The following is a 56,536-nucleotide window of genomic DNA, read 5'->3' as shown; positions in this document are numbered from 1 at the left end:
AAGCCTCAACATTTGTTGAAGCTTATTTAATCTGTACAGGTGGGGAGACTCCCTTCGACCTAGCTCAGGGTAAACTTCTCGTCTCCCCAAAGCTATTATATAACGCTTTTGCATAAAAAAAGCCTCATATTTATTGAAGCTTATTTAATCTGTACAGGTGGGGAGACTCGAACTCCCACACCTCGCGGCATCACGCCCTAAAGCGTGACGTGGCTGCCAATTCCATCATAAAACAAAAAAAGCCCCTCTAAAAAGAGAAGCTTCAGTTTCTGTACAGGTGGGGAGACTCCCTTCGACCTAGCTCAGGGTAAACTTCTCGTCTCCCCAGTACGGATCATAACATATGTCCACAAAAAAAGCCTCAACATTTGTCGAAGCTTCTTTAATCTGTACAGGTGGGGAGACTCGAACTCCCACACCTCGCGGCATCACGCCCTTAAGCGTGACGTGGCTGCCAATTCCATCATAAAACAAAAAAAGCCCCTCTAAAAAGAGAAGCTTCAGTTTCTGTACAGGTGGGGAGGCTCCCTTCGACCTAGCTCAGGGTAAACTTCTCGTCTCCCCAAAGCTATTATATAACGTTTTTGCATAAAAAAAAGCCTCAATATTTATTGAAGCTTCTTTATCTGTACAGGTGGGGAGACTCGAACTCCCACACCTCGCGGCACTAGATCCTAAGTCTAGCGTGTCTACCAATTCCACCACACCTGCATAGGTTCCGATTATTATCGGGTTGCAAATATAAACATTCCATTGAATATACAAATAACTTTATCAAAGAAAAATTCATCTGATTTTTTGTATTTTTGGGTATTCTAAAAACAGATTTCCTCGACCTTTCAACAAGCTCAATAAAATTGGACAAACCCAAGGTAAATAGAGGAAACCACTTAAAACTTAATTATGAAAAACATAGACAGCTACGTAGAGAAAAACAAAGACCGATTTATAAATGAACTGATCGAACTTCTCAAAATCCCATCCGTTAGTGCCGACTCGGCATTTAAAAAGGACGTTTTAAAAACCGCTGACGAAGTCAAAAAAAGTCTAGAAAAAGCAGGCTGTGATCATGTGGAAATTTGTGAAACTGAAGGCTACCCAATTGTTTATGGTGAAAAAATAATCGATAAAAATTTACCAACAGTTTTGGTTTATGGCCATTACGACGTGCAACCAGCCGACCCAATCGAATTATGGACCTCACCGCCTTTTGAGCCGGTGATTAAAAAGACAGAACTCCATCCTGAAGGTGCCATTTATGCCAGAGGTGCCTGTGATGATAAAGGCCAAATGTACATGCACGTTAAAGCCTTAGAGTTTATGACTTCCACAAATCAGTTGCCGTGTAATGTCAAATTTATGATAGAAGGTGAAGAGGAAGTAGGCAGCGTCAACCTTGCGAAATTCGTAAAAGTCAATCAAGAAAAGCTCAAGAATGATGTCATCTTAATTTCGGATACGGGCATGATTTCAAAAGAAACCCCGTCAATCACCACGGGATTAAGAGGCTTGAGTTATGTGGAAGTTGAAGTTACAGGTCCTAACAGAGACTTGCACTCTGGTTTATATGGTGGCGCCGTGGCCAATCCGATCAACGTATTGACCAAGATGATTGCTGCGCTGCACGACGAAAACAACCATGTTACCATTCCAGGATTTTACGATAAAGTTGAAAACCTTTCAGACGAAGAGCGTGCACAAATGGCAAAAGCCCCATTTTCGTTGGAGGATTATAAAAAAGCATTGGATATTGAAGCTGTTTATGGCGAAAAAGGCTATACCACCAACGAACGTAATTCTATAAGACCCACATTGGACGTCAATGGCATTTGGGGAGGATATACCGGTGAAGGTGCCAAAACAGTCATCGCCAGCAAGGCATTTGCTAAAATCTCAATGCGATTGGTGCCACATCAAGATTGGGAAGAAATCACAGAGCTGTTCAAAAAACACTTTGAAAGTCTTGCGCCAAAAGGTGTGAAAGTATTGGTAAAACCTCATCATGGCGGTCAAGGCTACGTCACGCCTATCGATAGCCTTGGTTATCAAGCAGCTTCAAAAGCATATCAAGATACCTTTGGAAAAACACCAATCCCACAACGAAGTGGTGGCAGTATTCCTATTGTTGCCTTATTTGAACAGGAATTAAAGAGCAAAACTATTTTGATGGGCTTTGGATTGGACAGTGATGCCATCCACTCGCCTAACGAACATTTCGGAATCTGGAATTACCTGAAAGGAATTTCGACCATTCCTTTGTTTTATAAGTATTTTACAGAGTTGAGTAAATAAGTTTTTGTCTCTCGCAGAGATTTAAAGACGCAAAGTCTGAGTTAAAAATTGCCACGAATACACGAATGTTATCTAAACAAATTCGTGAATTTGTGGCTTTTTTTTTATTCTTCACCATAATAAAGTTGCATTTTTATTTGCTCATGTCAATTTTTGTTCTACATTTGTAGAACACATTCTAAACATGTAGAACAATGGAACTCACAAAAACAGAAGAAGACTTAATGAACCACCTTTGGAAAATGGAAAAAGCCTTTATGAAAGATATTCTTGAAGCTTATCCCGACCCTAAGCCAGCACCTAGTACGGTGGCCACTTTATTGAAGCGCATGCATGACAAACATTTTGTGGGCTATACACTTTATGGAAAATCAAGAGAATATTATCCATTGGTAAAGAAGAAAGACTATTTCAGTAAGCATGTTAACGGCCTCATCAAAAGTTTTTTTAACGATAGTGCTAGCCAGTTTGCATCCTTTTTCACCAAATCGACAAATCTCACCAAAGCAGAATTGGAAGATTTAAAAGCACTCATCGACAGCGAAATTAAAAAGAAACCTTAACCATTCAATTTTTGAATGGTACCGAATTTTAGTTAACGCGAAATGAGACCCAATAACAATTAACAAACTCAAAAACAACACATCATGCTTATCTATCTCCTAAAATCTGGCGCATGCTTGGCGATTTTCATGGCCTTTTACACCATCTTATTAGAAAAGGAAAACATGCATGTGTTTAAACGTTACTACTTATTGGGGGCGCTCATCATCGCATTTGCCATACCAATGATCACTTTTACTCAATATATTGAGGTACCCGCTTCACCGATGGTCAATGAAACTTTTAAACCAGTTGGTTTTTATACCGAGAGTTTGTCACAAGTGGAAGAAACCAATTACTTACCCATTATTTTATGGAGCATTTATGCCTTGGGCATCCTGGTCTTTGGGTCGAAATTCTTGATGAACCTCGTTCAGATTGTTTTTAAGATCAAACGGAATCCGAAGCAAAAATCAAAACATGTTATCCATGTTCTTCTTTCTGATTTGGTCACGCCACATACATTTTTTAAATACATTTTTTTGAATAAGCAGAAATTTGAAAAACATGAAATTCCGAAAGAAGTATTTTGGCATGAAGAAGCACATGCCAACCAAAATCACAGTCTTGATGTGTTATTTATCGAATTACTTCAAGTCATCTTTTGGTTCAATCCACTCATTTATTTTACCACATACGCCATAAAAATGAACCACGAATTCTTGGCAGACCAAGCGGTTCTAAACAAAGGCATTTCATTACCAACCTACCAACACATTTTATTGGCATTCTCATCAAATGCGTCAGAGTCTCCGTTGGCAAACGCCATCAATTATTCATCCACCCGTCGCGCTACAAGCGTGATCAAAAAACGATTTACAGTTATGAAAACACACACCACAAAACAAAAAATATGGTTGAGAAGCCTTGTGCTTCTGCCATTACTAGCACTGACCCTGTATGGGTTTAGCGAGAAAAAGGAGGTTAATAAATTCTCCACAACTCAACATTTAAGTTCAGATACTATTCAGGACATCTTGATTTATATTGATGAGAACAATGTCATGACATTAAATGGAAATCATGTTGAATTCGAAGAATTAGAAACTGAAATCATCAAGTTTAATACGCATTTGACAAAGGAGCAAAAACAAAACTTTGTTTGGACAAGTATTCAATATGAAAGTGATGTAAACTTAAAAATAATAGAGAGCATTCAGCCAATTTTATTTAAATCCGGAACTTCTGGAATTGGTACTTCTAATGTGAATACACTAAAAAAATCAGGTTTACCAATAAAAACTTATAAGAATAAATACGCTGGCAAAACCATTGCAGAAGCAAATATTATCTATGAAGATGAGACCATCGATCTTTCACCACCTAAGCTAACCAATTCAAACTCGACATGGCAAGTAGGTTTCGAGGTTAGTGAAGTAGCTTTCGCAGAAACTGACGCTGTCCAAATAGTGGTCACGCCGCAAATGATTAAAGAATATAACTCAATTGCGAAAAACATCAATTCTAAACCTTTAGAAAACAGAGTTGTCAAATTGAAAGATTTTAATCGCCTATCTGAAATTTACGGTTATATGTCAGAAGCACAAAAACAAGTTTCAGAACCGTTTCCGTCACTTCCAAATTATGGCACCGTTGCAAGCAGTCAACAAAAAGCAACTCCTGAAGAAGTAGCAGAATACAATAAATTAGCCAAATACTACAATAATCAATCGGGAGACAGCTATGTCTTAAAATTAAAGGATATGAAGCGCGTAGTTGAGATTTACAAAAAAATGGATGAATCCCAAAAAGTAAACGCAGAGCCTTTACCAAATTTTCCGCCACCACCACCTCCAACCATAAAAGGCGAGGCTGATTTGAACAAGAACATTTTACCTCCTCCACCACCGCTAACTCCAAATGCAACTTCGGAACAAAAGAAAGCCTACAAAAAAGCTATGGAAGATTACCAAAGTTATTCTTATACGCACAAAAACAAATCAGGAGAAAAGGTGGCTATTAAGGTGGTTGGTGATAATGATGCATTGACACCGCCACCGCCACCTCCACCAATACCTACATTAGATCATATTGAGAACATGAAAAAGAAAGGCGCATTATTCTTTTTCAATGACAAAGAAATCTCTGCCGAAGAAGCTATGATTTACGTCAATAAAAACAAAGAATATGCCATCTGTACCACTGAAATAGACACTCAGAAACCAACAGTCACTATCACAACCGATCCTAAGAATCCAAAAAACAGCAAGCAGAGCAAAGAACTTGTCATGGTTAACGGAATGCAGCCCGTAAATGACGTCTTGACCATGAGTAGAACTGAATTAATAAATGCCAAACTAAGCATCAATGGCGGAGAAATTGTAAGTTTTAAACTTAAAATACCCGGAAAGCCAACGCAATCCATCAAAGGCAATATCATTGATGCCGAAACGAAGAGCATGATCAAAAATGCTTATGATAAGGATGCGATACAACTCTTTATGATTAAAAATTCGGACAATATTGAACATTCACCAATAATGGTGTACATAAAGGATACAAAAACTGATCTTAACCAATCAAATAATTACAGACAATACCTTTTAGAACGGGACAAAACCTTCAAACTTTTGAAGAACCCAGCAGAATATCCTGGTAGTTTTTTAGAAATGTCAGATGGTGAACAAAAAATATTTCAAGAGCAATACATGAAGATGATCCGAACGTATTCTAAGTTGACCGAATTAGAAAAGAATTCTGCTCCTAAAATGTTGCCACCTGCCCCTGATCCAAAATCATACATTTTGAAAAATGGTAAAATTGTAAAGAAAAAGCAATAGCCGTTTTATCCAAAAAAAATAATAGATTATATTTTATTTTCAAACCTCTCAGGTTTTCCTCCTTCGGCGGACAAGTTAAAACCTGAGAGGTTTTTTTAATAGCATTAATTTTTGATGGAAAATTGTCTAAATAAAATAAGCGCCAGAAGGACAATAAATACTGAGCGTCTATAAAGTCAAAAGCTCCCAGTAAAGTCCTGCATCTTAGACATTGATTACTAAGAGATTTCAAATGAAAACCTGACAGGTTTCCCTCCTTCGGCGGACAGGTAAAACTCTGTCAGGTCCTTCCGCATTATCTCTGTTGCTTATGTTTTCATTCAATTTAAATCTATATAGCAACCATGATGAAATCATAAAACAAAAAAACTCAATTTTCGATCTAACTAAAATTCAATTATATTAGCTATTGAAACTCTAAACCATGAGCTAAATGTAGTTGATAAACAATCACAACATTTCCTAAAAGCGCTCAACTTATAATTAAACTATAAATACCTATTAAATGGAAAAACCCAGACGATTATTTTTAAGAAATCTTGGCTTAGCAGGTGCTGCTGCAGTTCTGACACCTTCGGCCTTTGCCAAAACACCAGAAGCCATTAATTTTCTTGACAGACAGACTTTACCTTCCAGCAACCTTAAAAATTTAAAAATCGCCTTAATCGGTGCAGGCGGCATGGGTGTTGCCGACACCAATACAGCCTTGGAACATAAAAACATAGAGTTGGTTGCCGTTTGTGATCTATACGATGGAAGATTAACAGATGCCAAAAACACTTGGGGCAGCAATTTGATGGTTACCAAAAACTACAAAGACATTTTAAAACGCTCGGATATTGATGCCGTAATTATTGGCACACCCGATTTTTGGCACAAAAAAATCAGCATAGATGCTTTAAATGCCGGCAAACACGTGTATTGCGAAAAACCTATGGTGCACTCGGTCGATGAAGGCCATGAAATCATTGATGCCTGGAAGAAATCAGGAAAAGTTTATATCGTAGGCAGTCAGGGCATGTCTTCCTTAGGCAACGAAAAGGCAAAAGAACTATTGGCATCCGGTGCTATAGGAGAACTCAATTATGCCGAAGGATTTTGGGCACGGAACTCCCCAGTTGGCGCTTGGCAATACCCCATTCCAAAGGATGCTTCTACAAAAACGATAGATTGGAAGAATTATCTTTCCATCAGCAAAGATCTTCCATTCGATCCTTTACGATTTTTTAGATGGCGAAATTACCTCGACTACGGCACTGGAATGGCGGGCGATCTTTTCGTTCATCTATTCTCTAGTTTGCATTTTATAACAAATTCCCTAGGACCCAATAAAATTGCCGCAATGGGTGGTTTGCGCTATTGGAAAGATGGCAGGGAAGTACCGGATGTGCTTTTAGGTATGTTCGATTATCCCGATACCAAAGAACATCCAGCATTTAACCTTTCTTTACGTTGTAATTTTGTGGATGGCACCAGTGGCACCACGTATTTGAAACTTGTTGGGAGTAAAGGTTCAATGGATGTTGAATGGGATCGCGTTACGTTAAAACGCAATGCAGGTGGTGACAGTGATGATCCCTTCTTAGCGGCAAAAGCTAAAGAAGAAGGAGCAATCCAATCCGACAGAAAAACAATGGAACCGCCATTAACCACGGTTTATAATGCCCAAAGTGGCTATAAAGGGGCCCATTATGATCATTTTGCGAATTTCTTTGATGCCATCCGAAATAATGGAACAGTGGCGGAAGATCCTCTTTTTGGTTTTCGTGCGGCGGCTCCGGCATTGCTCTGTAACGAAAGTTATGAGAAAAACGCCTTTATAGGCTGGGATCCTCAGAACATGAAACAAATTTAATTTTAAAAATACAACTATGACAAAAATAGTAATGACTGTGTTATTGGCACTATCGATAATCGCCTGTAAAGATTCGAACAAACAACCCGCTGAAGAAGGATCTGTGACGCAAGAAAACAGCAAAAGCGACATCCAAAAAACTGAAGACGGATGGCAGTATCTGTTTGACGGCACTACTCTTGATGGCTGGAGAGGTTATAACGAAGATAAAATGCCTCCAGGCTGGGTCATCAACAACGGCGAACTTACTTATGACACTGAGCTTGGATTGGAACAAGATTATACAGGAGGACGGGACATTATTTATGGTGCAGAAGAGTTTGACAACTTTGAATTATACCTAGAATGGAAACTTCCCAAAGGCGGCAACAGCGGGATCTTTTACCATATTAAAGAAGGCTATAAAGCGCCCTACGATTCAGCTCCAGAATACCAACTCATAGATGACGAAAATTATGCACAAATCCATGACCTGACTGGGTATAATAAAAGCGTGGGTCACACCGAAAACCTTTCGGAATTAAAGCCCCTGAATAAAACAGCCGCAGATTATGCCATGCACGCTCCGGATCTTGAAAAGAAAAAACTAAATCCTGTAGGAGAATGGAATACCAGTAAAATTGTTTTCACACCCGAAAAAGTGGAACATTGGTTAAATGGCGAAAAAGTACTGTCATTCGTTCCGTGGGATGCTGAATGGGATCAGAAAAAGAATTCAGGAAAATGGAAAGACAGCCCAGATTACGGGAAATTCAAAACAGGTTATATTGGTTTGCAGGACCATGCCAGTCCCATCTGGTTTCGTAATATAAAAATTAAAAAACTATAAAATTTGTCAGCCTAAGAATTATTTAGGCTGACATTTTATTTTATAAATCAAAACATCTAAAATCCGAAAGTTGTCGAACTCTTAAATTTAAAACATGAAAAACATTAGTTTACTCGCGATATCGCTTATACTTTCACTCAGCAGTTGTCAATCTGGAAAAGAACTTTTCAATGGAAAAAACCTTGATGGGTGGCAAACCTATGGTACCGAAAAATGGTATGTAGAAGATGGTTTGTTGATCTCTGAAAGTGGCCCGGACAAACAATATGGCTACCTCGCTACTGAAGAAAATTACAAAGACTTTGAAATCAATTTAGAGTTTAAGCAAGAAGCCGATGGTAACAGCGGTGTCTTTATAAGGTCTGAAATTAAAGGCACCACAATAGCGGGGTGGCAGATAGAAGTAGCACCACCAAATCTTCACACTGGTGGTATTTATGAATCTTACGGTCGCGGTTGGTTGGTCAAGCCCTCTCCTGAAAAAGAAGCAGCTCTTAAATATGGCGAATGGAATAATTTAAAGATAAGAGTAAAAGGCAACCAAGTTATTAGTTGGTTAAATGGTGTGGAGATGGTTGATTTTTCTGATGAGAAAATAGGCGCAGCAAACGGCAAAATAGCTTTACAAATACACGATGGTGGCGGAATTAAAGTGTATTGGAGAAATATCCGATTGAAGGCGCTTTAATAATTTTCAAGATCGCTTAACATTCAAACCTGACGGCTTTCCTCCTTCGGCGGACAGGTTAAACCTGTCAGATTTTTTCAGCAACTAATTTTAAGAGGAAAATCCTACAATAAGTTCAAACGTCAAACGTTTCTCTACCATGAAAACCATTTACGCACTGCTGTTATTACTCGTATGTTCTTGCCATTCAAACGACAAAAACATTACGATTCCATCAGAAAACGAGGTGAAAGCTGCCATAAAAAAAACTATGGCCAATCAAGAAACGGCGTGGAATAATCATGATTTGGAAGGATTTATGCAAGGCTATTGGAAAAACGATTCTCTAAGGTTTTTCGGGAGCAAAGGTGTTACTTTCGGCTGGGATAAAACTTTGTCAAACTACAAAAATGCGTACCCAACGCCTAATGAGACAGGAACACTCAAGTTTGTCATCACTGATATTTCAAAAATTGAAAATGGTGCTTATTTGGTGTTTGGGGAATACCATTTGGAAAGAAACGTAGGCAACGCCAATGGCATTTTTACTATTGTATTTAAATACATTAATGGGCATTGGAAAATCATTGCGGATATGTCCTGTTGAACAGGCTAGAGTTTCTGCAGGCTTGAAATGCTCAATGCTTTAATTCCAATTTATTTCCACCGCACATCAATTGAAAACTACAACTGTTTTAAATTGGATATGACCTTTAAAATCAGCTGTACCTAAGCATCAACTATAGGTAAATGCCATATTGAGCATCCGTTTTAAATAATTGAAAGCGAATGGAAAATTATTGAAAATTGGGGCTGCTCTTCAAGCGGCATTTTCTTCCGATTTGAAATGCTCATACAAATCGTCACACCCCATTCCTATAATAGAGAGTTTTTTACGTTTAAGAAGAGATTCATTGTGCAATTGCGCCAAAGCATTCACACCATAACGGTCAATACTGGTCAACTTTTCAATATTAATGATCAGCGAATCCTGCTTATCAAAAACATTAGAAAATTCTTTTTTGAAGAGATGAAGATTGAATTTGGTCAATGTTCCTTTGACTTGAAAATAAGTAGCGTGTTTGATGATTTCTAAATCCATGGTAGCGTAAATTAGGTTCATAAAAAAAATAAATTCTGCGCTATTAATCATTGGGGGTGAGGCAAATATGATAAAAAATTTCAAAGCAACCCAATGTTTTCGACCAACGGTATTTTCATGCGATTAGTGAAAGACAATCTCAAAAATCTTCGATAAACCGGAGGAAATGAGAGTTCTATGGATTTGGAATAACTCAGATTCAAGGCCTTTATTTAATCATTTACGGAGTGAACCAAAGAACGATGTCGATTTATAGAAACAAAACTAGTAATGCTCTAAAAAAGATCAATCGCCATATGCTATTCGCATATTAAGTAGGTTAGTTGTCTTTAGCTTTAAGCTTCTTAATATAACTATTGACCCGTGCTTCCATAATTGCCAAGGTAACGGTTCCCTGTTCCAAGATGATTTCATGAAATGCCCGGATATCAAATTTTGAACCTAATTCCGTCTCTGCTTTTTGGCGCAGCTCCCTTATTTTTAATTCTCCAATTTTATAAGACAAAGCCTGTCCTGGCCAAGAGATATACCGATCGGTTTCCGTATTGACTTCGTGCAAGGACAAAGCCGTATTTGAAGACATATAATCCACCACTTGCTCACGCGTCCATCCTTTTGCATGAATTCCGGTATCGACTACCAATCGACAGGCGCGCCACATTTCGTAAGTCAATTTTCCAAACTGCTCATAAGGCGTGGTGTACATTCCCATTTCATCAGCTAGGAATTCGCAATACAATCCCCACCCTTCACCATACGCAGAGAGATATAAATTTTTACGAAATCGCGGAATACTGTCCCCCAATTCATTGTTCAAACTGGTCTGTAGATGATGTCCCGGGACGGCCTCGTGGACAGTTAGCGCTGGCAAGGTGTACAAAGTTCTGCTTGGCAAATCGTAGGTGTTTACCCAATAATATCCTGGCTCCGTACTTTCTTTAGAAGTTCCAATATACCGACCGGTCGTATATTTTGGTGCAATGGCATCAGGCACTGGCGCCACTCCGTAAGGTTTACGGGGCAAGGTTTTAAAATATCGTGGTAATTGCGCATCAGCCCGTTTTGCCATGTCACGGGCAAACATCAGCAATTGCTCGGGAGTTTCGGCATAAAACTGTTTGTCGGTTCTTAAAAAATGAAAGAAATCTTCAAAGCTTCCTTCAAACTTCAAATCTGTGATAATTTGCCCCATTTCCGACTTGATACGCGCCACTTCGTTCAATCCAATTTGGTGAATGTCTTCCGCCGTATATTGCGTACTCGTGGTGTAAAAATCAATTCTATTTTGATAGAAAGCCTTTCCGTTAGGCGTTTCAGAAACGCCTAAAGTGGTTCTCGTTTTTGGGAAATATTCTGTTTCGAAGAAGTTTTTGATCCGTTTAAATTCGGGAGTGACTTTCGTTTCGATGGTTATTTTAGCCGCTGTCAACACCGAATCTTTCTGAGCTTTGGTCAAATCATTCGGCAAATTCTTAAACGGCGAATAATAGAAACTGTCTTCAAAATCTTTCACAATATGATCGTTATAAGTCGATTCATAGCCTTTGAAGATGACCAGCGGCTGTGACACCCCTTTTTTCAATCCTTCTCTTATATTTTCAAGATTCTGACTTACAAAATGCGGAATGGCATTCAATCTTTCCAAATACCCTTTTACTTGAGCGTAATTGGCCAATGGACGTACCTGATAGGTCAGGTTGGTATGAAATCCGGTATCGGATAATAGCGGATTCAAATAGTGTTCAAATTTGTAGAAATCGATTTTATCTTGCAATGAAAACGCCAACAGCTCGGCTGAGATCTGTTCGGTTTCACTCAATCCTGTTATATCTACCTTATTCAGGTCATCCAATACGTTCTGGGCAAATTCAGCTTCAGCCTTAAAATAAGCTTTGGTGTACAATCCCAAAGGATAGGCTTTTCTATCGTAGCCTTTATGTTGCTCGTATTTATTAATCACACTGTCCAAGATAATGGAAGTGTTTTGTGCATTTGCCGTATCCATCCAAAAAAGGAAAAGCACTAGAGTGATGGCAATAGGTTTTAAGACTTTCATAACGTGTTTCTGATTATTTTATACTTGTTTTGGCAACAAATCCACGAGCTAATTCAATAGATTCCGCCTAACAAAACAAATTTAATCAAATCGTCGGAAAGGTCACAACATATTTCACTACCCTTAGGTCATAGACTATAATCAGATAAAATAATAGATGTATTTTTGGAAAGTTCTAAAGTGTTAGTGCTAAAACAGCAGAAATTTTAATGTATCACCTTTAAAGTACAGCTCAAAATGGCTTTGGACATGACCGTCTTAGTCTATAGAAAATCAACTACAAAATGAAAACAAAATACGTTTGGATACTTTTGACCGTTGCGGCCCTAATAACAATTTATGGCGTCCTTTCGGGGAAGTTTTTCTTTCTGTTCTTCATGTTGCCGCTTGGATTTGGGCTTTTTAAAAGAAAGGATAAAGAGGATTGACGCGTGACTTATAAAGTAGGAAAAGTTGAAATTCCTATAGAAAAACTCCAACCTTTCCTAATTGAAAAATTTAGCTCTTTTTCACATATTTTGTAATGATGACAATCTGCTGACCGTCAACGCGACCTTCAATAAATTCAGCATTTTCATGGTCTAAACGAATGTTCCTGACCGCTGTACCTTGTTTGGCGACCATACTTGAACCTTTGACCTTTAAATCTTTGATCAAAACAACAGAATCGCCAGCTTCCAATACAACACCATTCACATCACGATGGATGATCTTGTTAGCTTCGTCCTCATGTTCACCTGTCGCTCTTGCCAAAGCCAATGCTTCATCATCAAGATACATCATGTCCAATAAATCTTTTGGCCAACCTTCACCACGCAATCTTTGAAGCATGCGCCAGGCCATAATTTGAACGGCCACATGCTCACTCCACATGCTATCATTCAAACAACGCCAATGGTTGGAATCCATTTCCACTTTACCCTCTATTTGATCCAAACAAGTTTTGCAGACCAACACATCATTGGCTACATTTTCATTCAGCGATGGCGGAATAGTATATTGTGAAAGATTTTCTTTGGAACCACATAGTTCGCAGGTACTGTTGCTTCTATCTTGAAGCATTTGAATAACGCTCATATTGATTAACGATTGTAGATTAACGATTTATGAATTTTGAATTGCCCGAACATCATTTTCTAGTGCAGACAAATTGCAGAATTAAAATTTCTGCGGTGCGAAGATAACATTTTTATTGGAGAGCATCCCGCATCTTTTTAGGCATGCCTTTGACCACCATATCGTAGGAATGATCAATGAGTTCAACAAGGAATTTTGGAGAGACTTCATCGGAGGTCAGATCGATTGTGTTCCAGTGTTTTTTGCTCATGTGGTAACCAGGAGAGATGGCGGCATATTCTGCACGCAACTCTTCAGCATAATCAGGATCACATTTCAGATTGATGGTTTTTTGACCTGCTTCCCATTTCTCCAAACCTATTAATGCGAACATTTTTCCCAATACTTTAAATGCAAGGGTATCCGCATCAAAAGGAAAATCTTCAGTAACTCCTTTTTTTGAAACACAATAGTGGCGAAGTTGTTCGATGTTCATAAAAAAAGATATCCAGGTTTATAAGTTGAACACGTTTAAAAATACGAATTTTTTTAAGGTGTTTTAAAAGTATTTTCCAACCCATTTACAGTTAGGGATGCCTTCTACGGATATAATCGAGACTTTATCAGGAAAAGAAGCCATCACATTGGGATCTGTTTTATGGATGCTTTCTATTTTATATTCTATGAAGTTAAAACCAGCTTTTAAGTTCAGGTTAAAACTGTAGCTAATCTCCATATCCGGATCATCACTCATGCTCGAGCGTGTTTGTTTACATTCACCTTCATATTTAAAAGCAGAGGGCACATAAATCAATTCAAAATAAGAACCAAAAAGAGGTTCTTCATAACCAGGATCTTCAATCCATGGTATTAATGCTACATCTGAAACAGCCATTATCAAACCTGCATACGGATTATCACTAGTGGAAAGCGAAAGCACTCCTGCCTCAAAAGACGGAAGATTATCTTTATCAGAAATCATTCTTAAACCGTCATCGCAAACGCTAAAGACCGTGTAAACCAAATCTTGCATAAAGTTTTCTTCAGTCTCCTTAGAAATCTTTGGAAGTTCTTTAGGAAACTCGAAATTAATATCTCCTGATCGAGACATCGTTCCAATTATTATTGGATTTTCCATTCCAAAGGGAAATATGATGACATTGACATCCGATTTTCCAAATGGATAATCATCAACTTTTGGTTGTGTTTGAGAAAATCCGAGAGCAACCAAACTGATGCTGAATAGAATAATAAAGTATGTTTTCATAGAATTAGTTTTTAATGAACTTGATGGTTTCTGAACGCGCGTTTTCTGAAGAAACATTTAAAAAATAAAGGCCTTTTGACAGACTTGAAACATTTAATGAGGTTGACGATGCGTTTTGTTTTTTATATTAACATTAATTAAATATTTGAAATAATAAATCTATAAATTGAGCATACAGTGTGGGGGCAAAAACAGCAAAAACACCATAAATCACGACCATTCCTAATAGCGCAACACCTAAAAATGCACCGTCAATTCTTCCAGGTTCCAAGACGGCCTGTTTTGGTTTTTTGGGATTGTAGAATACGTCAACAATTTGGTGTTTACTATATTTTTTATCAAATTCTATCGCTAGACTAATGGAATAGGCATCAATATTTGAGTAAAAGACACGTCGGTTTCTATAGGTAGTTCCTCCAACTTCATATTCATATTCCATACTATATTTTCGAACTGTCGGCATATTGGGAATATTGATGATGGTACCATTAACTTTTGGCCAATTTTTTGACGCTTTTGAAAGCATAACGTTTCGGACAAAAAAAATAAAAAACGGTGTTGCCACCACCAAAGCAATGAGGCCCAGGATATCAATTTTTTGGTCTATAAAAGTGAAATGCTCCATGAGTTTTCATTTAATTATAAGGGTTTGAAGTTGCTTCTATAGATTCAATAAGTTGATTCAATCCAGGCATTTCTCCAAAGGCACTTCCTCCAAAAGAATAGAAAATAATATTGGCAACACTGCGAGCAAAATCTTTCAATGCTTCCGCAATTTTAGCATTCATTCCTCTAGCATCCATAAGGACAATAGTCTCACATACAATGGCATATAATCTTACTAAGGTCACACCATATACTGCTACAATAGCAAGTGACGTCCCGCCAATGGAATTAACCCCACCCATTTTTTGAATAACAGCTATGTACACACGCATCAACATCATAATCTGTGCTAACTCTTCCAAAATCTCTTCATCAGAACCACCACCAGTCCCATCTCTCAAAATCCCATAAAGCTCGCCTTGCGGGTTAATTTCCCAATAAGCCGTATTGACTTTTGAAGGATCAAATACTTTGAAATTATTATTGCCACGATACAAACGTTCATACCAATAGTAATAATCTACATTTTTTGTATCTAAATCTTTAAACCAGTCCTTAGAAATGGCATCCATTCTTTCAATAAGGGGTGTATTGCTTAAAGCTGCATACGTGCTATTTTTGAAAAGAAAAGCTTCACGAATAGCCAATTGGGCTGTTTTTTGAAGATTGATTTGAAAAGCATCTCCAGTGTCCCTAACAAAACTCTCATAATTTGAGGTTGGTAAAAAATCGAACGATTCAGTTGCCTTTTTGCCTTCAACATCAAGCTTTTGTTTATAGATACCAACCCGCATGCCTGATGCGAATGTGAACGAGCTCTTTGTGACGTGATCTTCTAGTGGCGCCAACAATGACATTGCTTTTGGATGATATTGATAAACCCCCTTTTCAAATTCGGTTTTAGCTGTTTCTATATCATCTTCCAAAAGCGCTTCTCCCCACCCGCGCGTTGAGAGTTTATATTTGAGTAAATCGACAATTGAAGTAGCAATGGTTGGCCCTTCGCCTTCAAAATAAAAGGTTGTTCCGCCCAACATCAAACTTTTGACATCTTGAAAATGCGCATTATTAGGTTTCTGATTTCTTCGAGTGATGGGATCCCAACCTGCCAAAACGCGTTTCACTCGAGTTTTTCCAACTAATAAATCCAGATAAATTCCGATGATACCGACATGAACATCAAGATCTTCATCTATTGACAATAAAAATTGAGCCTTAGCAGTCAGTCGTTTTTGATCGATCTGTAGCACAACCTCATGTTTTTCAACGGGAAGTGCGTAAAAGGAAAAGGTATATGGAGGAATCTCCAAACCGTTGACATAATTCGCAATTTTCTCCAAGGTTGCCGCTTGGTCTTTGGCATCAAGCACGAAACCATTGGTAACTTCCGCCATTTTCTCAAAGGTTTCTTTGATATGAACAGCTTCACTATTATTGACATTGAGAATAATTGCTGGCGAACCGTTAGTGTAAGATTGAAAATCCTCTTCGTTATAGACATCCTCGTTATCGCCATCTGTAGCAAAAATTATAAGATCACAACTCGTTTTTGAAGCCTTTAGCAACCATGTAAACAAGTTTGAGCTCGTTTCCCATTTTCGAATATAAGCTGCAGGAAAATTTGAAAGTATACTTTTTTCAAGGTTTTCAACAAAGCGGTCCATATTTTCGGAAAAATACTCCTTTGGCATACTGAAAGAACCATCGTATAAAATAAGTATCGAAGGCGCTTGCTGGTTGGACTCCATCAATACCTGAGTAGGTTGCTCATTATCTGCAAAAGTAAAATCACCGGCTTGCAAACCTTCCACGAATTTCCCTTCAGAATCAATCGGAGTTACCTCCAGTTTAACCAAAGCTTTATTTACCGGAATGGCTTTTAATGAAACTGCATTTATGGACTTCAGTAATTCTGGACTTGTAGTCTTAAAAATAATAGGTGCATTGGCGTTTTCTTCAGCATCTGCTAATTGAATTTTTTTGCCTTCCAATGTGAATGGATCTGCAATAAACGAACGTTCTTGCATCACTTCGAGCGTGGCATCAAAATCCTGAAAAGCCAAAGTTGGCGTGAAAATGCGTAAACTGCCAACTGGTGTGTAAGAGGATTGCTCTAAATTGAGGCCGTGGAGATTTGCAAAATGCACTTGACTTCCAATCAAATCTCTCGCGTTCCAGGAACCTGAAATCAGTTCCATTTCTTTATCAGGATGAATGGCTTCTCTATAAGTCAGTTTGATTTCGACCTTATCGTCATTCAATTTTACCGGTTCAGCATCATTCAATCGTCCATCATTCTTTAATTTTCCGAAGGGAATTTCAGAATCAAATAAGTGGGCATAGAAAGTTTCGCCATCCTTTTCAAATTGGACGGTGGGCGTTCGGTAATTATCCCATCTAAAATCGAAAGTAGCCGTTTTTAAATTTTCTTTATCCGGAATAAAACTCCAAAGTTTTTCCGCTAGTGCATTGGATTTTGAAAGATCTCGATCAAAGACTGGAATTTCACTTTTGAAATCAGCATCAACTTTGAGATCTTTCTTCCATTGTTTCCATTGTTTTTTAGAAACTTCCAAATCGTATTTTCTTTGGATGGGACGGAAAAAAAACGACATGGCTTCGTCAAGTCCAATATCGGTGCGCTCAAACATTACTTTAGAAGTAAATCCAGCCTCTGAAAGCATCTGATTTAGCAATTCTGCCTTTTCTCGGGGTGTTGCCATCCCATAACGCAAAACGCCTTTGATGCCCCATTTGAATTGTGATCCTGAGTAACCAATGGATTTATTGGAGGTTGGCATCAGGTAGATTTCATCCCTCACAAAATTAAATATGGCTTCAGGATCTTTAGCTGCAACCAATGCTTTCATACGACCATCCAAATAATCTGGACAGGTTTGCAAAGCCATGAGCATTTCCTCCCAAATTTTGTAGGGCGGTTTCCCTGATCCTACATAAGACTTCTCCTTATCGGCGCAACCAACAAATGACAATGGCAAATGTGCTGCCATATAGCATAAAGCCATTTGTTGCATAAATGCACGACGGGAGTTGTAGCTAGGCGTATAATGTTCTTGTTTGTTCATTGGAAATTTTAATAAAAAAAACAATTCGAAACTTTATTGGTTTTATTTGGCATCCAGCATTTTCATATCCGCCTGCTTCAAATAGCCCCAAAGCTCGTCAGCTTTTTCATGCCCTTCTACCGTAAGTTCGAAACGGTTATTATACAGCATTGAAATTTTATAAGTATTGTATTTTTCTCGAAGAAGGGCGACGGTTTTAAAACCGTCGCGCTCTTTACTGATATGTTCTGAACCATCCGACCACTTATGATTTGATTGATAAGCATCCTCAAAGTTTCTTATGGCAGCTGATCCTTTCCTATAGCCATCCGTAACATAATAGGTCATAAGATTGCCATAATCTTTTCCTTTTATGTAGGCTCCTGACGCAGAACCTAACACTTCTGATACGCCAATATTGATACGATTATAAGGGCCTAGCGTTTTTGGAAAAAAAGCTTCGAATTGCGCTTCTACAGGAAATTCTACTGATTTCACATCTTTAGGAATGTCCTTTTTTTGAGACGTTTTCTCTTTTCTTATTGTTGTGTCCAGATGCTCATCTTCTTTCTTGTTTTCTTGACAAGAAGACACCAGTATTAAAATAACGAGTATCCTTAAATAGGTTTTCATAAGTGTATTTTTAATTCTTGATAAACTTGAGAGTTTCTGAGGTTCTGCTTTCCGACGATACATTTAAAAAATACATGCCATTGGTTAAAGCTGAAACATCCAATTCTAGTGAAGACGCAGCATTTTTCTTCATTAAAACCACCTGACCCAAGGCATTCACTAGTTTTAAATTATAATTTTCTGAATCTGGAAATTGCAGATACAATCTGTTGGAAACCGGATTAGGATAAAGCTTGACAATTTGATTTTCAAACTGTGAAACAGATAAGGTGTAACTCACATTCACTCCAAATTCTGAGGTATTTCCATTAGCATCGGTGGCCGTTGCTACGATGTTATTATAATCATCAGGGTCATATCCACTTGGAAGATCTATGGATACTGTTTTTACTCCCGGCGCTGTATAACTATCGGAGCTTATAAAGAATTTACCCTGACCATTGACTGCTCCAAAGAATTCAATTACTAAAGGATAAGCAGAATTGGTTACCGCGCTTGTAACTTCATACTTGATTTCTATTTTATCAGACCCTAAGTATTTAATGCTGCTGACTTCAGGTGAGTTTTGAAGATTGTTGACTCCTGTATCGGCATCACCCACATCGTTTGCTGTGGTTCCTACCAAGTCAATGCCTATGACTGAATTGTTAAAGATGCTATTTTCCGATATAGCAATCTGGGTTGCAATACCTATAGTAGGATCTATCATTACTCCTCTTCTATTATTGGCTATTATATTATTAGTGATTGTACCACCCAAAATAGCTCCTGAAATATTTATTCCTACCCCAGCATTCCCTAGACTCGTACTACCATCTGCTCCAACACCTATTTTATTGTGACTAAAGATATTATTGCTACTTTCAAACAACATCAACACACCATCTTTAAGATGCCCCCCTATAATATTACCTTCAAGTGCTGTTTCCCCCCCGATGATATTATTCCTTGAATTATTGAGAAATAAGCCATGCGACATATTAGAAACTGATGTATTCCCATCTGGTAAGGTTCCTAATTTATTGCTATAAAAACTCACACCACGTCCCGCTCCAATGAAAACGTTACTTGCAAATGAGTTTGAAACTGTACCATTGCCTGAAATAACATTTTCGAAAACTCGAGTTCCCGTTAAATCCCCACCAAGTCCTAATCCATAAAGTCCATTGCTTATAACACTATTTCCACTTGGATTTAAGCCTATATAATTATTTCGAATAACATGTGATTCACCACCTAAAGCAATAATTCCAGCAGAACTGTTTCCAGAAATAATATTTCTCTCTAAAGGATTAGCACCTCCGATAATGTTTTTTGTTGAGGTACTGTATAATCGTACGCCATCTGCATTAGGTATCGATCCAGTTCCTGAAGCATTTAAACCTATATAATTGCCTATTATTTGGTTGTTCTCGCTGCTACGTATACTAATTCCATCATCCTTATTTCCAGAGATAATATTTCTAGAACTTGGTGTTGTTCCTCCAATAATATTATTGTTGCTTTCTATTTGTATATAAATCCCTGTCGAATTTGGCAATGCCACATTTCCAGTGGCATCAACACCTATATAGTTTCCTTTTATAGTATTAGATACAACATTGCCCTGAAAATAAATACCTCCGAAGAACGAAGCTCCTGAACTATAGAATCCGTTTCCTGAAATTACATTTCTCTCTCCAGCGCCCTCACCTCCAATAGTTATATTATTTGCGCCAAAGAGCAGCAATATGCCACCTCTGGTATTTGGTAAAGCTTTTGTTCCCGTAATATCTGTGCCAATATAGTTACCGATAATAGAGATGTTTTTTGAATTAACGCCACTGATGGACATACCTGTCCCATCTTCACTCGCACCTTCGACTACCCCAAACCGTGAATTCACACCAGCCGATATGACGTTTCTAGCCCCTGGCGAATTGCCTCCAACGATATTATTGGGCGCATCTATAAATTGAAGATTAAAATTGTTTCCTCTTGCTAATAGGCCGGTAGCATCTGTACCTAACAAATTTCCTTGAACAACATTATTAGAACATCCTATACCTTGAAATGTTACACCTCCAACATAATTACCTGAAACAACATTGCCTTCAAAAGCGCCTGTACCACCTACCTTATTATTTCCGCTATCTAAAAAAAACACACCCCATTCATTTCGATTTAAAGTAGTGCCATCTGGTTTCAGCCCAAGATAATTACTTTGAACAATAGTGTTTTGTGTTCTCACATCAATACCATAACCCCCAGTATAATATGGAGCTACAGCCGACCTTTGAAAACCACCAATGGATAAGCCATAAATTTCTGAATTATTAGATAACCCAAAAAGCCTCAGTCCAGAGTTATCTATTGGCAAAGTGGAGCCGTCGATCTCAATTAGAGGCATGTGTTTTATGGCATATCCTGTTTGTGTACGACCATCAATAATTATGGGATAAGTAATGGCTGGCAACTCACTCCCCGTAATTACAATCGTAAATGGCGCCGTTCCAGATATATTAAAAGCAATAATATCTTTAGTACTTGTTTTATTTGCATTTTCAATAGCTGCACGTAGCGTACAATTTCCATTGGCATCGGCACAGTCGGAATCGTCAATATTGGCGTCTGGTAAATCATCTGTAGTGTTTACAGTATATGTGGTTTGTGAAAATCCAACCAAAGTCAGATTTACAAACAAAGCAAAAAGTAGTAATTTTTTCATAATTTCATCAGTTTAGGTTAGTAATATGTTTTTAGCTTACATAAATTTATAGTCAGATTTGTTAACGATCTTTTGCACTTCCTCTAAACCAATACATTCCATTGTGGCACTTTGTTTTGGTTTTTTAAGATTTTTTATATCCATGGAAATCATCAAAACTTTATCATCAGGATTGAAGTAATCCTTAAGCGCATCAGGTATCTTGGTCTTGCTGTTTTTATAGATATCATCAAAACTCACCTCAGCGTCTGTAATAAAATACATCTCCATTTCATAACCATCATTGACCGCCCTAACACCCTTGCAGTCGAACCCGTTTATGGTTTTATCTGGCAATGTTTGAAAGTTGAAATTTTCCGATGTTTCATTGGCTTCCTCTAGATCAATATTTGGCATTTGATTGACCATGCCAATTTTGTTGCCATCTTGAGAATTCATGAACATCGCCATTATTTCACGCTCATTATCCATCACGGTCAAAATATTTTCCATCATTGGCGATGTAAAACCGAAGTACGTTGCACCTGGTTTGAGAAAATAATGAAAGATGATTTCTCCATCTTTGGTGCTCATCTTTAGAGAATAACTCCAAGTAAAATCATAACTCTCCGGAACTAATGACGAATCTGCTTTTTCTTTGTTTCCACCGCCAAATGGGCTGATATCAAACATCTTGTCCATTGACTGGGTTGCTTTCTCGGCTGCTTTATCGGCCGCTTTCTCAATAACAGCATTTTCAACTCTTTGTTCGACTCTTTTTTGCAGTTTTTTGAGAAATTGTGCGTGGGATGCTGGTATAATAAACAGCGAAAAAATAAGTACTACTGCAATTTGATAGGTTCGGTTTTTCATCTTGATTTGATTTAGATATTTATATTTAGTGTTAGAAAAAATCACATTGTTAACATTTTCATAAAAAAATTATTTTGTTTGAGCTTCCACATATAGATGTGCTAAAATGTGATGATAGAAACCCGACTAAAATAATTTTTTGGATTTTTCAATGACCACATTTAAAAGCTTAATCAAAACTAAATCAAAGGCTTAATAGAAGATGCCTGCTATGTAACATAATATAGAACTATTGTAACATCAGACGAAAAAGTGAAGTTAAATGCTACTTGTTAAGATACTCTAACGGCGTTAGACCATACATTTCCTTAAAACATTTTATAAAGTAAGATGGGGTACTGAAGCCTACCATATAGGCGACTTCATTAATAGTATATTGTGAAGATTTTAAAACAGAGGTGGCTTGTTTTAAACGTTGAGACCTAATAAAATGTGACGTAGAAAGTCCCGTATATGCCAACATTTTTCTGTGTAATTGCATTCTGCTCATGCCAACATGTTTGCTGAAAACTTCGGAAGTAAATTCTGGATTTGTTAAGTGTTGGTCTAATATTATTTGGACTTTCCCCAAAAACACTTCATCTGCTGAGGTCGCAGCAATTTCTTTTGGACTAAAAAGATTATCCTGTTTGAAACGTTGATGTATTTTATTTCTGTTTTGAATAATATTATTAACTCTTATTTGGAGCGTTTTTGGGTTAAATGGTTTCTTAATATAATCATCTGCACCCGTTTTTAATCCCGCTATTTCTGTTATATCATCTGTTTTCCCGGTGAGTATAATGATAGGAATGTGTGAGGTTTTATCATCACTTTTTAAAATTTCACAAAGTTCGATACCCGTCATTAAGGGCATAACCACATCAGAGATAATAATATCTGGAATGATTTTAAACGCCTTCTCAACACCTTCCCTTCCGTTTTTGGCCTCAACGATTTTAAAATTGTCGATCAACAACGATTTAACGAACTCTCTAATGTCTTGATTATCATCAACAACCAAAGCGATCGATTTGGCAGTGTTTTCAGTAACATTACTTTTTGCTATTTCAATTTGAGAGTCATCACTTTGAAAAACTGCAGAAGTATCTATTTCATTTTCTAAAAAGGCATTTTTTGTAATGGGCAAATTGATAACAAACTTCATTTTTGTAGCCTCTACATACGAAGCTTCAATGGTTCCATGACACAAGGTCGTCAACTCTTTAACCAAGGAAAGTCCGATGCCCGAACCTTCCGAGTCCTCATTTATTTGATAAAATCGATTAAATATTTTATATATGTCTTTTTCTACTATAACATCAATATCGTTTACGAAAGTCATTCGCAGTCTTTTGTCATCGGTTTTCTCTACATGAAAGTCAATAGAACCGCCTTTGGAAGTGTATTTTACGGCATTGGAAAACAGATTATTCACAATCCTTTCAATACTATCCGCATCAAACCATGCGTCTCCAATATCTGGAATTGTCGCTGTTAACTCTAGCTCATTTTGTTCGGCTAAAAACTGAAACGATTCAGTAAGCACTTTTAAATACAGGCCCAAATCGTTCTGTTTAACTTTCAACGCCATTCTACCCGATTCCAGTTTTGACAACTCCAACAACTGATTCACCAAACTCAACAACTGGTCAATGTTGCGCTCTGCTAATTGCAAATCATTTTTTGAATCTGATTTCAAATCGCTCGTTAACAATTGCTTTTTAATAGGGCCAGAAATAAGCGTTAATGGGGTTCTAAATTCATGAGCTAAATTGGTATATATTTTTGTTTTATATTCTCCTAGGCGTTTCAATCTTTCCGACTCTTGCTTTTCTTGCTTTAGGTTGAAGGTCATCTTCCATCTCCATTTAAAATAGTAATAGGTTAAGGCAGCAAGAATTAAGGCAAACAAGCTATAAACAAAAAACATCCAATTAGTTAAATACCATGGCTTTAAAATGGTAAACGAAAAACTATCTGATTTTTCATTCCAAACACCATCATAGTTACTGGATTTTACTAAAAAATTGTAAGACCCATGAGGTAAATTCGTATATCTGACTGAGTTCAAATTTTTCGATTCTATCCAATGATTGTCGTGATTTTCTAATTTATATCTGTATTCATTCTTCTTGGGAAGCGAAAACTGCAAACTTGAGAATGTAAATGATACCGTGTTTTGTTTATAGGTCAACTCAGTATTACTGACCAACGGAAAACTTTGTTGAAAAACTTGAAAATCGGTAATCACTGTTTTCGGTAGCACTTCATTTTTTTGGATTTCCGCTGGATTAAACCAATAATAGCCTTCTAAACCACCAAAATAAAAAGTATCATTATCAGTTTTAAAATGAGCTCCCGTATTAAATTCGGTAGCCAAACCATCATAATTATCATAATTAACAATAACTGGTGTGTTTTTAAAATCTACTGGAGGTGTGAGCATTGTGATGCCTCTGTTTGAACTTAGCCACAAATTGTTTTTTATATCGGGCAAAACAGCATAAATAACATTATTTGGCAGTCCATCATCTGTGGTGTAATTGTAAAATGTTTTATCATTTAAATTGAACACACTCAGCCCATGACCATTGGTGCCAACCCATAAAAACCCGCTATTATCGTAATAAAGCGATTTTATTTTGTTCAGATAATGAGCATCTTTTATCTTAAAGTCCTTCTGAAAATCGATTAAGGTTTTGGTTGTAGTATCGAACAAAAAGACACCATTTTCTTCTGTGCCAACCCAAAGGGTTTGATGGGGACCTTGCAGTATAACTCTTATGTTATTGCTTGGCAATCCGTGCGATTTATCATAAGTACCTAGAACGCCTTTAACTTTATCAAACAACAGCATTCCGTGGTCTCTTGTGGCCAACCAAGTATTATTGGAAGCATCTTTAAAAATATCCCAAATGGTTTCAGTAGGTAATGCAATTGGTGTGTTTTTGTTATAAACTTTTGTTTTTCCATCGGTTTGCATAATATTTAAACCATCGCCTTGAGTACCTATCCATAAATCATCATCTTCATCCATAAATAAACTAACCACTCTATTGGAGTTTAAACCGCCTTCATTTTCAGAATAGGTTTTCCATTGGTTCGTTTTAGGTGTATATCTTGACAGGCCTTTCCCACTGGTGCCAATCCAAACGTCTCCATTACTAGCTACTTGTATGGCTCTCACTAAATCTATACTGACTTCCTCAGGTATTTGAGCGTTATTAATAACGTTGAATTTCTCCAGATATTCATCATAGAAACTGATACCAGCACCATCTGTTCCAAACCATATAGTACCTGTGTAATCTTCAAAAATGCTAAGTATATCATTATGGTGCAAAGCGCGTGGATTGTGTTTTTTAACCTCAAAATGATCTGTTTTATAAGTATTTAGATTCATTTTATAAAGCCCGTTGCCAAATGTGCCAACCCATAATCGATTTTTTTTATCGATATGCATGGATAAAATATTCAAATTTTTGGGCAGCTCATTTTTTTCTTCAACTAAGGCAGGAACTCTTTTGAAAAGTGAAGATTTAGATGCCTTGATCCACAATCCATTTCCGTAAGACCCAAGCCACATATTCCCTAAAGCATCAAATAAGATGGAACTGTAATTTGTAACAGATTTGAAGTTATCATCAGGAAAAAGAGGTGCAAACCTGTTGTTTTCGATATTCACACTCACGATTTTACCTTGACTAGCAAGCCAAACATTTCCGATTTTATCTTCCGAAATGGAATAGATACAGCCTATTTTTTCTGAAGGTATAATGTGTGCTAGCTTTTGAGTAAAGCCATCCATTTTAAACAGCCCAGAAGAATAAGTACCAAACCAGTAATTATTTTTGCTATCCTGAAACACTGTACTGACATCTTCTAGATTTGAAAAGGGGCTGAAGTTGTCTTCTCCTTTATTATAAATCTGAGGTTTTCTAGAAATAGGAATGGTAATGATATTCCCTTCACGATCGGTATAAACCTTTCCTAAATGACTGTAAGTGGGCTTGGTTACATCTACAAAAAGCGAATTGTATTTTTGAAATTTATTGCCGTCAAACTTATTAAGACCATCTTGTGTCGCCAGCCAAAGATATCCAATACTATCTTGAGTAACGGAAACAACACTATTTTGTGAAAGTCCGTCGTTTACCGATAACTGTCTAAAGGACACTTGCGATTGACCGAAAGACTTAATTACAAATAAAGCGCTAAGGAGAAAACAGGCCTTTTTCATAAAGTGGTTTAAGCAACTTAAATTTAAGCAATTTAATTTAAGCAACTTAGCGAACCAGCCGACGTCATTAATTTTTTATTAAATACGTGATTTATAAGTATCGGCGACCAATTAAAAATCGGTTTATCTATTCTACCATAAAACGGTTTTGTGTCAAACATTTTTAGGTTTTTGTTCAACCCACCTTTTTATTTTTTATAAGCATTGTCATTGGTATGTTGTTTCAAAAGACGACGAAAAACGAATGTCATAAGTACCTGGGCACCTGACATTTTAAGTTTTTCATTTTGATTTTAATAAGATTAATTTATCTTTAATGTAAGAAAAAATCACATTGTTAACATTTTCCTGAAAAAACTCCAAATTCATATGGAAAACCAACATATAGATGCACTAAAATGTGATGACAACTCACGTACTAAAGAGCTTTATGGACGCTATCGTGATGAGTTTTTTGCGTTTTCAAGAAAATACAATATTGATAAAACGGATTGTGCCGATATCTACCAAGAGGCATTTATTGCCATCAGAAAACATGCAATTTCAGGTAAACTACATAGTGTTAACAGCAGTTTTAAAACGTATCTATTTGGCATTGGAAAACATTTAATTTATAACAAACTCAAAGATTACGCCACCAAAAGCTCATACAATCCGAAGCTCCATAATGCCGATTCTGAATATGATGTCATACAGGTTGAGGATGAAAAGGAATTAACCGAAGAGCAGAGATTATTACAGCATCATTTCAATCGGTTAGGAAAAAGTTGCCAGCAGATGTTAACATTAAGCTTTTATAGAGGACTAACTAACGAAGAAATAGCAAAACAATATGGTTACGAAAGTGAAGCCGTAGTGCGAAGTCATAAGTCGCGCTGCCTGAAAACACTAAAAGACCTCATCAAAACATCCCCAAGATGACAATTAACGAAACACTAATAGAAAAATATTTTTCTAAACAACTATCAGAAGTCGAACTTGTAGAATTTAAAAACCAGTATAAAACCGACCAAGATTTCAAGGCTGAAGTAGATTTTCTAAAAAACATACAATACGTCTCAGAGGCGGAAGATGATGCGCAATTTAAAAGCCAATTGGGATCCTACGAGTCTGAATTTAAGGATAATCAAAAATCAAAATCTCCCAGGCGTTTAAAACCCATGATTGCTGTGGCAGCACTATTACTTATTACATTAGGCATCACATTTTTATTAAACAAGGATCTCAATACTGAGCAATTGTTCAATACGTATTTTGAACCTTCAAAAAATGTCAGCGCACCTATTGTACGTTCAGAAAGTAATGACGAACTTCTAAACAATGCTTTCATTGCTTATAGCGCAGCCGAATATAATGAGGCCATTCCGCTTTTTGAAAATGCTTTTGAGAATACAAAGAATTCAGAATTATTGTTTTATGAAGGCAACGCACTTTTAGCATTAGATAAAACAGAAGATGCCATTGCGGTTTTCAAGAAGCATCTGTTTTATACTGATGCTTTAAGGCATCGAACACATTGGTACTTAGCTTTGGCTTATATTAAAATGGAAGAATTGGATAAAGCCAATCAGGAACTGAAGATATATATAGATTCCGGAGAATCCTTTAAGAAAAAAGAAGCACAGTTACTTCTTAAAAAATTGGAATAACTTTTTTCTAAAAAACCCGAGCATTACAAAAGGTATAATGGAGAGATAAATCCAATAGCTTTTTTTTTCAACAAGGGCATCCGTATTACCGGTTATGACAAATCCTGACCAATAATAAGGATGTCTTAATAAATCGTCGTCCGTATGTTTTAAATAATCCAATTTGGCATTTTTAAGCGCTTCATCCTTTGTTTCTCCTTTTTTCAAATGTTCATAAAAATAGGACATAATTTTAGCTGTGGCTTCATCATCCACTTTCCACAAGCTCATTACCGTACTTGGCACGCCAGCATAACTGAAAGCTCGCGACAAACTGATAACACCCTCGCCATTTTCATAAAACCCGCTACCCGTGTCACAAGCGCTCAGGACTGCCATATCAGCGTCTAAACTTTCATTATAAAGTTCAGAAATAAACAAGCGATTATCACTGTCGCCATAAAAGTTCAAAGATGAAAACTCAGGCTGTAACTCATCAATATTGGAATGCATTGCTAAATGTAGTACGTTAAATCCATCCAAGTTTTGAAGAAACTCTTGTTTTGAAGCATTTGGATAACTCTTCCCCTTAAAAACTTTAAGAATGGCGTTGATTTCGTCATACGTTCTTGGCAATTTGCGACTGTTGTTTGAAACTGAAAAGGCACCTATATGAAGTGCTTCATTACCTGGAGATTCAGACTTTTGTTCTTGATAAAGAAGTAATGACGAAGCATAGCTGATATCAGGCATTTTTTTATTTAGAATAAGTGCTTCAAACGGAAAATAATTTAAGGCACCATCTGGAATAATAATCAATTTTTTAAAAGCATTCAAATCGATTTGATCAAACAAAATCGTTTCTAAGCTTTTGAATGACTCTTGATAATTTGTTGTTCTATGTTTTAAATCCATCAGGCATATTTTTAAAGTTTCTAAAACTTTTCCTTTATCTGATTTAGATACTAATTGTATATTATTGTTTGAGATTAAGAAAGCGTAGAGATGATCATCAGTAAAGACATATTTTAAAATTACCTCAGCGTCTTTGAGTGATTTCTGTAACGACATCACATTAAAATCTTTGACATTCAACTGATAATAAGTATTGTTTTGATGCTTTATGGAGTCATGTAGTTTAGACAGGTCATTCTTTAAATCAAAAACCTTGTCTTTCCAAAGCGCAATTTTTTCTTCAGAATTCTCATCAGCATCCACAAGGGCATTCTGATAGAAATTGAGCTGTGCTTTTATATTTTCTTCTTGATCAATAAAACGTTCAGGAACAGCAAATTCTTGACGTCGGTTGTTAAATACGAACCGCGACCAAATCAATTTGGATCCATTATTTTCAATGCTGTTGATTATTTGTGACAATAACTTCTTATCATTTAATTGCTCAAAACCGATGTCCATCAAACGTTCATTGACGTCATTATAGGTCGTAAACAATCGCTCATTATAACGCTGCCCCAAATACAATTGATTGTAAATTTCAGAAGCCAAAAAGTAGCGATGGCTTGCCTTTTTTAAATCATTTTTATTGTTTTCTTCTTTATATAATTGTTTGTAAAAATCTCCCATGGCTAAGAAACCTTCAATGGTTTCAAAGGAAACTAACGGTATCAAATCTTGTAGTTTTACATCCTCAATCGATTTTTCAGAATCCTTTAAGACTGAAAAGGCATCATCAAAATAAATTTTAGCGTTTTTATTATCATGAAAACCTTGAGCCGTTTTCGCATTTAAAAGGGTAAGTTTAAATCGGTCGGAAATTTCTCGGATATCGCTAAGATCATTTAAATCTTCCAACACTATTTTAGCCTCAGCATATTTTTTAGACTTTAATAACAATTCGGCTTTATAAAGCTGAAAACCAAAAGCTTTAGTATAAAAAATATCTTTATACTTATGTTGAACTGCAATAGCTCTATCAACCATTAGTAGAGCTTCCTCCGGGTTTTCATTTTCTATAAATGACGCGTAAAACTTTAATGTAGAACTGAGTTGATAGGTTTCAAAATCAAATAATTTCCTATCAGAATTAATGGCTTTTAAAATAGTGTCCACATAAAAAACCATCTGAATAGTATCTTTTTTCCTAGAATAATGCAACATTAAATCATACCATTCCGATAATTTGTTTTTATACACCTCTTCTTTATTTCTAAATAAAAGGTCTGTACTCCTATTATTTGAAAGTGCTTTCAGCCTGTTTTTCTTTGAAATATATTCCTCAGCTTTATCAAAATCGCCGTAATAGGAATACCAATAGAATAAATTGCCATAACACGTATAAAGAAATCTTTGAACGCTTTCCTCATCAAGTTTCTCCCAAATATTTTGAGCTTTAAGAAGCGATTCCAACTCCAATTTCCTCAAGCCTAATTTACTATATTCAATGGCGAGATTATTGTAGGACAATCCGATATCAAAGTTATTGTCCCCAGTAACATTTAGATATAAATCTATGGAGCTTTGAAAATTTTCAACCGATTTAGAATAATCACCTAACTTGGAGTATATATATCCAAGGTCATAAATCCAATCCACAACAACTTTATCATTGTTTGTAAGCGTGTCTTTCAAGAATTCATAACCTAACTGCGCCTGTTCCAATGCATGTTTCCAATTCCCCAAATAGGCGGTTTGATGATAGATTCTACTCTGAACTTGAGATTGAAACATACGGTCTGGAACTTCCATTTTTATCAATAAATCTCTTGCCTTAATCGCTGATTGCAACCCACTATCTAAATAACGTTCACGTACCTCCTTTGTAATGTTTTTATCTGGATCATAATACGAGTAACTATCAAATTCATAATCACAGGATTTTGTATGGTGGTATTTTGCGTCTAAATAAACTCGATAATCTTTTGATGCTTTTTTTTGAGTTTTTATAGCCTCTTTTCTAAGGGAAATCGCGCGTTTATACAAACCTGTGTTAGATAGTGAATCTGCCAGAATTGTTAAGTCATCTTTATCGTAGATGGTCTGGGAAAAACCAAAAGATAACCAGAGTAGAGATAAGAAAATGAAAACATGTTGTTTCATAAGCAAGTTCAAAACAACTTAAATTTAAGCAATTAACTCAATTTATGATGTACTGAACTCATTTTTAATCACCTGAAGCCATTATTTCATTTTAATGGCTTCAAATGCGAATCGTTAAATGAAGTTTCGTATTTAAGTCCGTAGCCAAATACCCGATCCAAAGAAGCATGTGAGAATAAGATAATCCCAGCAAGTTGTACGATATCATTCGCAAAATAAATTCCCGCTAAATAAACCAAAATAGCTAATCCCTTATGGTGGAAAATATTATAGATAAGCGCACCAAATTTTGAGTTTATTAGGTATCCGAACATGCCAATATCTGGTGTGAGAATTAAAACCAAAAACTACCACCAGGCAAAATCTAATTGGTTAAAAGCAAAAATTCCCAATCCAAACATCGCCAATTCCTCCAACTATAAAGTTGATTTCATATCATTCTATGAGCTTATACAATAAAGGTTTGCTTGGTGTCGCATCATTTACAAAGGGAGCAATCTGTAAATTCAATAGAAAACTACCGTCCTCTATTTTATTTTTAACGTAGATGAGTTCAGTGATGGTGCAATCCATTCTTCGCTCGCCATCAAAATCCCAAAAAGCTTTGTGAGAGGTCAATTTTCCTCCATCATGCTCCCGATCCACACTAGGCAAGTCGATCAACAAATGTTTAACGCCAATCTCTCGGATAAACACCATCGCTTCTTCGGTTAAATAGGTCCAATTGGTCTCAGAATAATGCCGACTTTTTTTACCTTTTGTATTTGGCAGTGTCCTAATAACCAAAGCTTCAGGTGTTTTACCTTTCAACAACACCTCTATTTGTTGTCTGGAAATAACTGTATCCTTCATATAGTTTTCTGGAGCGACAGAAATCAATTCCGCGGTAAAGAAAAACTGCTTCAAATTTTTATTGATAGAATGGAATTCTTCCGTAATATGCCCAATACATTCCGTATGCGTGCCATGGGCGTGTGGATTGAAATAGATATTGTTAAAGTTCACCGCACCGCCTGCTTTCACGCTTCCAATCCATTCGCGTGTTTTAACAGGTTCAATTTTTGGTTCTCCAATATACCACGCATTCACGTTATTAATTGTGGCGCGCAAAGGAATGGAAATATCAAGAGGTTGAGATAAATCTATCACATAGGTATTTGACTGGTATTGTATGGTTGCTTTCATCTTTTTACTTGTATTTTAACTTTTTCATCACTTAGCCCTCTCAGGGTTTATAACCCTGAGAGGGTTAAAAATCACTCCAGAATTAAAGATTTAATATCTTCAAAATCTTGATTTTTGGAATGATATATTTTAAAATTTAGCAAATCATCAAACAATTCAATGACTTCATTTCTTAATATATAGGTTGGCATCGATGATAGGATTGAATGGTATGATGACCATTTATAATCTGAAATTGTATCAGCTAATCTGTGATGAACAGGATTATTATAAATATAAAAAATCAATTTTATAAAATAATCCTGAGAGGTTACTAATTTTCTTTTGAAAGGTTTTTCAAACACACTTCCTGTTCGATCATACTTTTTATTTACAGCTTGTGTGTAAGCATTGAAAAGATGTGAAAATTGCTTTGAGGGATTAACTTTTTCTATGTTTATTCTAATATTCGTAGAATCATTTAATTGGTCTATCTTGATTTCATCAAGTTCTTTAATCCTTATTAAAAAATGAAAATGGTTTTTTAGTAAGCACCAACAAAAAGTATCTGCTATAGGGTAAATATACTTTGGGTAAAGTGAGCGAAAATATCTGTAATTATCTTCGTCAAAGAAGATGGCATCTCCATTATTTCCTCTATTATAAATATGGTAATATTGACCGAATTCTATTTTATCTAATGACGCCATAATATTTATAAATCTCCAAAACTCCTTCTAAAACTCTCTCAGGGTTTGAAACCCTGAGAGAGTTAATTAATTTATTTTAAAAAGATCAGAAGCTATGCCATCACTCAAAAATTTGCCTTTTTTTGTGACCAGCAATTTGCCATCGTCAAGATACAATAATTGTCTAATAATATGTTTTTGGGATTGCTCCAAAAGATAATTTTTATAGAGTTCTCCAAATTCCTTCTCCACTTTTTCTATGGAAACGCCCCAAATGGTGCGTAGTCCAGTCATCACATATTCGTTGTATTTGTCAGTGGTGGAAAGGGTTTCAGTTTCAATGGGAATGACATTTTCGTTTAAAGATTGGATGTATTTTGAATTGTTTCGCACGTTCCAACCCCGATGTTTTCCGTCAAATGAATGTGCCGAAGGTCCAATACCTAAATACGGTTTCCCTTGCCAATAGGCTGAATTATTTCTGCTGAAATATCCGGGCTTTCCAAAATTAGAAAGTTCGTAATGTATAAAGCCAGCTGCTTCCAGCTTTTCAATCATGATGTGAAATTGCTCTTGTGCCAAATCATCATCAACATTTTTAATAATGCCTTTTTTAATAAAGGTAGCCAAAGCGGTTTTAGGCTCAACGGTTAAGGCATAACTTGAAATATGGGGAATATTGAAGGCCAATGCTATTTCTAAATTTTGAATCCAGCGCTCGTTGCTCATTCCGGGAATGCCGTAAATTAAATCGATGGAAATATTATCGAAGTGTTTGGTGGCCTCTTCCAAACATTTTTTTGCTTCATCTGAATTGTGTGCGCGATTCATGAGTTTTAAATCTTCTTCGAAAAAAGATTGAATGCCGATGGAAAGGCGGTTGATTGGAGAAGCTGCGTAGTCATTAAGTTTTTGATGCGTTAGATCGTCAGGATTGGCTTCTATGGTAATTTCTGGATTTTCGGAAACCTTATAATTTTTGTAAACTTCATCAATCAAAAACTGTAATTCTTCAATCGACAATAAACTCGGGGTTCCGCCTCCGAAATAGATGGTTTCAACGTTTTGGTTTTTGAATTCATCTTTTCGCAACACCAATTCTTTTGCCAAAGCATTGACCAATTCGTCTTTCTTCTTTAATGAGGTCGAAAAATGGAAGTCACAGTAGTGACAGGCTTGTTTGCAAAATGGGATGTGGATGTAGATGCCGAAATCCCCATCTACCTTCCCCGAAGGGGAAGAATTCTTAGTCGAATGGATATTATTTTTATTTGCCAAAATGGACTGCGTTTTTTACTGACGATATTTATCCAAGAAGGTGGTTAGCGTGTTTTACTAATCTATTTTAAAAATTCGCCAGATTTGATCAACGAAAGTAAAAAAGCTATTCGACAAATTTGCATAAGGGATGAACAAAATTGAAGAAGATCCTCTGAATACTATGACTGCCAACTGCCGACTGATGACTAAAAAAAGCTATTCCAAAAAGTTGCACAAAGGGCTCATTACTTTAGATGAAGAGCCTCACTGAAAACTGAGACTGAGACTGAGACTGCCAACTGCAGACTGAACAACTATCCTTTCTTCTTTCTCAAATCCACAATTGGATTATTTTTCACACCTCCTTTGGAAACTGGCGCACTATTCTGTTTCACAAAAGCTGCCCAGCCTGTATAGCTTTTACCAATCTCAATTTTACCTGAATTATAAAAATGACATACCGCAGCTGCCAAACCATCCATGGAATCCAGGTTTTTTGGTAAGGTTTTTAGTCCCAACAAACTTTGAAGCATTTTAGCAACTTGTTCTTTGCTGGCATTTCCATTGCCAGTAATCGCCATTTTAATTTTTTTTGGAGCATACTCGGTAATCGGAATCTCTCTGCTTAATCCTGCAGCCATAGCAACACCTTGAGCACGTCCCAATTTCAACATACTTTGCACGTTTTTTCCAAAAAACGGTGCTTCAATAGCTATTTCATCAGGATGATGCGTGTCAATAAGTTCAATGGTACGTTCAAAAATGAGTTTGAGTTTGAGATAATGATCGTCGTATTTTTTGAGATCAAGTTCGTTTAACTGCATAAACGACATGTTTTTTCCAACCACTTTAATAAGTCCAAAACCCATAATCGTGGTACCGGGATCAATTCCTAAAATAATTTTTTCTTTCAACATTTAAAAGCAATAGTTGTTTCCGCTCAGTGATAGGGAAAGACCAACGACGGCATACATTAAATCTCCTTTGAACGAAAAGCCATCTGAGACATCATATTTATTTTTACCCGCAAGAGAATAAACATAAGATCCGTCGACAAAAATTGAGAGTGATTTAGAGACTCTGTAGTGCAATTCCATTCCTCCCATAACATTAGGATAATTATAGGTGTTATTGACATACTTCCCTAAGGGTCTGGTCATGCTTACTCCTGGACCAGCATGGGCAACAAGACCAAATCGGTCCGGTAGAAAAGTAATTAAATCCTGAAAGTCATAAACTGCCTGAAGATTGATACGCGTATAATTCATCTTATAAGGCAACGAACCATCTGCTGAAGTCGCTCGGTTATAACCTAAGTCAAGTTTCGCCCCCCAATTCCTGGATACCATGTGCTGTAATCCGATATTGATGGTCGGAAAATTAATGTATTCAGAATAATAACCAACATTTTCCCCGTTGTCTATGGGATTGTTCACTCCCAAAGCCAACTGTAATTTCCATTTTTCAACATCCCTCTGTGCAACAGATACAGTGGTCGTCAAAATTGTTAGCAATAAAAGCAATCTGAAGTTTTGTAATTTTAGATTTGGGATCATAGCTAAATATCGTTTAATTTGTCATAATGATTTATTGTGCGTACAAAACTAAACAATTCTTGCTTGCACTTATAAAATTAAGTCTTGTTGTTGCTGCTTTTTACTTTATATATTCAAAACTATTTCAAAATGGTAATTTGAGTTTTGCCCAATTCATCCAAAATTTGATGAGTTTTAGCTCAATTTCCGTAAATGCATTACTGATTCTAGCGTTCTTGAGCATATTTAACTGGTTTTTGGAAATCCGAAAATGGCAAGCTTTGGTAAGTTCCATTTTGAAAATTTCATTTATTGAAGCGAAATCGCAAAGTTTGGGAGCACTTACCGCCTCTTTATTGACCCCGAACCGAATTGGCGATTATGGTGCTAAAGCGCTATACTATCCATCGCAGTTTCGAAAAAAAATAATGGTTCTGAATTTACTCGGAAATACTGCACAAATGGGCATTACCACTATTTTTGGAGCTGTTGGATTTATGTACTTCACACTTAGATTTCATCCCGAATTAAACTATAGTGCCACCTTCCTTTGGCTAGCTGGGATTGGCATCATAAGCCTGCTCTTAATTTGGACTTTTAAAACGAAGTGGCTAAATAATCAGAAGAAAACAATTTCCAACCTGTTGAATTTTGTGAGGCGAATTCCCAACAAAATCATTTTCAAAGTAGTTCTGTTTTCTTTGTTGCGGTATCTGATCTTTTCATTTCAGTTTTACTATCTACTGTTCTTATTTGGGGTTGAGATGAGTTATTTTGAAGCCATGATCGCCATCTCAAGCATGTATCTATTAGCGTCGATTATGCCCTCAATCTTTATTTTCGATGTGGTCATTAAAGGTGGTGTGGCGGTTTATTTGTTCGGATTACTTGGAGTTCCTGAGTTTATTATTTTATCCATTGTCACCTTAATGTGGATTTTAAATTTTGTATTCCCCAGCTTCATTGGCAGCTACCATGTGCTTAGGTTTAAACTTCCTAAAACCGTATCATGATTGTCATTAGTTTTGGTATCACTTTAATTTACTTCCTACTCATTGCGCGTTTTCTTTTGGGCTTTGACCGTATCAAAACTTTTGAGTTGAGGCAACTGAAACCTAAAACACGTTTTAGTGTTATTATTCCGTTTAGGAATGAAGAAAAAATGCTGCCTGCACTTTTGGAATCGATAAGAATGTTGAATTATCCAAAGGACTATTTCGAAATTATCTTTGTGGATGATGATTCTGATGACACTTCGGTAGATCTGATCAATTCCTTGTCGGCAAACACCAGTTATCCTCCAACCAATTTCAAAGTGATCAAGAATAAAAGAACCAGTAATTCACCTAAAAAAGATGCCATTACCTTGGCGATTTCACAGGCTAAATATGACTGGATTGTTACTACAGATGCGGATAGTGTGCTTCCAATATATTGGCTGAACAGCCTTGATGAGTTCATCCAAAAGCAACGACCTGACTTTATTGTTGCTCCAATAACCTACGTCAACACCCAAGGTTTTTTACAAAACTTCCAACTCTTGGATGTTCTAAGTTTGCAAGGCGCAACTATTGGAGGCTTCGGCGTAAACAAACCTTTTTTGTGCAATGGTGCTAATTTGGCTTATACAAAAGAGCTTTTTAAAACGCTTAATGGATTTGAAGGCAATTCGGAAATAGCAAGCGGTGACGATGTTTTTTTACTTGAAAAAGCCATACAACACGATAAAATGAAGGTTCAGTATTTAAAATGCGAACACACTGTTGTTTCCACTTTGGCATTAAACTCATGGTCTAATTTGATTGGGCAGCGCGTGCGTTGGGCAGCTAAATCCAGTGCATCTAAAAATCTGTTTGGGAAGTTTGTGGGACTTGTTGTTTTTTCTCAAAATGCACTTTTGGTTTGCTGTGTTTTATTAGTTCCCATCGGCATAATGGCACCTCAATACTTATTATTTATTTTTCTTATAAAGTTCAGTATTGATTTTCTGTTAATCTATAAAGCTGCCAATTTCTTCGATCAGAAAAACCATTTAAAACATTATTTTTTATCGTCGTTATGCTATCCTTTTTTTAGTGTTTACGTAGCGTTCATTGCTGTTTTCAAGGGTTTTACATGGAAAGATCGAAGCTATAGAAAGTAGTGTTCCTATCATTTATTTTTGTAGATTTACATGAATCCAACTCCTGTTTTATGAAAAAATCAATTCTCATTGCAATTTTTTTATTCAGCTACTCCTTGGTCGGTGCCCAAGAAACCTACACTGTTGATGGCAAATCTGTTCAATTAAAAACTGCCGCTGAAGGCACTTTGGGTTTACTTTGGAATATTATTGATGACCATTATCGTTATTTCATAAAAACTCAGGACAATCAACTATCAGAATTGATCAACACTAAAAATGCTGATCATATTTATCAAGAGCAGTATAAATCAACCTTAAAAGAACTCACCAACAACACCATAGATGTATCCAAAGTCAAGTTGAAATTACCAAGCTTAGCGCGTTTTATTGACCAATTTAATAGGGCTGTGAATCCGGATTATGTTTCTATGAACTCCAAGTTCAAACCCGACTTCCACTTGGGTGTTTTTGGAGGGATTACCAACAGTCCGTTTGTGAGGAATCCTCAGAATGAAAAGTCGGCTGTGTTTGGTGCAGAAATCGAAATGTTAGGTGGTGCCAACAATAGACATTCAGGTTATTTACAGTTGCGACATGTGACTGAAGCAGACGCATTCAAATATAAAACGACGGAGCTTTCCTTAGGATATCGTTATCGGTTTGTTCAAACTTCACGATTTAGTTTGTACGGTGATGCAAAGTTCGCCACCCTGAATTTCACCAAGGCCACTATCACTTATACAGACGATAATGACATGACCAAAACTGAATATCTTGATGAAACGGCTTTTGATCTACCGCTCATTATTGGATTGGGTGCGGACCTAAAGCTGAGCAATAGCATCTATGCCAATCTGAGTTACAATCAGATTTTCGCCGTCTTTTTTAAAAATCAAGGTAACTTCTCCTCGGATATCACTCTCGGACTAAAGTTTAAAGTCAATTAATTAATGTTGACGATAACCGGTAAACTAAATTCGGTAGCGACTTGCTGACTGCGTTTAATGGCGGGATAAATTTTTGGAAGTGAATCAAAACTATGCCTTAAAATGCTGTCCAATTGTGGAATTTGAGCTTTAGTTATGGAGTCCATATCAATGTTCCGGATTGAAAATTGTCCAGTTTTATCAATGTGAATTTTTAACAGCACCGTATCCGAAACATCTTCAGTAACTACAATTTTTTGATTTTCTAAATGAGACGTGAGCAATTCATGAAGGTGGTTTTCAAAACAGACTTTTTTTTCTTGATTGGTAGTTGCCGCATCACAATCAGAAAAGGTTGGGTACTCATCCACGTCATTCCAATTGATAGCTTGCATTTCCTCTTCCAAAAGTTGTTCGGTGGACACTTTTTTGGATTGAAAATAATCACAAGAGGTCAGTAGGATAAAAAAAACAAGTAATAATGGCTTCATTTCATAGAGTACTGAAGCTGAAAAGTACAATTTTTTTAGAGAATAAATTCACTCGATGTAGTTCCTTTACCTATTTTATTTCAAGAATCAAAAACCTCAGGGCAAGCCTATCAGGATTGCATAAGAAATTGTCTTTTAGATCGAAACAAATCTCGGGATATTAAACCCCACTGGTGGGAGCAAATGAGGCTCATTCAGATTTCATGAATTTCTCATCCTTTAACTCTCTCAAACGTCCATTGGCATAGGGAATATAAACACTTTTAGGAAACTTATCCTTAAACACTTCATAGACCTTAATTTTAGAATCCCTATCTGCATAGTATTCATCCTTAGTCCGCACCAAAAAGAACTGTGCCATCTCGTCTTGTGGATCCTCTTTAATTGCATTTTGTAGGGCGGCAATGGCTTCCTTATACTTTCCCTGCAAATTTAAAATGGTGGCCAATTTGGTGTATTCGGCGTTTAATGGCTGATCCATGATGATCAAAGCCTCGGAAATCCACTTTTCCGCGGAAGCATAATCGTTAATATTTTCATACAACTGACCCAAAATATAAAGATTGGTCGCACTTTTTGGGTCAAAAGACACTGCCAAATTTGCATGATCAATCGCTTTTTTATATAGGGTTTGCTCTGCATAACAAAAGCTCAGTTTTTCATGTATAAACTGAGAGTTCTCACCCAAAGCCAATAATTGATCAAACCATACGGAAGCTTCTTTATAATCCTCTTTCCAATAATAATTCAGTGCTTTTAAGTTGATAAGTTCAACATTGTTGGCATAGCTTTCCAAACCCGTATTGATGTATCGAAGGGATGCCTCATGTTTTCGTTTCACTAAAAAATACCTGGCAATTTTGGCGATGGCCTTTTGATGGGTGGGATCGAGTTCATAAACCGATTGAAATCTGTCCATGGCGGTAGAATCGCCTTGTTTTTCAAAAACCAAACCCAACTCATAATGGTAATTTGGATTTCTATAATCGAGATACACCAATTCACTAAACAACACCGCAGCATCATTAAGTTTCTTGCTTCTGGAAAGCAGTTTGGCATAATCATACTTAATGAGCGCATCCTCTGGGAAAGCATTGAGTGCATGGTCATAATTTTTTAAAGCCAAATCATAATTGCCTAAAGCCAGATAAGCTTTAGCCATCTTTTCATAGACTAGGTCTTGTGGGGCATAGGTTTTATAGGCCTCAATGGCTTTAGAATAGTTACCATGGACATACAAGCTGTCCGCACGCTTTAAGAGAGCGTCCTGCGCTTGTGTGGACCATGTGAGCAACGCAATTATTAAAAAGGTACAGAATTTAATCATGAGGCTCTTAATTGGTATTGGGCACAATCTTTTTAGTGATTTTGCCATCAGTAATGTTCAAATAGGTAAAATATGGGTCTCGATTCAGTAAAATGATTAAGCCATCATAACGTTTTTGTTCGGCTTCGGTGAATTGTTCGTGATCACCCACCACCAATTTCAAAATGCCATCTTGGGTACTGTTCTCCCAGTGTTCCCTAGCTTTATCGGTTTTTCTGTAATTGACATATTCCTGATACGTCTTTTGATTTTTCAGTTTTTTAACCATTTCAAGATCGCTTGCAGGATCACCTCCATTTTGCATTTTCATGGCCAACATTTTATCTGCCATATAATTCAAATGAACCACAAATCGGTAATAAGCATCACGAGACATAATATATTGATCGGTCTCCACGATAAACTTTTCAAAAATCAATGGCGGTGTTGCGCCTCTACTTTCCATCTCCAACAGTTCCTTTTCAAGGGCGTATTGAAGTTGGTCATCGGACATACTTTCATAATCTATATGCTGAGCAAAAACACCTAAAGGAAAAAGAACAAACAGCACTATTTTAATCATATTGAGATCGAATTATTGTACTTGAAATAATATTGGAATGCTATAAGGAACCACTACTGCTTTACCTTTCTGTTTTCCAGGAATCATTTTGGGTAAGGCTTCAATCACACGAATGGCTTCTTTTTCCAATCCAGGGTGAGCGGCTCTTGCTTTAATATCAGTGATATAACCATCTTCTCCAATTTTGAAAATAACCGTAAGTCGTTGCATTCCAGTCAAACCTAATTCTTTGGCTAAGTTGGTATTGAAGTTTTTATTGACAAATTGCGACACCTTATCAGATGTACATTGTTTACGATCTTTATTCGACTCTAAACTTTCACAAGATGGAAATACAGGTACTTCATCCACAACGGCATATGGAACTTCAATATTTTCTTCTTGGGCATCAATAGATTTATTTTGGTCTGTTTCTAGAGTATCCCCAGGAACAACAAACAAAACTGGTAAACTATAAGAGACGCTAACGTCTTTCTCTTTTTGTTTTCCAAGTAAATTATCAGGCATGGCATTGATTACCCTTTTTATTTCTGTTTCCAAAGCTGCCTGTGGTGCTTTCGCCTGCACATCGGTGATCTTTCCGTTAGCATCAATTTTAAAAATTACATGGATACGTTGTTTTCCAGTCAAATTCTGCTCTTTAGCTATGCTAGTATTGAAGTTTTTAGTAACAAACTGAGACATTTTATAAGAAGAAGACTGTTTATCTGCTTGGTTGGATGAGGCAACTTTACCATCAGTATATAATACGATTTCGTTAAGGGCTACAAAAGGTTCACCACTATTATTTATATTCGTTCCGGGAGCATCATCTTGAACCTGAAACAAAATTGGCAAGCTATAAGGCACCGTCACGGTTTTTCCTCTTTGTTTACCTGGCGTAAAATCTGGCATGGATTTAATAACTCTAATAGCTTCTGCTTCCAAACCCGGATGAGGCGCTCTAGACATGACGTCTCTAACCTTACCGTCCTTACCAATTTTAAAAATAACGTTGATGCGTTGTCTGCCTGTCAATCCTAATGCAGTTGCTAAATCCACATTGAAGTTTTTATTAACAAACTGCGATATCATATTAGAGGTACATCTTTTATCATCATCCTTAGATCCAGATGCTTCACAACCTTCAAATAACGGCGGTTGGTCTATTACGGCATAAGGCACTTCAATGTCATTAGCCTCGGATGATGTTTTCTCTATCTTAATATTGTCGATGATCGTGGAAACATTTTTATCCATATCCAAATTAATAGTCGTTTTACCATCCGTCATTTTTAAATTATTATAAATGCCACCTTTAACAAGTAAGTCTGTTTTTTCAGCTCTGCGTTTTTTATCTGACTCAGTTAAATTCTTCATATCAGCAACCACCAAACGCAATTCTCCATCTCGCGATGAATTTTCCCAATTATTTTTCCCTTGAGCTGATTCTTTGTATGAAAGATACTCTTCATAGGTTGGTTGCTTTGATCCGTAATGCTCCAAGTTGCGCTCCTCATCCTCGTTTAATCCAACAGCTTTCTTTTTCTCAGTTAATTTTGTAAATTCATACTTTAATAAAGCCTGTGCTTTAGCAACCTCCTGTTCGCTTTGTATGTAATTCTCACCTATATCACCATAGTTTTTATAGGCTTTATAAAAGTCATCTGGTGCGTCCTCTAATCCTATAATTTCCTTGTAATATTTTTCCACTAACTCTGGAAATGTCAATTCCTGATTCAAAACTTCTTTTTGAAACACTGGAAAAGGATCTTTAATTTCACTCGCATAAGACGAAGTGTACATCAACATGCCCATAACCATAGGGACCAATAAGGCATATTTAATGAGATGGATCTGTTTTGATTTTGATTTACTTAACATGACGATTCGTTTTTTGATTAATGATTGTTTGAAAAAAGGATTGATGAAGGATATTTGCTGGGTCTCAAAAACCTGAGACAGCAAACTTTGATAATAGGCCGATTTGCCTTTGTACTTTACAGCTTTTGCATCGGCGATGAACTCGTGCAAATTGGAAAGCTTGTTTTGATACATATAAATTAACGGATTGAACCAAAACACGATTCTCAGGATTTCAAAGACCAATAAATCCCAACTGTGTTTTTCTTTGACATGCACCATTTCATGCTGCATGATATGTTCTTTCTTTTCAGCTGAAATATCAGTTCCCAAAAAGATATAATGGAAAAAAGAGAAGGCTGCGCTACTATTCATTAAAAACACAATCAGGGCATCACCTTGCCAACGATGCGGATTTTTATAAAACATTCTCCCGATCTTAATAATTTTGTAAGCTAAAATAAATGCCGCCAATACCATTCCAGCAATCCAAACATAGGTCCAAGAAAAACTTGCTGCTTGTTCTGTAATCTGTTCGGATCCCATTACCAATATAGTATTGTCAAATGTTGGCGAAACGTCTCCAATGATGACTTCTGGCAATCGGATGACCATAGGTTCTGGAACGATGGCTTTAATGCTCTCAAATTTCAGAAATGGCAAAATAAACGACAAGCATGCCGTACCGATCAGATACGCACGATTCCAATTAAAAAAGGTTTCGTTCTTTAAAAACAGATCGTAGATGATCAAAAAGAACACTTGAAACGCAACGGTTTGTAAAATGTAGTGTAACATAGCTAGGCGTCTTTTTTATTGATTTCCTTCAAAATCGATTCCATATCCTTTAAACTCAAATCATTTTTCTTAACGAAAAAAGACACCATACTCTTAAACGAGCCTTGAAAATAATCATTGACCAGCATATTGATACTTTGATTGCTATAGTCCGTTTTTGCCAGCAACGGAAAATATACATGTCCCTTGCCCTTTTTTTCATAATCCACAAAACCTTTGCTTTCCAAGATCCGCACAATGGTAGATACCGTATTATAGGCTGGTTTTGGTTCGGGCAATTCGTCAATGATTTGTTTGACGTTAGCTTTTTGCAATTGCCATAGCACTTGCATGATCTCTTCTTCGGCTTTTGTTAGTTGTTTCATATCTATTTCCTGCGAAGGCAGGAATCCTTTAGTTAAACGTGATTTTCATTATGATTAAGCAGATAGAAATTTTGTAATCTACTAACTTAATGATGCTAATATAACTAAAATATTAGTTCAAACTAATTATTTAGTTATAAAAGATTCTTGGAAGTTAAAAAAGAAATAAAAGGTTTGGAGTTTCGGCGCGCATCCAAAGGAAAAGATTTTTGACTTATAGATCCGTATGGGGGATTAAAATACAATGACCTCGCTATTGGGTTCTGGGTTTGGATCCCGAAAAAAAGCGGGATTAGTTAAACCAACAAATCTCAATGCGCTACGATTTTGGGATTTGCCTGCCTGTCGGCAGACAGGGGTTGAACTAATAAAACCTAATAATTTTCCAGACGGTCAATTATTAGGTTTTTTACTTTTTTTGCTATTAATTCAACAAATTACTTAGAGGGATTAATTAATTATTGTTGACATTTCAAATATAGAAAAGAGATTTGACATTTTGTTACGGTAAAACCGTAGACTTGTTGTGGTAAAACCGTAGAATTTAATTGCAGTAGGGTCTTGAAGAATTCTCGAAAGTGCAATAAAACCAAAAATTTAACATTTATTTTTAAATAAACCCCTTTTTTCTTGCTGTTTCAATAAGCGTTTCATCTTTTCCATCCTCTACGGAGAACAAAAGCTTGAGCTGCTTTTTGCGTTTTTCAATACCACTCATGGATAAATTGATATGTTCTCTTAAAGTCACCGTCCTAATACCTTGGGACAAAAGATGTAGAATCTTCCGATTGATATCATCAACATAAATATCAGTAGTAACCGATTTTTTCAAAAAATTACTAACGGTACTACTATAATAAGGTGGTGAAGATAAGATATGCTGAAAGGCCTCAGCCAATTCACTGGAGGTCATATCACTTTTAATTAAAAATCCGTCAGGATTAATTTGTTTGATAATGCTATGCACCCGATAAGACTCATTGAACATTGTTAAAATAACTATTTTGGCATTGGGCATGATATCGCGTGTCATTTTTGCGAGATCTTCTCCTGAAGTCATTTTACCATCAGAAGAACTGGGCAAACTGATATCAAAAAAGCAAATGTCATAATGCTTTTCATTGGCGGCACGCTGTAACAATTCATAAGCAGTGTCACAGTCATTTGCCGTATCGATTCGTAATATTTGATTTTCTTTCTTGGATGCCATCAAGGTATTCTGGTAACCTTCAATTATGATAGGATGGTCATCTACCATTAATATATGAATGTGCTGCATTGGTTTTTAGGTTGTATAGGGGATTTTTACTTTTATGGTTGTGCCTTGATTAAATTTTGAATGGAATGCCACCGTTCCATTGAGTTCCGTGACTCTTGTATTGATGTTTTTTATGCCGATGCCTTTTTTGCTCTTATTTGGATCAAAGCCAACACCATCATCAACGATGTTGAAGCAAATTACAGATTTTTTTAGTTTAAAGCTAATTTTGACGGTTTTAGCTTTTGCATGCTTGTAGATATTTTGGAGCGATTCCTGTACCATTCTGTAAATATTGATCTTAGTTTTATTAGAAACAAGGTCCCAATTGATATCGTCTGTATAATCAAAATCATATTCCAGCTGATAGGCTTCGGTTTGTTTCTCAATCAATTCTTTCAAAATATCCATAAATCCAGAACCCGATACAAAATCGGTGCTTAAATCGTGAGAAATTTTTCTAATGTCATTTTCAATGGTCTTTAGTTCGGAAATATATTTTGATCTCACCTTTACTGCTTCTTCTCCTTCATTAGCATTATAGCTATCCAAACTCAACCGCGTACCAAAAAGCCGACCTAAAACACCATCATGCAATTCCTGCGAAATACGTTTCTTCTCTTCAGCTCTTGCACCATCAACTTTATCCTGTTGCGATAACATTAAGTTATAAATTTCTTCATTGACCGCTTGCTGGTCTTGTTTAAATTTCAACGCTTTGTTTTTGTTGCGTTGTGTAAAAATAATATATACTAGTATAGCCGCTACCAAAAGCACAATGGAACTAATGGACCACCACATCTTCTCTGCGGCAATCCGCTCATTTTCCAATTCTATTTGATCGGTTTCAAACTCAATGCGCGCAAACTTGTTTCTGATGCTCCGTTCATAAGCCAAAAGACTATCACTTAATTTGATGTGCTCTTTTAAATAAACTTTACCTTCCTCTCCGGGTTTTAGTTCAGACAGCAGGACCATAGATTCTAAAAGGATGTCGTTAGATGAAATGTCATTTGCCAATTGGTAAGATTCTTCGGCATATTTTAACGCTTTGTCTTGCAGGCCACGAGCTTTATAAAAGTGTGAAAGATCAATAGTCACATTGAGCATATTCACAGGATCGTTGAGACTGTCAGAAATAAAATATGCTCTTTCAAACATCTGCTCCAATTGCTCAAAATTGTCACTTCCATTCAGGAACCTTGCGTAGGCCACATTGTCGAGAACTAAGGCATAAAACTCAGGCTCTAAATCAAATAATTCCTTATGGTCTAAAATACCTTCATAAAGCGCCAATGCCTTTTTATAATCGCCCATCTCCTTATATACATGAGCCATATTATTTTCTGAAGATAGCCATAATAAGACGCCGTCTTTCATACTTTTGGCAATCAACAGAGCTTTCTCATGATATTCAAGGGCCCTATCGAAAATCTTGATGATTCTAGCTCCTGTACCGAGCCTGGTATAGAGTAGCCATAAACTATCCATCATATACTCGTCTTTAGGAAGATGCTCAGCCAATTTTATGGCTTTGATCGCACTCTCTTCACTACCTATATAATCTTTTTCTATGCCTTGGATTTCAGAAATGTTTATTAATATCTCTACCTGACGCGACGTAAGCTCCAACTGTTCAGAAATCTTATAGGCTTTAGAGTAATAATAATAAGCACTGTCATTTTGAACCCTATTTTGATGATGGAACCACCCCAAATTATGATTGGCAATGGCCATAGCCAAAGAATCCTTGATTGACTCTGAAAGCTTTAGTGTTTTGAAGTTGATCCTTTTAAATTCGCCGAAATCACCGGTATAAATGCAGAGCAAAGAATAATTATGATTTGCTTTAATGGTGACGGAATCAACTTTCAAAGCATTTGCATACGTGACTGCCTTTTTCGCATAAGCAAATTGTTCCTCTAGAGACAATTTATTGCTTTTACTAAGCACTTGAAATTTTAGGATACTATGGTATTCGGGCGAGGCCAACTTTTTTTGTGAATACGTTTGTTCACCTAAAAAAAGTAAAAGAGCAATTAGAAGATTTAACCTGAACACGGTGGCATGATTTTTTGGAATGATTCCAAATTTATAATAATTTCCTCAATCTATACCGTTTAATTTAAGCCAACACGTAAAGCCCTTATTAATTAAAATAAGGGCTTATATTTTTAAAAGTGAACGAAATTATCCTTGGGTAGGAATTCGAATCCCATTTCTTGAGTGCGCCATCAAATCAAATTGTGTTTTGGACTGCTCGTACTTAGTTGCTTCAGATTTAGTTTGCGAAGGGGCTTGGTCAGTTTGGCTAGATACCATTAAAAATAAGGCAAGTAATAAAGTAATTTTTAAAGTTTTCATTTAATTACAATTTAGGGGGTTATTTACTATTCTAGTTAATTAATAATTGGGCATATAAAATGCCATTCGAGGGAAGAATGGATTATTAATTTCTGAGCAAAAAAAAGCTCTAGCATTGCAATTTAATGTCGAGGGAAAATAGGACTTGCAATAACTCCTTGTAAAAAATGGATTAAGATGTTCTTAGAAGAAGTTGGTTTAGGGGCTTATCTAAGAGTGACAAATATATTACAAAAAAGTTATGAACAAAATTATTAAGGGATAAAAGATCATTAAATCAGATGAACTGCATAAAATGATCTGATTTTTCGTTAAAAACAGGAGAAAATTAACGTAAACAACTGTAGTTGATGTGATTATTGAAATTCGCGAAAATAACAAACCACCCCAAAACAAAAAAGCATCCCGATCCTGTTAAAAACAGAAAAGGAAAGCTTCTCATCGGAATACCAAATTACTTTGGTATCACTACGTTCCGAATTGCTTCGGAAACAACACAACATCTTCTTGTTCCCATGACGATGGGAATCTTGCCAAAAAAAGCTCCAAATTTCTTTAGAGCTTCTTAGCATTATTGCGGTCTGGACGGGACTCGAACTTGAATCAATTATCCCAACCATATCAACACTCTTGATAAATCTCTTTGTCTATGTTGACGATTTTTGACCTTAAACACATGGGTTATGGTCCAATTTTATTCGTCTGCTGCAAAAATACTAAATAGTATCAATTAACAATGCTTAATATCAATAAAGTAGTTAAATATTTTCATGAAATTTATTAGTATTCCAATTTTGGATTATCATTATATCATCGGCGTTCATATCCAGACTGCTGTACTTCAAAACCAATTTTAATAATTTCAATCACTACTTGCGTTTTTTCCTTGCAGGCCATGAAAATTTAATGGTTTGAGATATGTGACAACTCTCAAAATAATGTAAATCAATAAGTTATTAAAGTTAGGCACGCTTTTTATAAACTCTTTCTTAAATTAATTATAAGGTGTCATCTTCCTAAAATTCCTTATATTATTCAATAATGACTCTATTTATAATCTCCTAAAAATGGAAATAGATATATGGATTTAGAACTATTATACGAAATTTAGAACAAGAATTACTGGAAATTGATGAAAATTCAACAACGATTATTCAACGTTCCAAACTATCCATCAAAGTGCTGGCCTTAATCGGAGCAGAATCTATGGTCTGCATATGGCCGCTGACCATCCCCTTTTCAAAAAAGACCTCCTCAATTATATACTCGGAAAAAAACTGGTACGTCCAGCCTATAATGGAATGCCAGGGTCGTTCATCTTCGATGACGTAACCTATAAAGAACAGAATGTCCAGACACATAATGCCGGATGAGCTTTCTGTCGGCGATGATGTTTTCCAAATAATAGACCAGGCACAGTTTAAAGAACACTACGGGATCATACTTTTCTGACCGCATCTTCCATAGAACGGCTCAGTCAGTCTGTAGAGGTGATCTAGATCAAGGACACTTTTGAGCTGTCGATAAAAGTTGTGCTGAGGAACTCGTTCACTCATTAAAAATGGGGTGAACAACTTTTCTTGACATGGCTCTTTGCCTCGCAAACCTAAAAATAAGGAAATCAACAATTTAACCTTATCAAAATTCTGTATATTCATTAATAAAATGGCTGATGTGCAACAGGCACAATAGCTATATACAATGCAGGCGTAAGTCCGCGAGACGGGGATTAAGGCGCCACATCGGGCACCTTAAAATCTTTTGAAATTTGCTTTTACGCGGGACAAGATAAAACCAAACAAAAAGATTATTACTGTTGCGTGCCGGAAAGACTTGTGGGTGCCGGCCCAGCACTGCGCATAGCCGAGCCGCTATGTTTAATTAAAAAATGAAAGACGGAGCTATTTTTCATATCGAAACCTGATAATATCAAACGGGAAATAGATTGGGTTGGACTGAATGAACTCAAAAAGGAGATTCTCTAGATTTTCGATGAAAATATTGGTCAAATAAATACTGGATTTGCGTCTTCTTATTCATTCAATTTTAAATATTGGGAATACTTCACCTTCGATGTTGACAAGGGGTTTTATGAAGAAGATTGAGTCTTATACAAAACTGATGTTCTTGTAATTCTACTTAGCTTATATGCTGAAAACAATCGAATATCAAGTGTGGCAGCGGGGATTTATACATTTCAAAAACAAAAAAACGGCGCATGAGAAAGCAACAAATATGGTCCTACCCATAAATACAAAATAAATGGAGTATTGTCCTTTTTATGATAAGGAAAATCAGGTCCTATATTTTACAAGCAGACAGGAACCGAGTACACCTAAAAAGTTTGAGAATATTTTAGATATTAAAAATTATGTTCAAAACAATCCAAACGGCTTGAGTAAAATTTATTCGACCCCTTTAAAAATTGTATGATTTAGGTACCTATTAACATCATACTAAGTGCCCCTTAAAATAGCCCAAAGCTATGGCATTTATAAAGCAGCCCAATATCCGTCAAGTATGCTATTCACTTAAATCGAGATTAGTGGCACCTGAAGTCTTAAAGATAACACATCAATACTATTAAAGTCTTCTGTTTTATCAATCCTACCCAAAGAAATGAATCTGTTACAGCCAACGCGCTCCAAATATAAAAACCTTTACCATACACCAATAAAAAGCCCTTCAATAATGAAGGGCTTTGGTTATTAAATGAATCTCCAATCTCTAAAACTTGATCACTCTTGTATAAGCATTACTTCCTGCCTGAGAGACTTTTACAATATAAACACCACTCTCAAGTTCATTACCAAATTGATAGACCGCTTCTGGTCGGAATGTACTTGAATGCACCAGTTTATTGTTCGAATCAAACACTAAAATAGACACAACATCCACTTGGTTTTCAGTTATCAATCTTAAGTTGAACACTGTATCTGATGGATTTGGCCACGCCTTAACGGAGATGAGTTCTATGCTCCTATTTCCAACTTCAGGAGCTACTGGAGCTTGAGCGGTTGGTGTTATTACAGGGCAAGGACTGCCTGAGGTATCTTTGTTCCAAAGGACGTCTTCATGGGCATGTACTTTTTTGGCTATAAACAAGCCTTTCATGCTCACAGGATCTGAACTACTACCATCTACCTTAATCTCATCATTGTAAGCATAAATACTGGCTACAACAACCGAACCTTTATCAATTTCGACATCATCATCTACATGGAAGACAACTTTATGCCCATCTGTCTCTGGGTTGATCACACCATAATCATCTAATTTAAACTCCTTCTTGATGAAGACGTTGGTGCATCCTGAGAATTTAATTGTAGCATATTTGCGTGTTTTCAACTCATTGATAAACACATTCGACTGAGCAAAGATAACTGTGGCTCCTTCTTTTAAATCCACTTTATCATAAACACTACCCGTTAAGGTTACTGTTTGTCCACTGTTGATCGTGGCATTTGGACTACTGCTATTGGAATACACGTTTTTAACAAACAACGGAATGATTGGATCCGCAGGCGAAAGAATGCGAGTACCTATAGAACTTCCTCCATTTACTTGAATTTGTGATGCTTTAGCGAATTCCGTTATATGGGAATCTTTATGCAATTTGATTTTCTTTTTATGTCTTGTAACACCCACACCGCCTGTTTGAACAATATTGTCACCATGCAAATGCACTTCATCAAAAGCAATGATGGTATAGTCAGTGATTGGTTCTGATCCACCATTATTTATCGGTGCTTCAATCGGACATGGATCACAGTACTGATCTGCATTCCAAACCACATTTTTATCAGCCTCAACCTTCTTACCAATAAACAACCCAGTCATATAAGTGGTACTACTATTATGCCCCTCAACTTCTATATCATGATTATTGGTGTGTACGCGACCTGTAAAATCAGAACCTTTCTTAACTTCAAAGTCATCATTAATATACACAGTAACCATATATCCGTTTGAATTAAACACCCCATTATCATCGAGCTTAAATTCTTTATTGAGGAAGACATTGGTACACCCATTAAATTCTATTGTCGCACTCTTTTTGGTCTTCAATTCATTGATATAAACGTTTGACGCAGTAAAAAGAACAGTCGCATTTTCTTCTAATTCAACCTTATTGTAAACGCCACCTGATAATGTCAGTGTTTGATTATTGTTCACGCGGACATCAGGGCTGCTACTGCTTGAATAACCATTGTAAACAAACGCAGGAATGGTTGGATTTGCAGGTTGATATACTGCAGTGCCTACTGAAGACCCTTGTTTGATTTCAATCTTATTTGCTTGACCCAAACCAACAATATGACTTGCTTTTTCAATTTTGATCTCTCCGCTAGCCTTCGTTACCCCAACACCACCAGTTTGCACGATAACATTGTTCTTTAACTCCACTTTTTCAGAAGCTATTATGGTGTATGAAGACACTAAAACACCTGCATTAAAGCCTGTTATGGTGATTTCAGCTTCGGTTGAACAGTTGGTCAATGAGGTTACGGTAACACCATAGGTGCCATTTCCTGGTATTTCTATGGATTGGGTGGTTTCACCTGTTGTCCATAAATACCCAAAATCCTCATCACTTTCAGCTGTTAACACGAGTACGGCCCCTTGGCAAAATTCAGGAAGTGGACCTTGTGAAATCGTGACCACCGGAACAATACCTGTTACCGTTACCGTTGCACTACAAGTAGAGACATTACCATTATTATCAGTTACGGTTAAGGTTACTGTATTGGCACCAATATCAGCACATCCAAATACGGAAGGCGATACGTCTAAGGACGCTATTCCACAAGCATCACTCGAACCATTATCAACATCGGCACCGGTTATGGTAGCCTCGCCGTTAATCCCCAATTCCACAGTGATATTCTTACAAATCGCTATTGGCGCTACATTATCTTCAACAGTTACTGTAGCAATTCCCGTAGAAACATTGCCACTGGTATCCGTTACAGTTAATGTTACTGTATTAACACCAACATTGGAACAATCAAACGAATTAGGTGTGACGGTTTGTGTTGCAATACCACAATTATCAATAGAACCATTATCTATGTCTGCCGGTGTAATACTTGCACTGCCATTAGCATCTAACTGAATGGTCAGATCTTGAGTCATCACAGTTGGATCAATGTTGTCTTCAACCGTTATGGTAGCCTCACAACTTGAGCTGTTACCATTATTGTCAGTAACCGTCAAGATGACGGTGTTATCGCCAAGATTTGCACAAGTGAAATCGGTTTGATCCAAAACTAAACTTGCAATACCACAGGCATCATTGGAACCATTATCAACTTCAGAAGCGGTGACACTTGCCACCCCATTGGCATCAAGTTGAATGGTTACACTTTGACACATGGCTACTGGCGCAATATTGTCAATCACCGTTACATTACCTTCACATGTGGAAACATTGCCACTGGTATCTGTTACCGTTAAGATGACATTCTTTGCCAAATCAGCGATTTCAATCTCATGTGATCCTAAATTAGAGGTGTTATTTTGGGCATATTGCGTCCATTCTGAACTAATACCTGAAATATCATTGATATTGCCATATAACACGTCCTTATTTCTGACCAAGGTAGTACCCGCAGTCGAATTAGAACCTACAGTCCATCCTGTTCCTGGATTCACACCAATTTGACCAATAACATCAATAGCGTTGCCCGCTTTAGTAAGCGCTATCGCATCATTACCATCAAAACCGAAATTACCAGTTTGATCGGCTTGCATGGCTCCTGGACCAAATGGATTACAAACAACATAAACTTCCCTATCTGCAACCGTACCCAATAATGGCACTTGAGTATAGGATGTGCTGCCATTGTAATAGAATCTAAGCGTATAGCCTTCAGCGTAAAGATTAATTGGATTGCCTGTGCCATTGTAGATCTCTATACAATCATTATTTCCAGTGCCATCACTATATTCTGAGATGATCAGTTCATCTAAATCCCCACCAATATCAGAACAGTCAAAACTGGTCTGTGATAACGTGATACTGGCAATACCACAATTGTCGGTAGAATTATTATTAATATCTGCTACAGTGATAGTTCCATTGCCAGAGGCATCCAACAGTACTTGTATGTTGATACAGTCAACAATTGGTGCTTCATTATCTTCAACGGTTATCGTAGTTGTGCAGGATGCTGTTTGTCCATGGCCATCGTCAACTATCCATGTGACCTCAGTCGCGCCTTGCATAAAGACTTCACCCGCTAAGGTTGCTGTCCCGTTGATACTATTGGTAATAACCCCAGAGCTGCAATTGTCTGTAAATATAGCATCAAACTCAGCACCTTGAATCGTATAGGTACATTGGCCTGGATCTGTATCTCTTGTGCCATCTGGCACACAAACAATGTCAGGAGCGGTGTTATCCGAAATAGAAACCACTGCGGTTGCCGAACTGATATTCCCATTCACATCCGTTACCGTTAAGGTAACTGTGTTCATTCCTAAATTAGAACAATCAAAGGTGTTTGGTGATACCGTCATGTTTGCGATACCGCAGGCATCATTGGAACCATTATCCACATCCGCAGGAACGATACTTGCATTGCCATTGGCATCAAGATCAATACTTGTGTTTTGGGTAATGACTATGGCCGGAGTAATATCATTTACGGTGACATTAGCCGTTGCTGAACTGACATTACCATTCACATCGGTTACCGTTAAAGTAACCGTGTTTGCGCCAACATTTGAACAATCAAACGTGTTTGGTGTTACCGTCATACTTGCAATACCGCATGCATCACTGGAACCATTATCCACATCTGCAGGAACAATACTTGCGCCACCATTGGCATCAAGATCTAAACTAATGTTTTGAGTGATGACTTGCGCCGCGATCACATCATTTACGGTTACCGTTGCCATTGCTGAATTACTATTGCCATTCAAGTCAACCACCGTTAAAGTAACCGTGTTTGCACCTATGTTTGAACAATCAAACGTATTTGGTGTTACTGTCATGCTTGCGATACCGCAGGCATCATTGGAACCATTATCCACATCTGCAGGAACGATACTTGCATTGCCATTGGCATCAAGATCAATACTTGTGTTTTGGGTGATGACTTGCGCCGCGGTCACATCATTTACTGTTACCGTTGCAGTTGCTGAACTACTATTGCCATTGTTATCCACCACCGTTAGAGTAACCGTGTTAGCACCGATATTGGAACAATCAAACGTGTTTGGAACAACCGTCATGCTTGCAATACCACAGGCATCGTTGGAACCATTGTCCACTTGTGCAGCAATAATACTGGCGTCGCCATTGGCATCAAGATCAATACTAATATCCTGAGTGATGACTTGTGCCGCAGTCACATCATTTACAGTAACCGTTGCAGTTGCTGAACTGCTATTACCATTGACATCCACCACCGTTAAGGTAACCGTGTTGGCACCGATATTGGAACAATCAAACGTGTTAGGAACAACCGTCATGCTTGCAATACCACAGGCATCGTTGGAACCGTCGTCCACTTGTGCAGCAATAATACTGGCGTCGCCACTGGCATCTAGATCAATACTAATATCCTGAGTGACGACTTGCGCCACAGTCACATCATTTACCGTAACCGTTGCAGTTGCGGAACTGCTATTGCCATTGTTATCCACCACCGTTAAGGTAACCGTGTTGGCACCGATATTGGAACAATCAAATGTGTTTGGAACCACTGTCATGCTTGCAATACCACAGGCATCGTTGGAACCATTGTCCACTTGTGCAGCAATAATACTGGCGTCGCCATTGGCATCGAGATCAATACTTATATCTTGGGTGATGACCTGTGCAAGGGTCACATCATTTACCGTAACCGTTGCAGTTGCTGAACTGCTATTGCCATTGACATCCACCACCGTTAAGGTAACCGTGTTGGCACCGATATTGGAACAATCAAACGTGTTAGGAACTACCGTCATGCTTGCAATACCGCAGGCATCGTTGGAACCGTTGTCCACTTGTGCAGCAATGATACTGGCGTCGCCATTGGCATCCAAATCAATACTAATATCCTGAGTGATGACTTGTGCCGCAGTCACATCATTTACAGTAACCGTTGCAGTTGCTGAACTACTATTGCCATTGTTATCCACCACCGTTAAAGTAACCGTGTTGGTACCGATATTGGAACAATCAAATGTGCTTGGAACCACTGTCATGCTTGCAATACCACAGGCATCATTGGAACCGTTGTCCACTTGTGCAGCAATAATACTGGCGTCGCCATTGGCATCCAAATCAATACTAATATCCTGAGTGATAACTTGCGCCACAGTAACATCATTTACCGTAACCGTTGCAGTTGCTGAACTGCTATTGCCATTGTTATCCACCACCGTTAAAGTAACCGTATTGGCACCGATATTGGAACAACTAAATGTGTTTGGAACCACTGTCATGCTTGCAATACCACAGGCATCGTTGGAACCGTTGTCCACTTGTGCAGCAATAATACTGGCGTCGCCATTGGCATCCAAATCAATACTAATATCCTGAGTGATAACTTGCGC

41 protein-coding genes, 1 tRNA gene and 1 pseudogene are annotated in these 56,536 nt (G+C 37.0%); 13 read left to right on the top strand and 30 right to left on the bottom strand.

The features are described from left to right. Positions 1-629 precede the first annotated feature (629 nt). A tRNA-Leu gene (locus tag ESZ48_RS18880) sits at positions 630-711 on the bottom strand. 192 nt (positions 712-903) lie between these two features. Between ESZ48_RS18880 and ESZ48_RS18875 the strand changes: the two genes are divergently transcribed. From ESZ48_RS18875 to ESZ48_RS18845, 7 genes are all read left to right on the top strand, one after another. Beyond that, positions 904-2,292, top strand: coding sequence for a dipeptidase (locus ESZ48_RS18875; protein ID WP_129019064.1), 1,389 nt, complete (start codon positions 904-906; stop codon positions 2,290-2,292). Positions 2,293-2,486: 194 nt separating this feature from the next. Continuing rightward, on the top strand, positions 2,487-2,855 hold the full coding sequence (locus ESZ48_RS18870) for a BlaI/MecI/CopY family transcriptional regulator (protein ID WP_129019063.1): 369 nt from the start codon (positions 2,487-2,489) through the stop codon (positions 2,853-2,855). An 84-nt stretch (positions 2,856-2,939) separates the two neighbouring features. After that, complete coding sequence (locus ESZ48_RS18865) at positions 2,940-5,675, top strand: M56 family metallopeptidase (RefSeq protein ID WP_129019062.1); 2,736 nt, start codon at positions 2,940-2,942, stop codon at positions 5,673-5,675. Positions 5,676-6,180: 505 nt separating this feature from the next. Beyond that, complete coding sequence (locus ESZ48_RS18860; protein ID WP_129019061.1) at positions 6,181-7,530, top strand: Gfo/Idh/MocA family protein; 1,350 nt, start codon at positions 6,181-6,183, stop codon at positions 7,528-7,530. A gap of 16 nt (positions 7,531-7,546) precedes the next feature. After that, positions 7,547-8,359 (top strand): 3-keto-disaccharide hydrolase, encoded by an 813-nt coding sequence (locus ESZ48_RS18855; protein ID WP_129019060.1) that lies wholly within the window; start codon positions 7,547-7,549, stop codon positions 8,357-8,359. Positions 8,360-8,453: 94 nt separating this feature from the next. After that, a complete protein-coding gene (locus tag ESZ48_RS18850; protein WP_129019059.1) occupies positions 8,454-9,047 on the top strand; it encodes a 3-keto-disaccharide hydrolase in 594 nt (197 codons plus the stop codon). A 139-nt stretch (positions 9,048-9,186) separates the two neighbouring features. Beyond that, complete coding sequence (locus ESZ48_RS18845) at positions 9,187-9,633, top strand: YybH family protein (RefSeq protein ID WP_129019058.1); 447 nt, start codon at positions 9,187-9,189, stop codon at positions 9,631-9,633. A gap of 213 nt (positions 9,634-9,846) precedes the next feature. Here the strand turns inward: ESZ48_RS18845 and ESZ48_RS18840 are convergent, their stop codons facing one another. Then, on the bottom strand, positions 9,847-10,149 hold the full coding sequence (locus tag ESZ48_RS18840; RefSeq protein WP_223266513.1) for an STAS domain-containing protein: 303 nt from the start codon (positions 10,147-10,149) through the stop codon (positions 9,847-9,849). Between the two features lie 298 nt (positions 10,150-10,447). Next, positions 10,448-12,184, bottom strand: a complete 1,737-nt coding sequence (locus tag ESZ48_RS18835; RefSeq protein WP_129019057.1) for a DUF885 domain-containing protein — start codon at positions 12,182-12,184, stop codon at positions 10,448-10,450. Positions 12,185-12,468: 284 nt separating this feature from the next. On the opposite strand from ESZ48_RS18835, the gene ESZ48_RS19435 reads away from it, so the two are divergent. Continuing rightward, positions 12,469-12,612, top strand: a complete 144-nt coding sequence (locus tag ESZ48_RS19435) for a hypothetical protein (RefSeq protein WP_190246311.1) — start codon at positions 12,469-12,471, stop codon at positions 12,610-12,612. Positions 12,613-12,682: 70 nt separating this feature from the next. Here ESZ48_RS19435 and ESZ48_RS18830 read toward each other — a convergent pair whose 3' ends face one another. The 10 genes and pseudogenes from ESZ48_RS18830 to ESZ48_RS18785 all read right to left on the bottom strand — a co-directional run bounded on the left by ESZ48_RS18830 (position 12,683) and on the right by ESZ48_RS18785 (position 26,592). Then, positions 12,683-13,261 carry a PhnA domain-containing protein gene (locus ESZ48_RS18830; RefSeq protein WP_129019056.1) on the bottom strand — a complete coding sequence of 193 codons (579 nt, stop codon included), beginning with the start codon at positions 13,259-13,261 and terminating at the stop codon, positions 12,683-12,685. Positions 13,262-13,373: 112 nt separating this feature from the next. After that, a complete protein-coding gene (locus tag ESZ48_RS18825; RefSeq protein ID WP_129019055.1) occupies positions 13,374-13,736 on the bottom strand; it encodes an MmcQ/YjbR family DNA-binding protein in 363 nt (120 codons plus the stop codon). A 63-nt stretch (positions 13,737-13,799) separates the two neighbouring features. Continuing rightward, positions 13,800-14,507, bottom strand: coding sequence for a hypothetical protein (locus tag ESZ48_RS18820; RefSeq protein ID WP_129019054.1), 708 nt, complete (start codon positions 14,505-14,507; stop codon positions 13,800-13,802). Positions 14,508-14,511: 4 nt separating this feature from the next. Continuing rightward, positions 14,512-14,619 (bottom strand): annotated as a pseudogene (locus tag ESZ48_RS19845) (T9SS type A sorting domain-containing protein); the annotation flags it as partial. 21 nt (positions 14,620-14,640) lie between these two features. Further along, positions 14,641-15,132: a DUF3592 domain-containing protein gene (locus ESZ48_RS18810; RefSeq protein ID WP_129019053.1), complete on the bottom strand. Its 492-nt coding sequence runs from the start codon at positions 15,130-15,132 to the stop codon at positions 14,641-14,643. Positions 15,133-15,142: 10 nt separating this feature from the next. Beyond that, the gene (locus ESZ48_RS18805) at positions 15,143-18,199 is read right to left on the bottom strand and encodes a hypothetical protein (RefSeq protein WP_129019052.1); all 3,057 of its coding nucleotides are present in this window, start codon (positions 18,197-18,199) and stop codon (positions 15,143-15,145) included. Positions 18,200-18,241: 42 nt separating this feature from the next. Then, the gene (locus tag ESZ48_RS18800; RefSeq protein ID WP_129019051.1) at positions 18,242-18,811 is read right to left on the bottom strand and encodes a hypothetical protein; all 570 of its coding nucleotides are present in this window, start codon (positions 18,809-18,811) and stop codon (positions 18,242-18,244) included. A 10-nt stretch (positions 18,812-18,821) separates the two neighbouring features. Then, entirely contained in the window at positions 18,822-21,518 is a 2,697-nt protein-coding gene (locus ESZ48_RS18795; protein WP_129019050.1) for a T9SS type A sorting domain-containing protein, read from the bottom strand. Between the two features lie 36 nt (positions 21,519-21,554). Then, entirely contained in the window at positions 21,555-22,370 is an 816-nt protein-coding gene (locus tag ESZ48_RS18790; RefSeq protein WP_129019049.1) for a DUF4412 domain-containing protein, read from the bottom strand. 265 nt (positions 22,371-22,635) lie between these two features. Continuing rightward, on the bottom strand, positions 22,636-26,592 hold the full coding sequence (locus tag ESZ48_RS18785) for a hybrid sensor histidine kinase/response regulator transcription factor (RefSeq protein WP_129019048.1): 3,957 nt from the start codon (positions 26,590-26,592) through the stop codon (positions 22,636-22,638). Positions 26,593-26,961: 369 nt separating this feature from the next. On the opposite strand from ESZ48_RS18785, the gene ESZ48_RS18780 reads away from it, so the two are divergent. Then, positions 26,962-27,513 (top strand): RNA polymerase sigma factor, encoded by a 552-nt coding sequence (locus tag ESZ48_RS18780; RefSeq protein WP_129019047.1) that lies wholly within the window; start codon positions 26,962-26,964, stop codon positions 27,511-27,513. Then, entirely contained in the window at positions 27,510-28,241 is a 732-nt protein-coding gene (locus tag ESZ48_RS18775) for a tetratricopeptide repeat protein (RefSeq protein WP_129019046.1), read from the top strand. The genes ESZ48_RS18780 and ESZ48_RS18775 overlap by 4 nt, the downstream gene beginning before the upstream one ends. Here ESZ48_RS18775 and ESZ48_RS19865 read toward each other — a convergent pair. From ESZ48_RS19865 to ESZ48_RS18740, 7 genes are all read right to left on the bottom strand, one after another. Continuing rightward, positions 28,218-31,277, bottom strand: coding sequence for a CHAT domain-containing protein (locus ESZ48_RS19865; protein ID WP_129019045.1), 3,060 nt, complete (start codon positions 31,275-31,277; stop codon positions 28,218-28,220). The genes ESZ48_RS18775 and ESZ48_RS19865 overlap by 24 nt on opposite strands. A gap of 86 nt (positions 31,278-31,363) precedes the next feature. Beyond that, positions 31,364-31,621 (bottom strand): DUF4260 domain-containing protein, encoded by a 258-nt coding sequence (locus ESZ48_RS18765; protein ID WP_317128001.1) that lies wholly within the window; start codon positions 31,619-31,621, stop codon positions 31,364-31,366. A 91-nt stretch (positions 31,622-31,712) separates the two neighbouring features. Next, positions 31,713-32,462 carry a cyclase family protein gene (locus tag ESZ48_RS18760; protein WP_129019044.1) on the bottom strand — a complete coding sequence of 250 codons (750 nt, stop codon included), beginning with the start codon at positions 32,460-32,462 and terminating at the stop codon, positions 31,713-31,715. A gap of 71 nt (positions 32,463-32,533) precedes the next feature. Beyond that, positions 32,534-33,151, bottom strand: coding sequence for a hypothetical protein (locus ESZ48_RS18755; RefSeq protein WP_129019043.1), 618 nt, complete (start codon positions 33,149-33,151; stop codon positions 32,534-32,536). Positions 33,152-33,217: 66 nt separating this feature from the next. After that, the gene (gene hemW, locus ESZ48_RS18750) at positions 33,218-34,390 is read right to left on the bottom strand and encodes a radical SAM family heme chaperone HemW (RefSeq protein ID WP_223266514.1); all 1,173 of its coding nucleotides are present in this window, start codon (positions 34,388-34,390) and stop codon (positions 33,218-33,220) included. A 314-nt stretch (positions 34,391-34,704) separates the two neighbouring features. After that, a complete protein-coding gene (ruvC, locus tag ESZ48_RS18745; RefSeq protein ID WP_223266512.1) occupies positions 34,705-35,307 on the bottom strand; it encodes a crossover junction endodeoxyribonuclease RuvC in 603 nt (200 codons plus the stop codon). Then, positions 35,308-35,946, bottom strand: a complete 639-nt coding sequence (locus tag ESZ48_RS18740; RefSeq protein WP_129019041.1) for an outer membrane beta-barrel protein — start codon at positions 35,944-35,946, stop codon at positions 35,308-35,310. 167 nt (positions 35,947-36,113) lie between these two features. Between ESZ48_RS18740 and ESZ48_RS18735 the strand changes: the two genes are divergently transcribed. The 3 genes from ESZ48_RS18735 to ESZ48_RS18725 are packed head-to-tail and all read left to right on the top strand — an operon-like array spanning position 36,114 to position 38,997. Next, positions 36,114-36,938: a hypothetical protein gene (locus tag ESZ48_RS18735; protein WP_394345734.1), complete on the top strand. Its 825-nt coding sequence runs from the start codon at positions 36,114-36,116 to the stop codon at positions 36,936-36,938. After that, positions 36,935-38,068, top strand: a complete 1,134-nt coding sequence (locus tag ESZ48_RS18730) for a glycosyltransferase (RefSeq protein ID WP_129019039.1) — start codon at positions 36,935-36,937, stop codon at positions 38,066-38,068. Before ESZ48_RS18735 ends, ESZ48_RS18730 begins: the two co-directional genes overlap by 4 nt. A gap of 50 nt (positions 38,069-38,118) precedes the next feature. Further along, positions 38,119-38,997, top strand: coding sequence for an outer membrane beta-barrel protein (locus ESZ48_RS18725; RefSeq protein WP_129019038.1), 879 nt, complete (start codon positions 38,119-38,121; stop codon positions 38,995-38,997). On the opposite strand, the gene ESZ48_RS18720 is transcribed toward ESZ48_RS18725, so the two are convergent. The 10 genes from ESZ48_RS18720 to ESZ48_RS18680 all read right to left on the bottom strand — a co-directional run. Further along, complete coding sequence (locus ESZ48_RS18720; RefSeq protein ID WP_129019037.1) at positions 38,994-39,467, bottom strand: hypothetical protein; 474 nt, start codon at positions 39,465-39,467, stop codon at positions 38,994-38,996. The genes ESZ48_RS18725 and ESZ48_RS18720 overlap by 4 nt on opposite strands. 190 nt (positions 39,468-39,657) lie before the next feature. Next, complete coding sequence (locus ESZ48_RS18715; protein ID WP_129019036.1) at positions 39,658-40,794, bottom strand: tetratricopeptide repeat protein; 1,137 nt, start codon at positions 40,792-40,794, stop codon at positions 39,658-39,660. Positions 40,795-40,801: 7 nt separating this feature from the next. After that, positions 40,802-41,356 (bottom strand): hypothetical protein, encoded by a 555-nt coding sequence (locus tag ESZ48_RS18710; RefSeq protein WP_129019035.1) that lies wholly within the window; start codon positions 41,354-41,356, stop codon positions 40,802-40,804. Between the two features lie 12 nt (positions 41,357-41,368). Next, the gene (locus tag ESZ48_RS19625; RefSeq protein WP_129019034.1) at positions 41,369-43,996 is read right to left on the bottom strand and encodes a M56 family metallopeptidase; all 2,628 of its coding nucleotides are present in this window, start codon (positions 43,994-43,996) and stop codon (positions 41,369-41,371) included. 2 nt (positions 43,997-43,998) lie between these two features. Beyond that, entirely contained in the window at positions 43,999-44,361 is a 363-nt protein-coding gene (locus tag ESZ48_RS18700) for a BlaI/MecI/CopY family transcriptional regulator (protein ID WP_129019033.1), read from the bottom strand. A gap of 610 nt (positions 44,362-44,971) precedes the next feature. Then, the gene (locus ESZ48_RS18695) at positions 44,972-45,640 is read right to left on the bottom strand and encodes a response regulator (RefSeq protein WP_129019032.1); all 669 of its coding nucleotides are present in this window, start codon (positions 45,638-45,640) and stop codon (positions 44,972-44,974) included. Positions 45,641-45,646: 6 nt separating this feature from the next. Then, complete coding sequence (locus ESZ48_RS18690; protein ID WP_129019031.1) at positions 45,647-47,551, bottom strand: tetratricopeptide repeat-containing sensor histidine kinase; 1,905 nt, start codon at positions 47,549-47,551, stop codon at positions 45,647-45,649. A 258-nt stretch (positions 47,552-47,809) separates the two neighbouring features. Beyond that, positions 47,810-47,983, bottom strand: coding sequence for a hypothetical protein (locus tag ESZ48_RS19415; RefSeq protein WP_190246310.1), 174 nt, complete (start codon positions 47,981-47,983; stop codon positions 47,810-47,812). A 1,154-nt stretch (positions 47,984-49,137) separates the two neighbouring features. Further along, positions 49,138-49,344 (bottom strand): hypothetical protein, encoded by a 207-nt coding sequence (locus tag ESZ48_RS18685; protein WP_129019030.1) that lies wholly within the window; start codon positions 49,342-49,344, stop codon positions 49,138-49,140. Positions 49,345-50,710: 1,366 nt separating this feature from the next. Continuing rightward, the coding region (locus ESZ48_RS18680) for a T9SS type A sorting domain-containing protein (protein WP_129019029.1) at positions 50,711-56,536 on the bottom strand (5,826 nt) is incomplete at its 5' end.

The organism is Gelidibacter gilvus (assembly GCF_004115975.1).
GTDB classification, from domain to species: Bacteria; Bacteroidota; Bacteroidia; order Flavobacteriales; family Flavobacteriaceae; genus Gelidibacter; species Gelidibacter gilvus.
The sequence above is the reverse complement of the archived record's forward strand: the minus strand, read 5'-3'. Positions and strand labels throughout refer to the sequence as shown.

Coding starts and splice junctions, on each gene's coding strand:
- ESZ48_RS18760 (WP_129019044.1), bottom strand. CDS start 32,462: ATGAAAGCAACCATACAATACCAGTCAAATACCTATGTGATAGATTTA.
- ESZ48_RS18715 (WP_129019036.1), bottom strand. CDS start 40,794: ATGATTAAATTCTGTACCTTTTTAATAATTGCGTTGCTCACATGGTCC.
- ESZ48_RS18775 (WP_129019046.1), top strand. CDS start 27,510: ATGACAATTAACGAAACACTAATAGAAAAATATTTTTCTAAACAACTA.
- ESZ48_RS18730 (WP_129019039.1), top strand. CDS start 36,935: ATGATTGTCATTAGTTTTGGTATCACTTTAATTTACTTCCTACTCATT.
- ESZ48_RS18805 (WP_129019052.1), bottom strand. CDS start 18,199: ATGAACAAACAAGAACATTATACGCCTAGCTACAACTCCCGTCGTGCA.
- ESZ48_RS18700 (WP_129019033.1), bottom strand. CDS start 44,361: ATGAAACAACTAACAAAAGCCGAAGAAGAGATCATGCAAGTGCTATGG.
- ESZ48_RS18695 (WP_129019032.1), bottom strand. CDS start 45,640: ATGCAGCACATTCATATATTAATGGTAGATGACCATCCTATCATAATT.
- ESZ48_RS18830 (WP_129019056.1), bottom strand. CDS start 13,261: ATGAGCGTTATTCAAATGCTTCAAGATAGAAGCAACAGTACCTGCGAA.
- ESZ48_RS18870 (WP_129019063.1), top strand. CDS start 2,487: ATGGAACTCACAAAAACAGAAGAAGACTTAATGAACCACCTTTGGAAA.
- ESZ48_RS18865 (WP_129019062.1), top strand. CDS start 2,940: ATGCTTATCTATCTCCTAAAATCTGGCGCATGCTTGGCGATTTTCATG.
- ESZ48_RS19435 (WP_190246311.1), top strand. CDS start 12,469: ATGAAAACAAAATACGTTTGGATACTTTTGACCGTTGCGGCCCTAATA.
- ESZ48_RS19865 (WP_129019045.1), bottom strand. CDS start 31,277: ATGAAACAACATGTTTTCATTTTCTTATCTCTACTCTGGTTATCTTTT.
- ESZ48_RS18835 (WP_129019057.1), bottom strand. CDS start 12,184: ATGAAAGTCTTAAAACCTATTGCCATCACTCTAGTGCTTTTCCTTTTT.
- ESZ48_RS18685 (WP_129019030.1), bottom strand. CDS start 49,344: ATGTGTCTGGACATTCTGTTCTTTATAGGTTACGTCATCGAAGATGAA.
- ESZ48_RS18780 (WP_129019047.1), top strand. CDS start 26,962: ATGGAAAACCAACATATAGATGCACTAAAATGTGATGACAACTCACGT.
- ESZ48_RS18845 (WP_129019058.1), top strand. CDS start 9,187: ATGAAAACCATTTACGCACTGCTGTTATTACTCGTATGTTCTTGCCAT.
- ESZ48_RS18860 (WP_129019061.1), top strand. CDS start 6,181: ATGGAAAAACCCAGACGATTATTTTTAAGAAATCTTGGCTTAGCAGGT.
- ESZ48_RS18840 (WP_223266513.1), bottom strand. CDS start 10,149: ATGAACCTAATTTACGCTACCATGGATTTAGAAATCATCAAACACGCT.
- ESZ48_RS18875 (WP_129019064.1), top strand. CDS start 904: ATGAAAAACATAGACAGCTACGTAGAGAAAAACAAAGACCGATTTATA.
- ESZ48_RS19415 (WP_190246310.1), bottom strand. CDS start 47,983: ATGAAAACTTTAAAAATTACTTTATTACTTGCCTTATTTTTAATGGTA.
- ESZ48_RS18790 (WP_129019049.1), bottom strand. CDS start 22,370: ATGAAAAACCGAACCTATCAAATTGCAGTAGTACTTATTTTTTCGCTG.
- ESZ48_RS18810 (WP_129019053.1), bottom strand. CDS start 15,132: ATGGAGCATTTCACTTTTATAGACCAAAAAATTGATATCCTGGGCCTC.
- ESZ48_RS19625 (WP_129019034.1), bottom strand. CDS start 43,996: ATGTTACACTACATTTTACAAACCGTTGCGTTTCAAGTGTTCTTTTTG.
- ESZ48_RS18825 (WP_129019055.1), bottom strand. CDS start 13,736: ATGAACATCGAACAACTTCGCCACTATTGTGTTTCAAAAAAAGGAGTT.
- ESZ48_RS18740 (WP_129019041.1), bottom strand. CDS start 35,946: ATGATCCCAAATCTAAAATTACAAAACTTCAGATTGCTTTTATTGCTA.
- ESZ48_RS18850 (WP_129019059.1), top strand. CDS start 8,454: ATGAAAAACATTAGTTTACTCGCGATATCGCTTATACTTTCACTCAGC.
- ESZ48_RS18710 (WP_129019035.1), bottom strand. CDS start 41,356: ATGATTAAAATAGTGCTGTTTGTTCTTTTTCCTTTAGGTGTTTTTGCT.
- ESZ48_RS18820 (WP_129019054.1), bottom strand. CDS start 14,507: ATGAAAACATACTTTATTATTCTATTCAGCATCAGTTTGGTTGCTCTC.
- ESZ48_RS18755 (WP_129019043.1), bottom strand. CDS start 33,151: ATGGCGTCATTAGATAAAATAGAATTCGGTCAATATTACCATATTTAT.
- ESZ48_RS18795 (WP_129019050.1), bottom strand. CDS start 21,518: ATGAAAAAATTACTACTTTTTGCTTTGTTTGTAAATCTGACTTTGGTT.
- ESZ48_RS18720 (WP_129019037.1), bottom strand. CDS start 39,467: ATGAAGCCATTATTACTTGTTTTTTTTATCCTACTGACCTCTTGTGAT.
- ESZ48_RS18785 (WP_129019048.1), bottom strand. CDS start 26,592: ATGAAAAAGGCCTGTTTTCTCCTTAGCGCTTTATTTGTAATTAAGTCT.
- ESZ48_RS18800 (WP_129019051.1), bottom strand. CDS start 18,811: ATGAAAACCTATTTAAGGATACTCGTTATTTTAATACTGGTGTCTTCT.
- ESZ48_RS18855 (WP_129019060.1), top strand. CDS start 7,547: ATGACAAAAATAGTAATGACTGTGTTATTGGCACTATCGATAATCGCC.
- ESZ48_RS18725 (WP_129019038.1), top strand. CDS start 38,119: ATGAAAAAATCAATTCTCATTGCAATTTTTTTATTCAGCTACTCCTTG.
- ruvC (WP_223266512.1), bottom strand. CDS start 35,307: ATGTTGAAAGAAAAAATTATTTTAGGAATTGATCCCGGTACCACGATT.
- ESZ48_RS18735 (WP_394345734.1), top strand. CDS start 36,114: ATGAGTTTTAGCTCAATTTCCGTAAATGCATTACTGATTCTAGCGTTC.